The sequence below is a fragment of the Bradyrhizobium sp. sBnM-33 genome (assembly GCF_032917945.1).
Lineage (GTDB): Bacteria > Pseudomonadota > Alphaproteobacteria > Rhizobiales > Xanthobacteraceae > Bradyrhizobium.
In genome coordinates this window covers 3,261,142-3,318,812 of record NZ_CP136624.1, presented here as the reverse complement: position 1 = coordinate 3,318,812, position 57,671 = coordinate 3,261,142, and the positions used below count along the sequence as shown (strand labels likewise).

Genomic DNA, 57,671 nt, shown 5'->3' with positions numbered 1-57,671 from the left:
GGACAGAAACATCCCACCGGAAGCCTCCGCCTTCATGGCCGCCCGGGCCCACGCCCGCGAGACCGTCATGGTCAAAGGCGCCTCGCATGTGGTCATGGTCTCCAATCCCGACCCTGTCGCGAAGCTGATCGAGGCCGCGGCAAAATAGCCAGTAAATTCGAATGGCGAGGACGTGAGCAAGTCTCATGGCCGATGTACGGAGATATACAATGAAAGCCATCGTAATGACCCGGACGGGTGGGCCTGAGGTGATCGAGTATGTCGAGCGCCCGGACCCCGCGCCGGGCACGGGCCAGGTTCTTGTCGAGATCGCCATCGCCGGTGTCAACTTCATGGATGTCGCCGCCACTTGGCGTCATGTCTCCGAGCCGCCATAAGGCACACGATCACGCGCGGGCATTGGCGGCGGTCCATCCTGGCCGGGCACCCAGCCCTCCTTTCCATAACTTAGGCAAAAACATTACGCGGCGCTGCGACGTCCCGGGCCCCGCGGCCGCGTATCCGTCGTGCCGGCCGCCGTTTGTTCGGGGGCATCGAGGACAGCCACCCGATGGCGGTACACCATCTCCCAGCCCTTCCAGCCGGTGAATAGCAGGATGCCAACCACCACAAAAGACAACACTGCGCCCCATGGCCTGATCGCGGGTTCGGCGCCTTGGCTGTAGCGGAGTGCGAAGTTGACCAGCGCGATGACCACCGCAGTCAGGTTGCCGATCATGTGATACCAGGCATCGGACAAGGCGCGGATACGGGGTTCGCTGAAGAAGTCCACAAAGCCTGCCAGAGCGGCGAGAAGCGCCATCACGATCGCGGCGCCGATCAGCCACATGGACGCTCTCGCCCAGAAGCCGTCGCCGGTACCTAGGAATCCCAAGTCGCTGACGAATGCACCGACGAGGAATGCAACCGGGAATGGGATGAGCATTGGATGAAGCGGATGATTTCCGATCTTTGCAGTGCTTTGGGGGTTAGCAGGCATAGCAGCACCTCGCGGAAAAGGGGTATCCAATTGACGCTAGTTGGTGGGTTTGGTTCCCGCAGGAAGGTTTTAGGATTATGCCAACGATGATGACGAGCGCCACGACTATGATGATTGGCCGTCGGATGGGGCGGACGCGCTCCACTGCACGCTCCATGATGGCATCGTAAAAAGGTCGCTGCGCGTCAGGACGCGCCTCTCGGCTATCACGCCGGCCCTTGATCTCGGCCAAAGTCTGTCGAGGTAGATCAACAACACGACGCCGGTCTCGGCGGCAACGGCGAGCGCGATGCCCGGATCGCGCCCTCCGGAAGAGCTTGATCTTACGAAAACGCCGAACATTTAAATTCGTCGCGAGAAGATCGGTGTATGGGCCTTTCAAGATCGCATGCTTGGACCGCCGCCGACGCTATTTGCGTCTACGCGGACACAGAAACAAAATACATAGTCTATGGCACATTGCGTCATTTCGCTGCGCTGCGGAAGTTAGTCGCCCGGAATCTAGCGGCCTCCAGCTGCCGTCCGCCCGCAGATTTATGGATTCACGCCCTAGCACTACTTTGGCAGATTTATTGGATTGATCGTCGCAACAGGATTCCCGAATCAGGTTTTCAATGATTCATGAGAGGTCGGCTTATGGAGGGCCGATCTATGGACGTGGACTGGCAAGCCGATCTCGATCGCTGGCTTGCGCCGTTTGTCGCGGCGCTAGGGCACAAGACGCGGGCCCGGATGTGCCCTCTCTACGTCGCGGGTTTGATTGGTCCAGGAGACCGCAAGAGCGTTCAACCGATGGCGGCACGCGCCAGTGGGGTCGGTTACGATCAGCTCCATCATTTCGTCGCTGCCGGAGTTTGGGACAGTGCTCCACTCGAGGCTGCCCTGCTGAAGGAGGCAGACAGATTGGTTGGCGATGATGCGGGTTTTCTTGTCATCGATGATACGGCGTTGCCCAAGAAGGGACGTCACTCGATTGGCGTCGCGCCACAATATGCCTCGTCGCTCGGAAAGACTGCTAACTGTCAGTCGCTAGTCTCGCTAACGTTGGCGTCGCGGGAAGTGCCGGTGATGGTGGGCCTGCGGCTGTTCCTGCCCGAGAACTGGACAAATGATCCTGAGCGCATGGCGCGGGCGGGTGTGCCGAAGGATAGACAGACTGCTCTGACAAAGCCGGAGATTGCGATCGAGGAGATCGACCGCGTCATCGCCTCCGGTGTGCGTTTCGGCTGTGTGCTTGCCGATTCAGGGTACGGCTCCAGCGGGCCTTTCCGTCAGGCTTTGAGCGAGCGCGGTCTGCTGTGGGCGGTGGGTCTGTCGCGGCGCCAGAACGTCTATCCCGCCGACATTGCCCTGATCTTCCCCATCGCGAAGACCGGAAAGCCCCGCAAATACCACATCCCTGATCAGCCACCGGTCTCTGCTGAAGCGTTATTGGCCAAAGGCAAATGGCAAAGGGTCAGCTGGCGGCGGGGCACCAAAGGTCGGCTGACATGTCTCTTCACGGCCCGCCGTGTCCGCGTTGCGGATGGCCATAAGCACCGGATGATCAATAACCGTATGCAGTGCATGCCTGGCGACGAGGTCTGGCTCGTCGGCGAGCGGCGGTCGACCGGGGAGCAAAAATACTATGTGTCGAACCTGCCGGCCGATGCCACCATCAAGACGCTCGCTGCCACGATCAAGGCCAGGTGGGTCTGTGAACAGGCCCACCAGCAGCTCAAGGAGGAGCTTGGGCTCGACCACTTCGAAGGTAGATCCTGGACGGGATTACATCGACACGCGTTGATGACGATGATCGCCTACGCCTTCCTCCAATCCCGCCGCCTCAAAGCAGCGGGACGGAAAAAAAAGAATCTCAGGACCGCCACCACAACCAAGCATGCCGGCCATCAGGCAAGCCATCCTCGACCTCTTCGCACGACCTCCACCCCGACAATGTCCTCACTGCGACATGTTCCTTGCAGATATCGCGACGACTAAAGTGCCAAAGTAGTGCTAGTCACGTGAATCTAAAGTTCGCCACATAAAGTCTGCTGGGCTTTGTGGCAGAAGCGTTTGACGGAAGCCAAAATCTGGTCAGCGGACTTGGTCCATTTGAAGGGCTTTGGGTTTTTGTTGTGCCGGTCGATGAACGTACGGATGTCGGCCTCGAGCTGCCTGACGGAGGTGTGAACGCCTCGCTGGATTTGCTTTCTGGTGAGCTCAGCGAACCAGCGTTCGACTTGATTGATCCATGATGCGGAAGTCGGCGTGAAGTGCACATGGTAGTGAGGCCGGCGGGCGAGCCACGCTTTGATCTTAGGTGTCTTGTGGGTGGCATAGTTATCCATGACGATATGGACATCGAGGCCTTCAGGAACTTGAGCATCGATCTCTTTCAGAAACTTCAAGAACTCGACTGCTCGGTGGCGCTTGTAGCATTTGCCGATGACGAACCCCGAGGCGACATCAAGCGCGGCAAACAGCGTGGTCGTACCATGTCGCACATAGCTGTGCGTGCGACGTTCCGGCACGCCAGGCATCATCGGCAAGACCGGTTGCTCGCGATCAAGTGCCTGGATCTGGCTTTTCTCATCGATGCTGAGGACAAGGGCTCGGTTCGGCGGGGACAGGTAAAGGCCGACGATATCGCGTACCTTGTCGACGAACAGCGGATCGCTCGACAACTTGAATGTCTGGCTTCGGTGTGGCTGCAAACCGAACGCCGCCCACATTCGGCGGATCGTGGTGTGGGAAAAGCCAGTTTCCGCAGCCATTGAGCGGATCGACCAGTGCGTCGCATCGACCGGCGTCGTGCGCAACGTCCGCTCGATCACGGCAGCAACCTGATCGTCATTGATGGTTCGAGGGCGGCCGGGGCGGGCCTCGTCAAGCAGGCCATCACAGCGATCTTTCAAAAACCGGCGGCGCCACTTGCCAACGGTATGCTCGTGGATGCCGAGTTCGGCAGCCACAGATTTGCTTGGCAAGCCGTCCGCACATCGCAGGATCGCGCGGCACCGCTCAGATAGCGACCGCGCAACACGGTGAGACGGACTTGTCTCTCCAAGTACGTCCGCTCCTGCGCACTCAGCACCAACGGTTCGATCGGCCGGCCTCTCACAGCTGCATTCGCCACAAGCGCTCTCCTCTACAGGAAGATTCGAGCTATCATTATAATGTGACGAACTTGCGTTCCAGAGGACTAGAGAGGGGTGCCGTCCTAGCGTGTCAGATTGAAGGGATGGCCAAGCCAAATCGGTCCGCACCAAACTGACCGCCGCTCCCGCTTATCGACGTAAACAGCGGCAAAGGAAAGCCAAAGGAAGACTTTTGCAAATCCAGGGCGATGCTCAGTCGAAGTGCGCGCCTAGCGCCTTGATCAAGCCGATCCTAAAAGCATGATAGCGATCCAGATGACGATTAAGGCGAAAGCACGAAATTCAGCTCACCCGTGAGCAAGCCACGATAGGACCAGAAGTCGAATCGGATTGAGCACTATGCCTCCAGGCCTTTGGAACTAACGTCAGTTCTCGTTCTTGATAGAGAAAGCTGCTGAGCGGGGGCCTTACACTTTCGTTCAAAGGGAGTGCTTACATGTCAACTCAAATAGTGATGGACCGCTCCGGCGATACTCGGCATGCCTTAGATATCAATGATCACGCTGAGCTGGCGCTGGCAGAGAAGCGTTTCCTGGAGTTGACGGGCGCTGGCTTCACAGCGGCCGCTCGCTCAGGGCTTGGCGAGCCCCGGGTTATCAAAAATTTCGATCCGACTGCGGACGAAACACTGTTCTTTCCGCGTCTGGTTGGCGGCTGATCAATGCATGTCGCAGATGGCGATGACCATTTCGTTGATCATCATTATACTGATGTTGCTGCTTGCTGGGATTCTCGCACAGCATCCCATACAACGTAGTGGTCATGCCCGGGCTCTAAGGCTCCTAAAGCAGTGGCTCTCGCCGGAGCAACTCGCCTGCTATGAGCGATTTGGGTATTTCGACGTCATCGGCAGCCATAGCGGCAGCGTCTTTAGGATCCGCCATGGTACGCAGACGAATATTGAGGAACTGAACAGCGCGGGTGAGGCCGTTTGCCGATGGTGCTTCGTGCCAGTTGGCTATTTAGCGGCCGGTGACGTCATGCTGGCTCAGAAGGTTGCCCTCGAAACCAATGAGCCCGGCGCACTAAGCATCGCCAATCGTTTGATGGGCCCTCACACGTGCCCCCGTGGGATGTACTGAAGGGGGCGGCGACTTTTTGCCCGATGCCCTAGCCTGTTGAAAGTAACTACCCGCACCGATCCTTGCGTCGAGAGGGCCGTCGCTCCTGCGGATCGCGGCCGAGCTTGGATTCCAGTTCCAATAAATCGGTGAAGGCGTCGGCCTGTCGCCGCAGCTCATCGGCGATCATTGGCGGCTGACTCGAAATCGTCGAGACCACGGTGACGCGGACGCCGCGGCGCTGCACCGCTTCGACCAGCGAGCGGAAATCACCATGGCCGGAGAACAGCACGATCTCGTCGACATGCTCCGCGAGCTCCATCGCATCGACCGCGAGCTCGACATGCATGTTGCCCTTGGTCTTGCGGCGGCCGCTGGCGTCGACAAATTCTTTGGTTGCCTTGGAGACGACGGTGTAGCCATTGTAATTAAGCCACTCGATTAACGGACGAGCCGAGGAAGACTCCCGATCCTCGATGATCGCCGTATAATAGTTCGCGCGCAGCAGCGTTCCGCGGGTCCGGAATTCCGTCAGCAGGCGTTGGTAGTCGATGTCGAAGCCGAGCGCCTTGGCGCTCGCCGAAAGGTTTACTCCATCGATAAGGAGCGCGATCTTGTTCTCGCCACCCCTCATACTTTGCTCATTGTCATGATTAGAACAACCAAAGAGTTGTGCGTGCCTTCATCACAGGTTTGACTGAGTAGCCTCGTCAACGGCAAGCATTCAGCTCCGTTGGACGAAAGGGCTTCGACAGACCTATCACATCACTGAGCTCGGGATACTTCGTGAGTAAATCGATCGGCGCTACGCTCGAGATCGCGCTGATAGACAAACTTGGGTCGTGCTCCCGCAGCATTCTAATAAGCTCGAAGCCGCCCATGCCGTCCTGCAAGAAACAGTCGATGACAACCAACTCAAAGTTCGAGTCCACGAGCTCCTGCAAACCTGCCCCCACCGCTTTCGGCCACGACGACCTCGAGCCCTTTAATGCGGAGAACCATAGCAAGGGCCGAACGTAGGTGATTCTGATCATCAACAACGAAACCGTGGGACATTTCATGTCCACTACTGATCACGGACGGCTCTCTTCAGCTCCCCAGAAGGGTTGGGCTTCTCCAGAGTACATATGGTTCGTTTCCGCCAAGCCTCAGACCTATGTATATCTGACGCGTCATTTCCAGACCTCTGCCGTAAGGACGCCAATCCCCGTGCCCTCCATGCATCTGGTTTCGTGAAATTCGCCTGCGATTTTGGGGGCATGCGGCAATATTATGGAGCCGCACAAGCCCGTCAGACCGTCGAACGCGATCTGATCTTGCCCTTGCGATATTTCATTCGTGCCGGCTGATTGATTCTTGCTATCATCTTATTACTGGGCGCAAAGGTTACTCGGCCATATAGGCATATTTCCTCGGCTACGTAGGTATATCCCAGATGGATAAGCTCTTTTCGACAATGGATGTACATCCTCGAGACCGGTTTGACTATTGGCATGACGTTGCGTGCAGAAACATTGCGGGACATTCCTCAAAGCCGGCGTCCAAGCAGACTTTTGAAGCACAGATCGAAGGCGGGTCGATCGCAGACATGGGGCTTGTTCTTTTCGAGAATTCCCCCATGACAGTCACACGTACAGCGCGGCACATCGCGCAATCGGAGGGCGATAGCCTTTTCGTTTGCCAGCAGGTCAGAGGCTCAGTCGCGATAGAGCAGAACGGCCGTCAAGTCATACTGCAAGCGGGTGACGTGACGCTCGTTGACCCGCTGTTACCTTATTTTGCAAGATTCTCGGACGTATCCAAGCTACTTGTGCTGAAGGTTCCTAGGGCCGCTCTAAGAGCCCGCCTTGGGCAAACACGCGAGATGCTTGCAATTCCAATCTCGGCGTGCGAGCCCCGGTTCGGTTCGGTCTCATCGTTCGTAGCGATGTTGCCCGGAATAGCCGGCTCCATTTCGTGTGCTGCGGAAGAACTCGCCAGAGATCAAACACTCGATATCATTGCATGGTCACTTCTGAACGCGGTGGGATTATCAAAACCGCGCGTTTCGTCCGCGCGGTCACTCGCGCTGCTCAACGTGCGCACAGCTATCGAATCAAGATTATGCAATCCAGCGCTGGATCCTCGAACAGTGGCCGAGGCCGCCGGAATTAGCGTTCGGTATGCCAACGCACTCCTCGGCGAGCAGAGCACCTCGATTACGCGCCTGATCCGAACCCGGCGACTTGTGAGATGTCGAATAGCGCTTGAAGACCCTCTGCAAGGGCATCGGACGATCAGCGATATCGCGTACGGCTGGGGATTTTCCGATATGACCCATTTCGGTAGAAGCTTCAAGGCTATGTACGGTGTCTCGCCCCAACACTACAGAAGTTTACACAAGAGTCCTCGTTCGGGCGCCCAAAGATGACGACTATCTTGTTTCTCTCTCGCACGCATCTCGGATACTGCCGACAAGTAATCCGTGGCGCGTTCAATATGGCCCATGGATGGGCGCGCGATGGATGTTCGCGCCGCCCTCCTCGAAGGCGAGCCGCAACCCCGGCGGCTCTGAGATGTCGTTCATAAAGCCGCGGCGCAACGGGACATCTCCGGTGAGAAAGCGTTCCGCCACCGTCAGTTCAATGTGACATCAGGGTTGGAGCAACCGTCGATTCGAAAATGTCGCGCGCGCGCCACCTAGAACGAACTCCCGAAGCCACGAATGACCATAGCCACCCATAACAATCAGATCTGCCGAGTGCTGCGCCGCATGAGAACGACTCCTGAGTGACACGTCTTGGCCGTGAGCGACAATATTCCTCACTTCGACGATCACATCATGCCGGGCAAGATGATGTGCTATACACAAGTCCGGCCGTGCTGTCATTCGCTCTCCCATCAGTCGCAACGGTTACTACTTCAACCTGTTTGGCGCATCTCAGGAATGGCATCGCGTCGGCTATCGCGCGCGCGGCGTTGTGGCTGCCGTCCCAGCAAACAAGAATCCGGTCAAACTTGACTGCGCCTTCCATGAAATAGGGAACGAGCAAGATTGGGCGACCGGATCCCAGCAAGGCTGCCTCGATCATCACCTCCTCCGACCGTTCGTCCTCCGGGCCAGCCTGAGGAAGGATTGTCAAATCGAACCTCCGCGCTGTGCGTGAAAGGAGTTCAGGAAGGCTGACCGCTTCCGCGTTGAGAATCATCGATTCAGCGGAGAGGCCTTCTCGCTGGCACGTTTCCTCGAACCGGGCTTTGGCAACTTCAGCGGCAGCTTCCACTTCTCGACGATAATCATCCAGAACAATCGCTGGAGCCCAGTCAAACAACGCTCCAGCGCTGGCCACGTCTTGCACAAATGCAATGCCCGTGAGGTGCGCATTGAAAGTTCTGGCGACTGTTACGGCGTAGTCCACCGCGAATGACGGAGTATTGCCCGCCGGAAGGGTCACCAGAATGTCCTTGATAACAATCACTCTCCACTTGTCGCCGCGTATCCGCTTGCATTAAGATCGTCTCGGCAGCACTTGAGGATCCATCTTGCAAGGACGTTAGACAAACGAAATCTATTGACGCTTGAATACATTTTTGCGGTTGCATGAGAATGGACAATGCCTTGCGTGACACCTTTCGGTCTGCGCACGGACTCGCATCCCTTTAACGACGGCTTGAACCGCTACCGTGGGTGCGATGCAAAGCGGACATCGTTGACGCGGAATCGGAGGAGTCTGATGGCTCAAATGCCACGCCGGCGCGGCTGATTTATAGAGCTCGTCGATTCATCTATTCAATTCGGGGTAAGACCTCAAATTGATGAAACGGTGGCGGCGAAGATAACGTCCACTCCAGCGTGGTTGCGCCAGGTCCCCACGGATTGTCCGCAGCCCTCTCCTTCCGGACGAAGGCATAAACCATGCCCACGAAGAACGCGATCAGACCGGCTGCGGAGACATAGGACCCGATCGAGGCAATCTGGTTCAAGCCTACAAATGCGTCGGGATAATCTGCAACTCGTCGCGGCATTCCCGACAATCCGAGGAAATGCATCGGAAAAAACGCAAAGTTGACGCCGACAAAGGTCAGCCAGAAGTGCAGTTTGCCGAGGGCTTCCGAGTACATGTATCCAGTCATTTTCGGGAACCAATAATACCAACCTGCGAAGATCGCGAATACGGCGCCAAGCGACAGTACATAATGGAAATGCGCAACTACGTAGTAAGTGTCCTGCAACGTCCGGTCGATGCCCGGATTGGCGAGCACTACACCGGTGACACCGCCGACCGTAAACACGAAGATGAATCCGATCGCCCACAGCATTGGCGTTCGAAATGTTATGGAGCCGCCCCACATGGTTGCTATCCAGGAGAAGATCTTTATGCCAGTTGGAACTGCGATCACCATGCTGGCCAACGCGAAATACGCCTGGGCGCTGCTTGACATCCCGACCGTGTACATATGGTGGGCCCAGACGAGAAATCCGATAAATCCGATCGCAACCAGTGCGTAGACCATTCCGAGATAGCCGAATATCGGCTTGCGGCTGAATGTGGAAACGACGTGGCTGACGATGCCGAAGCCGGGCAGAATCATGATGTAAACCTCGGGATGACCGAAGAACCAGAAAAGATGTTGATACAACACCGGATCGCCGCCCCCCTCCGCCGCGAAAAACGTTGTCCCAAAATTGCGGTCGGTGAGAAGCATGGTAATGGCGCCGGCGAGCACAGGCAGCGACAGCAACAACAGGAAGGCCGTCACGAGGACCGACCAGGCGAATAACGGCATTTTATGCAGGCTCATACCCGGCGCCCGCATATTGAATATGGTGGTGATGAAATTGATCGAACCGAGGATCGAAGACGCACCCGCGATATGCATCGACAGGATTACGAAATCGACGGCCGGTCCCGGATGGCCCGAGGTCGACAACGGCGCGTACAGCGTCCAACCGGTACCGGCGCCGCTCGAGCCGGGCTCGCCTTCGACGAACATCGAGATAATGAGCAGTGCAAATGACGCAGGCAGCAGCCAAAACGATATGTTGTTCATGCGCGGAAACGCCATGTCCGGCGCGCCGATCATCAGCGGCACCATCCAATTGCCAAATCCACCCATCATCGCCGGCATGAGCGTGAAAAAGATCATGATCAGGCCGTGACCGGTTACGAATACATTGTAGGTATGCGTGTTCGTGAACATCTGCAGGCCGGGCTGCTGCAATTCCATCCGAATTACAACTGAAATGATTCCACCGATCAGACCTGCGCAGAGAGCGAACACGAAGTACATCGTGCCGATGTCTTTGTGGTTGGTTGAGTAAAGATAGCGGCGCCAGCCGCTCGGATATGCGTGACCTCTCTCGGGCGCGCAAACTCTCGATATCGTCGGCATCACTAGCTCCGATCAAGCAGTTCACCCGGGAGTGATACAAGCGCCGAATGCTCCGTGGCGTTCGACATCCGCCACATCTGCTATCTGTGTCTCATCGGAGGATGCAGGCGACAATCGATTTCTATTGTTGTTTGAGTGCATGATTCTTGATCAATCGACCGGCAGCGCCGTGATTGCCGTTTACTCACGCTCTCCATCGCTGAGCACGCTTTCTTCGTTCGAAATCGTAACGGGCTCTCCCAATCGACACCGCTAGGTGAGCGCCTTGGATGTACGGAGGCCCGAATGATGGAGCTGGAGCCAACAATTCCAGCAGGGACGATGCTTGGTCTGGGCGTTCGCCTATCTTCTGCCTACGACGGCCAAGAAGGCTTCGAATATCTAGGGGTCACCACCGGATACATCTCGTGGATCTTCCGGAACTCGCGTGCGACCTCTCCATAGCCGACTGCATCAAGGAAGTCGCAGAAAACCGTCTCAGCGTTCGCGTGCACGTTGGAGCCTTCACCGATCTGTTGCAGCGATCTAAGTTCATCAATCGCGTCTTCCTTGGTCATGGCATGCTCGATTTTAAGCGGAACTTGCAACTCAACCTGCCTTCCTTCCGACTTGATACGAAACTGTGTCCTCGCGGCCGGTTATCACATAGGACAGACGCTACTCTCGACGGTTTTTCCGTCATTAGCTGACGTCTCAAAGTCCGAGATAGGCACGCCGGACTTCAGGATCGGCTATGAGTTTCTTGGTGGACCCGCTACGAACGATATGACCGGCTTCCATGACGTAACCGCGATCGGCAATCGACAGAGCCAGATTGACGTCCTGTTCAACCAATAAGATCGTCAGGCCCTCGCGAGGGATCGTTGCCAGCGCATCCATCAACTGTTCTACGACGACGGGTGCCAGTCCCAAACTCATCTCGTCGATCATCAGCAGGATTGGAGCCGCCATCAATCCGCGAGCCATCGTACACATCTGCTGTTCGCCTCCCGACAAGCTGCCAGCGAGCTGACGCCGGGGCTCCGCCAAGCGTGGGAAAAGCGTGTACAGGTCGAAGAGCTGACGATTTTCAGGAACCTGGACGAGGCCGAACTCGGTCGGACGTCATCGGCAAGAGATCCTGGGAATTCATGGCCATGCTGCCCCTGCAGCCAAGCATGCGCGACAGCGCACGCAGCAAGGTGGTCTTCAACATGAAGTTTATCCTTTACTCCTCGCCTTCCGTTGCTGAATCGGCGTGACGTTACTCGCCCTTTGCCCGGACTTTACGGCGACGAGCACGCTGCATGGCGGTTGATGCAAGATTGATTCGCCGACCGACCCGTTCAACCAACGCGCAAGCGTCCCTTGATCTCGATGACCAACGACGATCAGATCCGCGTTTATGTCTGTTGCGGACAGAATTATCTGTTCCGCCGGCTTGCCATACTTGAGTTCGCTGGTTGCAGCGCGTCGCAACCGCTTCACGCCCTCGTCAAGTACGGTCTGGACTACAAAACGCTGATTGTCGGGAATGAAAGACATTGCCTCAACGATGAGCATGCTTTCGGACGGGTCTATGATCGCAAGAAGATGAACTGTGGCACCACATGCTAATGCTAAGTTTTCGGCTTGAACCAGTGCTTCGCGGCCATCGGGTGAACCGTCGAAAGCCAGGAGAATTGTTTGATACATGAGGGATCTCCCTTTTGTAAGTTGGTACGCTGAGCTCACGATCGGCATATTTGGCTGGCGAGATCTGAGGCTCCATTCTGCATTGGCGAAAAGGAATCAGTTTATTCACGGCCCTGGCGTCGAGAAAAGGACGTTTGAAGGAGGCTGTTGCGCTCTGTGCTAGAGTCGCTGGCTGCTACGGCGGATGCGCATTAGCGCTGGCCTCAAGCGTCCTTCATCGAATCCAGGCCGTAGGAGCGATGACCGATCGTTGTCGACTTTCAAGAGGAACCAAAAGCGAACGCGCCTTAGCGTTCTGATCAGAGAAGTCACCAGCTCAATCCCCGAAACGATTTCTTCGTCATTGGGGCCTCCCATTGCTGCGCGCTGTTGCGCCGCGCGTTGCCACATCGGCACGCTAACGCTGCCATCAAAGTATGCTCGGGATCATTTTTGACAAACGAAAAGTATCGCCACTTGATATCGATTTCATTGATTTTAGTCCCGCATGGGCACAGAGCTGGCAAGGACCTTTCGGGCCGTCCACGTGCGGTCCGATTGCGTCGGAGATATGGGCGGGCTCGCGGCATTACATGAGCGCGGCGTTGATCCACAGATGGGTGAGGATGCTTGCCACGTATCCCAGCCCAATGGCCCAGCTCCATCGAAGGTGGTTGATAAACGTGTAGTGGTTGCGCAGCAGTCCCATCAGCGCCACGCCCGCCGCCGTGCCGATGGACACGAGGCTCCCCCCGACACCGGTGCTCAGCGTGACGAGCATCCACTGGCCGCTCGACATATCGGGGTTCATGGTGAGCACCGCGAACATCAGTGGGATGTTGTCGAACGCCGCGCCAAGCACACCGATCGCGATGTTGGCGACGGTCGGTCCCAGGTCGCCATAGAGAAAATTCGACACAAGCGCGAGATAACCGGCGACGCCAAGTCCGCCGACGGCGAAGATGACGCCGAAGAAGAACAGCAGCGTGTCCCACTCCAGGCGCCTGATCTCCCGCAAGGAGTCGAACGCCATGTCTTGGTCGTCGCGGCGGCGCCCGATCCGCTGGAGGATGTAGCTGTACATTTGCAGGTATCCGAGACCCAGCATCATCCCGAGCGCGGGCGGCAAACTGAAAATGCTCTTGAAAGCGACGGCGGTCGCGATGGTGGCCGCGAACAGCCCGATCACAACGGCGGCGCCGTGCTTGAGTTGTCGGGTTTCGCTTACCGGCTCGGGCATTCCTTTCGGCACGCCGAAATGCATAAGCGTCGCAGGTACGAGGAAGTTCACCAGCGCCGGGAGGAAGAGATGGAAGAACTCGAGGAATTCCAGCTTGCCTTTCTGCCAGACCATCAGCGAGGTGACGTCGCCGAACGGCGAGTATACGCCGCCGGCATTGGCGGCCACCACGATGATGATGCAGCCCATGACGATGAACTGGTAATTGCCGACCCCGACGGCCACCACTACGGCGCCCATGACGAGCGCTGTGGTGAGGTTGTCGATCATGGGACAGCCGAAGAAGGCAATCCCCCCGACCAGCCAGAAAAGCTGCCGGTAGGAGAGCTTCATGCTGACGAGTTTGGCCCTCAACACGGCGAAGACGCGCCGCTCCTGCATCGTGTTCACATACGTGATCGCCACCACGAGGAACAGCATCAGTTCGCCATAGTCGAGGATCACATGCTTGGCGGCGGCTTCGAGCACGGCACTTTGACCATGCGCGGCGTAGACGACGCCGAGCAGCGCCCAGATGAGGCCCGCCGCCAGCATAACGGGTTTCGACTTGCGCAATTGAATGATTTCCTCGACGGCCACGAATCCGTAGGCGACGAAGAAGATCAGGAGCGCGAGATAGCCGACGGGATGCTGCGTCAAGTCGATGCGTGCCGCCGCCTCCTGGGCATGGAGCGGCGCGGGAGCGAACAGAAGCAAGGCAAATACCGGAACCGCCAGCATCCATAGCCGTCCGGCAAAACGCAACATCGTCAGCCCCTGTCGACGAGAGTCGAACGTCATCACCTTGCGGCTTTCCACTATTGGGTTTGAGTACGGCGGGCCCTGTTCACCGGCGCGAGAGGATCGTGCCTGCTGGGGATAAGGCGTAGCACGCCACGGCGCGACATGCGCCGAGTGCTGCGTAGGGAATAGTGCCCACGGACCTATGGCGAGTACTACCTACGCGCTTGCGTGCGGGGTGAGGGAGGCGCATTCTCGCTGGAAAAAAAATCGTCCGCCTGGCACGGAGGAGCTGCATTGGGCGACGTCATCCGCAGATCAGATAGTGCGACTGCGGGCTTGCGCTGGAGTGCAGGCCGGCTGCGCGAGTTGGGGCCGGCGCGGTACGCTCTGATCGGCGGCGTTTTCACGGCCACCTATCTCGGGCTCGAATGGCTCACGCGCGTCCATGAACTCGAAGGCCTCGGCATCACGCTGTGGAATCCGGTGAAGGCGCTGAGCCTCGGCCTGTTGCTGCTCAAAGGCGTCGCTTATGCGCCGCTGCTGTTCTTGGCGGCGTTGCTGGTCGATCTCTTCATCTACGGGGCAGCCAAGAGCGTCGCTTCTACTGTTGCCACGAGCGCGGTTGTTGCGCTCGGTTATGCGGCGCTCGCCGCAGGTCTCACGCGAGGCCTCGGCTTTGCGGTTGGACGGTCCGACCTGCGCAATGTGATTGCGCTGCTGGTGACGGTGCCGGCAGGGACATTCGTCATAGCCTGCCTCTATTGCGGCTTTCTCGTGTGGTTCGACGATCTGCCGGCGAGGCAGTACTGGGAAGCGGTGCAGCATCTTTGGGTCGGAGACACCGTCGGCATCATCATCCTCCTCCCCGTTGCCATGGCCGCGTCCGGGTCAGTTCAACGTCTGGGTGAGACAAGACCCGCGGTACTGCTGATAGACTCAGGGGCCTTTCTGGCGGGGGTCCTGATCGCGTTGTGGCTGATCTTCTCCTTCGAGGGAGCCCACGAATACCATTTCTTCTATCTGCTGTTCCTCCCGGTGAGCTGGATCGCGATGCGCACCGGGTTCGTGGGAGCGGCAGCTGGCGTGTGTGTCGTCCATCTGCTGCTGTTGGCTCTCATCAGTTGGGGTGGCTATCCCGCGAGCACTTTCATGGGCTACCAGCTCCTGGTGCTGGCGCTCGTGTTCAACGGGTTGTTGCTCGGCGCCGTCGTCGACGAGCGCCGCAGATCGGATGAGCTCCTGCGCGAGCAGCATGCCGAGGTGGTGCGCATGACAAGGCATGCGACGGCCGGTGCGATGGGCGTTTCATTGGCGCACCAAATCAGCCAGCCCCTGTCGAACGTCGCCATGTACCTTCACGTCGGCCGGCAGCTTTTGGCTGACAAGCCTGCCGAACTGGCGCCGATTGCGGCATCTCTTGAAAAGGCAACAGGGCAGCTGCGGCACGCGAAAGACATCCTCGAGCGTCTGAGGGATTTCGTTTCGCGCGGCACGCTGAGGCCAGCTCCCACCGACCTCGGCGCCCTGACGCGGAAGGTGGTGGCATTAGCCGAGGATGACGCAAGGGCGCACGGGGTATCGGTGCGGTTCGAGGCTGCGTCCGTGCCGCCGGTCACGATCGATGCCCTTCAGCTTGAGCAGACCCTGATCAACGTGATCAACAATGCCATCGACGCCGCCGCGGAAGCGAGCCGGTCGCCTGGCAGCGTTACCGTTCGCGTGGCAGCGATAGACAAGCGGGCGCGGATCGAGATCGAGGACAACGGGCCAGGCGTCTCTGAAGTTGTGGCCAACCACCTGTTCGAGCCGTTCGTCACGACGAAGCCGGGCGGCATGGGGCTCGGGCTGGCGCTGTCGCGCGAGCTGATCGGAGCGCATGGAGGGACGATCGATTGGGAGCGCATCCGGCCGGATGGCGGGGCGCGGTTCACGATCGAGCTTCCCTTGAGCCCGGAGGCGAGCCATGGGGCATAAACACGTCGTGCACGTCATCGACGATGAAGCCGATGTCTGCGAAGCCCTCAAAGTACTGTTGCATACGGCGGGGATGGAAGCGCGCACCTACGCCTCGGCCGAAGAATTCCTCGCGGAAGTCAGGCTGAGCATGCCGTTATGCTTGCTGGTCGACGTGCGCTTGCCGGGAATGAGCGGGTTGGATCTCGTGCGAGAGCTGCAACAGGGGCCGGTGCGCCCGGTGGTGGTCATGATCACTGGCCATGGCGATGTGCCGCTCGCCGTCAAGGCCATGCGGGCGGGGGCGCTGCACTTTCTCGAGAAGCCGTTCGAGCCGGCGGAGCTCCTTCAGACTCTGGAGGAAGCACACCAGCGCGTCAGCGAACTGGCTGCCGAGGAAGCAACGTCTGCGGCTGTCGAGGCCAGCTACCGGTCGCTCACGCCCCGCGAACAGGAGGTGATGGCGCTGCTGGCTGAAGGGATGCCGACGAAGCTGCTCGCTACAAAGCTCGGGATCAGCACCCGGACAGCCGAGCATCATCGCGCAGCTGTGCTGAAGAAGATGGGCGCGCGGACATTGTCGCACCTCGCCCGTATGAGCATAAACCTGCAGTCGCGGAATATGCTAATTCGGTCATAGGTGGTTATCACAATTCAGGGGAGAGGCGGTCGCCGTACTCTCGCATCGAGGCGCCGCTTTCTGCACGCGGCCTGCGACGTCGTCGCCCGATGGAGTTGGTCGTTCGATGGAACAGCTCCGTACAGACAGCATGCTCTGATTAGGTTTCGATCGCTGCGCTCGCTTTTCGGATAACGAGGGCATCGCAAGGTACGTCATCCACGATCGCTTTTGCGACGCTCCCTAGAAATATCTCGAAGAAGGCACTCCGCCCGTGCGTACCAAGCACTAACAGGTCCACCTCTTTGTCTCGCACATAGTCGCGCAACAGAAGATTTGGTGCGCCATCCTCGATCAGCACATGCGGCTGTTGCCAACCGGGCGCTGATTTGTCCACCTCTGCCAAAAACGCACGCACCTCCTGCTCGACTTCCATACGATATTGTCGACGCAACGCTGATTCAGTTATCAGCCCGGACGGTGGGCTGTACGCGTGAAAGATTGTTAGCCTTTGTCCAGAGAAAAAGCGTGCGGCTGTTTCCAGCGCATAGCGTGAGGAATCGGAGAGGTCGGTAGCGAAAACAATATTTTCGTACGGCCGGCGAGGACGGCCCTTCACAACAAGGAGCGGCAGCCGAGACCGACGAAATAGTCGATCCGCGGTCCTGCCCGATACGAAATGTCCGAGCGACTCGCCTCTTCCGACGCCGATTGCAATCAGGTCGCAGTTTTCCGCGCCGGCACTGCCTAGAATGGCTTCTACCGGATTTCCCTCGGCGACTCGCACGGCTGGCCGGGCCGGAAGTGCGTCGACATCGGCTAGGAGGTGTTTTCTGGCAGTATCGATCGGATCACGCGGGCGTCGCCACGACGGCAGTCCGGCTTCATCCGGGATGCTCAAGTCGCGATCTTCAACTACATGCAAGACGATTAGCGACGATTGCCACTGTTTTGCAAGCATGGCCGCTCGGTAGAGTGCGCGGTCGCAGCGGGCACTAAGGTCCGTCGCTAAGAGAATCTTTTTAGCTGGCCCGCTGATCCGGCTTGGCGCGTTCATACCGCACTGCTCCTGTCGCATGGAACGTGCCAAGTCGTTTGGGCTTTTAGCGGCGCGCCTTTGATGTTCCGCTTCGGAGTTGCGTGCGATGTGAGCAAGCTGCATATTCTTGACCATAGCGGAGCCTCGAATGTCGCTTTCCGTCACCTCAATTCTCAAGATCTTACGCGCAATTTCATTGTTCAATCCTCCGTTCCGTCGTGAGCTATTCACGGTGCGCGCTCGTGGTTGGCCCATTTGCTGGGATAGGGCGTAGCACGCCCCGGCGCGAAATGCGCCCAGGTCCGCGTAGGGATTAATGCTTGCGGGCTTATGGTAAGAACTACCTACGCGCTCGCGAACGAAAGTGAAGGAGGACGCACTCTCGCTGGAGCAAGAAATCGTCCGCACGGCAGTGGAGACCCGTAGCCCGTTTTCGCTCACCCTGCCTAAGATCTCCAAGGGTCTTCCTGCGAATGACGGACGCGCGTCGCGTCGTCACCCTATGTCTGGGTTGGATCATTCGCGTCGATTTGACGGGGCGCCGATCCCTTCCGGCCGTTCCCGATAAGCGGACCTTCTCAGAGTCCATCAGCATGTCTCAAAAGTAGCCACTCTCGGACTTCGGTGTGCCCAGTTGCGAACTCTGCTTTGGCGCGATGAACTGACATAGTCAGGCCGCTTCGGAAGATCCGAAAAGTGCCAAACGCGGAAGTAGTTAGCCTCGCTTGGGGAACAGCTTGTCGCGGATATAACGAGAGGTCGGTGTTAATCGGATCCCGCGCGGTTTATGCCACGCCGCCTTGTCGATTTCCTTCTTGTCACCGATGGCAAGACGACCGGAGGCTTTGTCAGCGATAAATATAGCATCGCTCATCTTTCGTCCTGATCTGGGGTTCTTGGCCTTGACCTCCTTCCAGAGCTTCAAGCGTCCCAGCTTGAGCTTTGGAAGCTCCTCCCGGATTTCCCTGCGCAAGCAACCTTTCTCCGTTTCCCGGCCACGCCTGCGGCCCCCCGGAAACATCCATAACCGGTCGCGCCTTCTTCTAACCAACAAGACCCGCCCGCGTTTTGCCGCAACGAGTTTTGATGACTTGGCCATTCCTATTCTGCGCCGCCTAACATCGAATCATTTGGATGATTTTATAAGATGCTCGACGCAATAATAGGCGGTGCCCTTAGTCGTCGAGCTTTTCGGATGTGATTTCGCCAGTCTTCGGGTCGGCATGAAAGTCCATCTTCTGGCTGTTCTTGATGCCTTCGCCTTCCCATCGACCGTCGTCGGCTTCAAGTTTGCTGACCTGCGTGTAACCCGACTTGAGAACCCTCTCGATCACTTGCTGGGCGGGCATCCAGTCCGGTCCCGGCTGGTCGGCCCTTGCCAGCGAACCCACCGAAAGGACCACGGCGAAAGCAACAGACGCTAGTTTGTTCATGGCGAGCCTCCTTGCTGACGGGCTTCCTCAGCCTGCTTGCGGAACCTGGTTGCATCGTCTTCGGATATGACGACGATAATGGACAAACGCGGTCTTAAGGACAAGGCGGAGCCAATAGGTGCCGCCTCATCCGTTCTCATTTATCGTTAGCATGCCGACTTCCGGTTTGGGTCACGGCGACTTCCGGTCTCCCTCGATGAATGGACGTTCTCAGGACAGGCGGGCATGTCTCAAAGGTGCCGATTGTGTTGAAGAAGTCGGCGCCTTAGCTGTTCTGGGTGGCGCGAGGAGAGAGGCGCGCGGGAGCTTGTTTGCTATCAGGCCGGCATCGGGGCGGACAGCGGGACCAGCTTTGCCAGCTTTCGGAGGTTCTGGGCGGTGGCAGCCAGCAGGAACTCGTCTTGAGCACCAAAGTGAGCGAGCGGCTGGGAAGTCCGCTTTGCCCTCAACAACGGGCATCGCAGGCCAGATCCTTCAGGTTCGAAAAGTGCCACAACCGGACTCATGCAGCGCAGCAACAAACACCATTCGATCAACCTCGTCGGCGAATGGTCAGTAGACATCGCGGACTACAACCGTGAAGTCATGCTGGTAGATGACGCGATCCGCGCGGTGAGCAGTCCCCGCTGTAATGGAGGTGCCCCAGCTCGATCATAGACCGAGAGGGGTACGGCCACGTTGGAGGTTGGATCTTCAAGCCTTGAAGAAGGTCGCAAGATAGAACACGGCAGCCAAAACGACGGTAATACCGACGACTGTTAAGGAGGCCTGTTTAGTTGAAACGTCGCGCATAGCAACGCCTCCTTTCAGTTGGACACCCCTAGCATTACAGTTGCCTTTTTGTTTTGACGTGCGCGCGCTGAGCGGCCGCCTGATGAGCTCTACGCCAGAATGACCATGCGATGATGTGTGCGGGTTGAATACGGTTTCGAGCGAGTCTGATGGCAATGCGGCGGATTTCCTGGATTGACCAACGGATCAGCGGCGCCGTGGTTGTGTTTTGGCTTTTGCCGGGGGGCGCCGTTTTGTTTTTTTGGGCGGTGGCGGGTTAGCTCGATGTCGGATCGCGGCCATCATGGCGAAGGCAAGCATCACCAGGGACACGTGACGGTGCCAGCCATGCCAGGATCTGCTCTCGTTGTGATCGAGCCCGAACTCGTTTTTCGCGGTTTCAAAGCTGTCCTCGATCGCCCATCGATGGCCTTCGACCGCGATCAGCGTTTCAATTGATGTTCCCGCTGGGCACCAGGTGGTGAAGAAGGCGAGGTCACCATCGGCGATGCGACGACGGATCAGTAGACCGCGCGTCCACAGACCTTGATTTGCGCTGTTGAATTCTTCGACCTCGAGGTCGGCCAATTCGAGATAACACCAATCGTGCAGCCGCGGTCCCTTGGTTCCGGCTCCTGCCGACAAGCGCTTCCAGTCGGATGAGCGCCGCGTCCGCGCGATGTCTGCGGCCGTACCGGCGACCGGCGGTCGTTTGCCCCAAGATCGAAACACATGAGCGCTGCTGACCCCAAGCACGTAGCCTTTGCCTGCCCGACGTAATTGCTGTTCGATGTCGCCAACGCCGTAGACGGTATCAGCGGCAACCCACCTGAATGGTACAGGCGCGGCTATCGCGCGTGCGATCATTCTCGTCGCAAGCTTTGGTTTGGTCGCAAAGCCGACATCGGCAGGCACATAGGCCGCTTCCAGACGATCCGGATCGTCGGTCCACTCCTTCGGAAGATACAGCGCACGATCGATGAATGCATGACCGTGGCGCGAAACATAGGCAGCGAAGACGCCGATCTGGCAGTTCGTGATCTTGCCCGCCGAACCAGTGTATTGCCGCGCCACTCCGCACGACGCCTTGCCCTGCTTGAGAAAACCGGTCTCGTCGATCACGAGGACCGCATCGTCATCCGCCAAATGCTCGATGACATAGTCGCGCACGATATCGCGCAGGGCATCAGCGTCCCAATCCCCACGACCCAGGATTGCCTGCTGCCGCCATGGGCCTGGATCGCCAGCCGCCTCCGCGCGCATCCAACCGGTCTTGCGCTGCTCATCTCCGAGCAGACCTTCCAGGAACAGGCCTGCATTCATCGCAACACGCTCTTGCGTGAACAACGGACGTATCAGCTTCTTGATCTCTCGAAGCGACGCCGCCCACAACGCAAGCGTCTCCTCAATCGACGCTGCCCGCGTCCACGATCTCCGAATCATGGTTGCCCATGGATTCAGAAACCTTCCAAGAACGCAACTGTAATGCTAGGACCGTCAAGGACCGCTTGTTGTGCCCCGGCGTTTGAAACTCGATGGCCTGACCAACCGACAGGCCGATCAACGCAGCTCCGACCGGCGTCAGAACCGAGACGCGCTTTAGTGTTATGTCCGCTTCGTGCGGATACACCAACACCACGTCCCGGACGTCACCGGTCTTGTCATCGCAGTACCGGACCTGCGAGCCCATGCGGACCACGCCGTGCAGATCGGAATTGTCTGCCACCACGCTTGCACGCTCCATCTCCTGTGCAAGGAAATGGGCCACGCGCGGGAAGAGCACCGCGCTCGAACTGGCCAGAGCGTTGAGACGCCTCGCCTCATCCTCGATCACGGTGATGGGCGGCAACACGATTTCGGGCTTGCCCTTGCGATTAGTCTTGCTCATTACCTTCTCTCCTTTCCTAAGCGGCTGATGGTCCCGGATCATCGTCCTCAAAGAGCTTCTTGCCCTTGACCAGCGGATTGCTAAACAGAGCCCTGACAACATCATTCGGATCACCTCGACTGACGCTTTCGATCCTAACGACGTTGGTGCGCCCAGCGGTGAAGAAGGGGATTTCGCTTCCGACCTTCAGCCCCACCAACGCTGCGCCCAACCGTGACATCACGGGGATCTGGGTTCGCTCGGACGTATAGTCTTCGGGAAACACCAGTTGCCTCGTCTCGCGGGGGAAGCCCAAGTTGATCCAGAACGTCACCCACGAACCCATGGTGACGATGCTGTCCAATCTGGCTGCGCGATCAGGGACGACTTCCGCACGGTTGATCTCACTCAACAGAAAACGTGCGTCCAAGTCGCCTCGATCTGCGCCCACCCGCGCGAGCCGTTCCAAGCGGCGATGGTCAGTCGCCGGAAGAGTGATTTCCGGGATAGAGGGGTTGTTCACGACATGCCTCCTCGTTTGGGCTTCCCTCTCGGGAGAGCCACACACCAAATCTGTTTGATGAAGGAAGGGTATCCGGACGGCACCAAGTACCGTCCGGCTAAGCTCCTGCTTGGAGCCGTCCGGCGTGCAAGCAACGCCGCACAATGCGCTGATCGATGTCGAGGACGTGGATCATGTCGTGGCCACCATAGGACGTTCGCCGTGCCCTGTAGCGCGACCAAACCTGCGCTTCTTCTTGCTCATGGCGCTCTCCTCTGATCAGGCCGCGGTGGGCCCCGGATCGTCATCAATCGGGTCATTGTCGGCGAACACGGGAGCACGAACGAGCGGCACAACATTGGACTCGGGTCCGGTGACGCTTTCGATTCTGACCACGTTCATGCAGCCGGCGACGAAGTACGGCATCTGGTCGCCAACATGGAGACCGATTAATGCAGCTCCCAATGGCGATAGAACGGATATCTGGGCAAGGTCGGACGTGCAGTCCTCGGGCCAGACCAGTTGCACCGTCTTCCGCGGGGCGCCCCAATTCGACCAGTACCTGATCCAGGATCCGATTGTTACGATCGATTGAGTATCGCAGGTATCGTCCGGGACAATTTCCGCGCGGTTGATCTCGACCATCAGGAACATCGCGCACATGTCCCCTTGTTGGGCTGCGGCCCGCGCGAGTTGCTCAAGACGAGGATGGTCGGAAACGGAAAGGACGATCTTGGGAAGAGGCAGCACAGCGCACTCCTTCTGCTCAAGGCGAGTCGGGCTCCTTTACGGGAAGCCACAAACCAACTGTTGTTGAGAAGAGAGCCCGGACGGCGCGATCAGCCGTCCGGCTAAACGCGTGCTTGCAGGCGGCCAGCGTATGGGCAGAGCCGCGCTATGCGCGGATCGATGTCGAAGAAAATCGTCATGAGTCCAACATAACCTCAGATCGCGTTGCCAACATTGCGGCGAAAGCGCGCACTTCACGCCAGGCTCCGCCCGCTTGGCTGACACTGTCACGACGGCGAGGCGGTTTGACGTCAACGTGAGCCGTTTTCTGCGTGACCCGGGTTATAGTGGTTGAGGGTCCATCGCTCACATGCGCGCGAGCATCGGAACAACGAGCAGCTTTCTATGAAACGCGACGCTGTCCCAAATTTCAGCCAAGACGAGGACATCCGGCCGGTTGAGACAAGTGGCTGGCGAGTGATTGCGCTCCTCGCCTTCTATGTTTTGCTCAGCGCTCTCGCGGCTGCTCTTTCGGCTGCTATTGGTACGCTACCGTACTGGATCTGGCCGGCTCGATAATGGCGCTGATGCCGCTGAATCATCAACGAAAGTACTCACAAAACTTCTGGGCCAGTTGGTAGCGGCTTGCGGGTCGCAGCGACTTCGCACAATTGGTCAGCGCGAAACTGCAAATCTGGCTGTGGAGATATCCAATCTCCTCAGCTATGCAATTACCGATGGTGGGAGACAATTCTCCCGGAACCTTCCAGTAAGGGTAATGAACGCAAATGTTCCTCCTTGCCGTTCTCGTCCTTCCTTTCGCCGGGAGCTGTATTGCGGCCGTCCTGCGGGTCAACGCACGCAACGCCGAGGCGTGGCTCGCCGGCGCAGTCGCTCTTATTGCTTTTGGCCTGACAGCGACGGCCTATCCGAGTGTCACGAATGGTGGCGTGATCCGACTACGAACGGAGTGGGTCGCAGACCTTGGACTCGAGTTCGTCCTGAGGCTAGACGGCTTCGCATGGGCCTTCGCCATGCTGATCACCGGCATCGGATTCCTGGTGGTGCTGTATGCCCGCTACTACATGTCTCCCAGCGATCCCGTTCCGCGCTTCTTCTCCTTCCTGCTTGCGTTCATGGGGGCAATGCTGGGCATCGTGCTCTCCGGCAACTTGCTGCAGCTGGTCTTCTTTTGGGAGTTGACGAGCCTGTTTTCCTTCCTGCTGATCAGCTATTGGCATCACAACGCGGCCGCTCGCGACGGCGCACGGATGGCCTTAACCATCACGTCGGCTGGCGGCCTTTGCCTCTTCGCCGGCGTACTGGTGATTGGACACATTGTTGGCAGCTACGACCTGGAGCGGGTGCTGGCGTCCGGTAATGTGATCCGTTCGCATGCGCTTTATATTCCAGCACTGATCCTGATCCTCCTCGGCGCCCTCACGAAGAGCGCCCAGTTTCCATTTCATTTCTGGTTGCCCCACGCCATGGCCGCTCCAACTCCGGTCTCGGCTTATCTGCATTCCGCAACAATGGTGAAAGCCGGCGTGTTCCTTCTGGTAAGGCTCTGGCCGGCAATGGGTGGAACGAATGAATGGCTATGGCTGGTAGGATCGGCTGGCCTGATCACGTTTTTCCTGGGCGCGTTTCTCGCAGTATTTCAGCAAGATCTAAAGGGACTGCTGGCCTACTCGACAATCAGCCACCTCGGGTTGATCACGCTCCTGACGGGACTCGATACACCTTTCGGGCAGATCGCCGCGATCTTCCATATTTTCAACCACGCGACTTTCAAGGCGTCGCTGTTCATGGCGGCAGGCATCATTGATCACGAAACCGGCACACGCGACATTCGTCGCCTCAGTGGGCTATGGGCCTTCATGCCGATCACGGCGACGCTGGCTATGGTGGCCGCCGCAGCGATGGCGGGCGTGCCCTTGCTGAATGGCTTTCTTTCGAAGGAGATGTTTTTTGCCGAAACGATCGAGATCCATGATAACTCGCTCGTCGATCAAGCGCTTCCATATATCGTCACCCTTGCCAGCACGTTCACGGTTGCCTATTCGCTGCGATTCATTCGCGACGTGTTCTTTGGCCCGGCTCCTATAGGCCTGCCACGCATTCCGCACGAGCCACCGCTCCTGATGCGATTTCCGGCTGAACTTCTCGTGCTGACGTGCCTTATCGTTGGCGTCGCACCGTCGTTTACCGTAGCGCCGATCCTCGATACGGCCGCCCGGGCGGTTCTCGGCTCGGCGATGCCAGAGTACAGCCTAGCTGTCTGGCACGGCTTTACGCCCGAACTCCTGATGAGCTTCGTCGCAATGGCCGGCGGCCTGGCCGTTTACGCGATGCTGCGCTCCTATCTGCTCACACGTGAGGGACCGCCCCTGCTGCGTCGTATCAATGGCAAGCGGATCTTTGACTGGGTGCTTGTGACGTTGTCCTGGCGACTAGCACGATGGCTTGAAGGCAATCTCGGGACGAGGCATCTACAGCCACAGCTGCGGCTCTTGGCTGGGACAGCGTTCGTCGCTGCCCTGCTACCGCTTTATGCACGCGGAATCATGGTCGGGGACTCGCCTCGGGGCCAACTCGACGTCGCCTTTGGACTGCTCTGGACCATTGGGATTGCTTGCGCGCTGGGTGCCGCCCTTCGGGCTAAATTTCACCGCGTGGCCGCGCTGATACTGCTCGGCGGCGCGGGTCTCGTCACCTGCATCAGTTTCGTCTGGCTATCCGCGCCCGATCTCGCTCTGACGCAGATCGTCGTCGAAACCGTAACGACGGTACTCCTACTGCTCGGTTTGCGATGGCTGCCGAAGCGCGTCGCGGAAATCGCCCCGAGCACCACCGTCGGCAGGATCCGATGGCACCGCGTTCGCGATTTCGCTATCGCGCTGCTCGTAGGCGTCGGATTAGCGGGCCTTGCATTAGCGGTGATGCAGCGCCCTGCTCCCAACAGTATTTCGCGGTATTTTGTCGAGAACGCTTACACCATGGGCGGCGGAACCAATGTGGTGAACGTCATCCTCGTGGACTTCCGCGGCTTCGATACGTTGGGCGAGATCACCGTGCTCGCGGTCGTTGCGCTGACCGTTTATGCGTTGCTACGCCGCTTCCGTCCGGCGCCCGAAAGCATTCCCGTCCCCGAACAGCAGCATGCTCAGGACGCCTACGACCACGCGCATCCCGATCGCAAGAAGGGTGATACTGTACAGGATACGATAGCTACGGCAGCGCTGATAATGGGGCTGCTATTTCCGGCGATCGGCGTAACGGCCATCTTCCTGCTGCTGCGCGGGCACGACCTTCCGGGCGGAGGCTTCGTCGCTGGCATCACCATGGCCTCCGCATTCATCCTGCAGTACATGGCTCGCGGCACGGTATGGGTGGAGGCGCGTCTGCACGTCATGCCGGTGCGCTGGATGGGATTGGGCCTCCTATTGGGGGCTGGTACGGGAGCTGCCGCCTTGGTTTTCGGACGCCCGTTCCTGACCTCATACTTTGCTTACACCGAACTGCCTCTGATCGGGCGCGTTCCGACGGCCAGCGCTCTCGTCTTCGACATCGGCGTGTTCTCGCTCGTCGTCGGGGCAACGGTACTGCTGCTGATCGCGATCGCGCATCAATCCCTGCGGCGCTACGGTGTCCCGCTCCAGAGAGAGCAACGCGCGTCCGCCGATCGGCCGAAGGAGGAGGTGGTGTGATGGAGATTGTCCTGGCCGTCGGTATAGGTGCGCTTGCGGGCTCTGGTGTGTGGTTGATCCTGCGACCGCGCACGTTTCAAGTAATCATCGGGCTGTCACTACTCTCCTATGCGGTCAATCTCTTTATCGTGGCCATGGGACGGTTGCGGACGGGAGCACCGGTGCTCGTTGCGCCCGAAACCGGGGATGCATCGCAGTATGCTGATCCGCTCCCACACGCGCTCGTTCTGACTGCGATCGTTATCAGCTTCGCGACAACGGCACTGTTCCTGGTTGTCCTCCTTGCATCGCGCGGCCTGGCAGGGACTGATCATGTTGACGGTCAGGAGCCAGAAACGTGAGCGGCGTAGCAAACCTGATTATCGCGCCAGTCGTCCTGCCCCTCGTTGCCGGCGCCGGCATGCTGCTCCTTAGCGGAGAACGACACCGCAACATCATGGCTGCCGTCAATGTTGCCGTAACCTTTGCGCTCGCTTGCATCGCGATTGCTTTGCTTAAAATGTCGGATGCGGGTCAGACGGGGATCAGCCAAGTCTATCGTATCGGCGATTGGCCGGCTCCGTTTGGAATTGTGCTCGTTCTGGATCGTCTCTCCGCTCTTATGCTGCTCCTCACGAGCACACTAGCCTTGGCCGCGGTGGTGTTCTCGCTCGCCCGCTGGCATCGTGCCGGCGCGCATTTCCATCCCCTCTTTCAGTTCCTGTTAATGGGCCTCAATGGCGCCTTCCTTACGGGTGATCTCTTCAACTTGTTTGTTTTCTTCGAGCTATTGCTGGCGGCGTCATATGGTCTTCTTCTGCATGGCTCCGGCCTTGCGCGGGTGAAGGCCGGGTTGCATTACATCGTAGTGAACCTGGTGGCATCGCTGCTGTTTCTGATCGGCGTCAGTCTGATCTACGGCGTTACCGGGACCCTCAATATGGCAGACCTTGCTGCACGGGTACCAATCATCGCTGCGGAGAACCGCGGTTTGCTCGAGGCGGGTGCCGGCATCCTGGCGATGGCTTTCCTGCTCAAAGCCGGAATGTGGCCCCTATGTTTCTGGCTGCCGACGACCTACGCAGCAGCCAGTCCGCCCGTGGCCTCGATCTTTGCGATCATGACGAAAGTCGGCGTCTATATCGTACTGCGACTCTCGCTATTGCTTTTTGGCGACGGTGCTGGCGCATCGGCGGGCTTCGGCAGCAGCTGGTTGTTGTTCGGCGGGTTGGCGACGATCGTATTCGGCGCAATCGGCACCTTGGCATCGCAAGACACGGCCCGTCTCGCCGCTTTTTCGGTGCTCGTATCCTCTGGAACGGTGCTGGCCGCCACCGGGATGGGACAAACAGGTGTCACCGGTGGAGCGCTCTTTTATCTGGTTAGCTCGACGCTCGGCATCAGCGCGTTCTTCCTTCTGGTCGAACTGATCGAGCGCGGGCGCGAACCTGGGGCGGACATGATCGCCGTCACGCGAGAGGCTTACGGAGAAGATGATGACGCGGACCAAGGGGAAGAGGAGGTCGGCATGGCCATCGTGGCCACGATGGGGCTGCTCGGTGTTGCTTTCATCGGGTGTGCGCTTGTCATCGCCGGGTTACCGCCGTTGTCGGGGTTCATCGCCAAATTCGCTCTCCTTACCGCCGTCCTCCATCCGTCAGAGATACACCGGACGGGTGCCATTCCTGGCAGTGGATGGGCGATCCTCGTGATACTAATCTCGTCCGGCTTTGCGACACTGGTCGCGATGACGCGAGCGGGCATCCGCTCCTTCTGGGCCTCGCCGGATCGCACCGTGCCGCGTGTGCGCGTGATCGAGATGGCGCCAGTCATGTTCCTCTTGATCCTTTGCGCGGCCCAAACCGTACAAGCCGGACCGGTCATGCGTTTCATGCAGGCTACAGCGCAGTCGCTGCACGCGTCGGGCGGCTACATCCGCGACGTCCTGGAGACCAGCGGACACAGCACCCGAAAGGCAGGCGGCATATGACACGACTGCTACCTTTTCCGTTCGTGAGTTTCGGCCTTCTGGTGCTGTGGCTGCTGCTCAATCAAACAACCTCATTAGGACAGTTCTTCATCGGTTGCGTGATCGCGCTTGTCGGCGGCTGGATCCTGACCACCCTGCAGTTGCCAAGAGCGCGCGTTCGCCGGCCGAGTGCCCTCCTCCGATTGTTGGGCCTGGTGTCGTTGGACATCATGCGCTCAAACATCGCGGTCGGCCGGATCATTCTCGGCTTTGGAAGGCGACAGCGAACATCAGGGTTCGTGACCATCCCCCTCGACATCCGCAATCCCTATGGGCTGGCCCTATTAGCTTGCATCATCACTTCGACTCCCGGCACGCTGTGGGTCAACCTCGATGCACAGAAGGGCTTGTTGATGATCCATGTTCTTGACCTGATCGATGAAGGCGAGTGGATCCGCACGATCAAGGGCCGCTACGAACGTCATCTGCTGGAGATATTCGCATGACCCCCCTCGTGCTGACATACTCGCTTGCCGTCGCACATATACTGCTGGGGATGGCCATGGGCTGCGCCGCCTTCCGCATCTTGCGGGGCCCGCGCGCACAGGATCGCGTGCTGGGCTTCGACACATTGTATGTAAACGGGATGTTATTGCTTCTGACGTTCGGTATCCGATCGGGTAACACGCTCTATTTCGAGGCGGCTCTGGCGATGGCCTTCTTAGGTTTTGTGGGCACCGTTGCTTTGGCCAAATTCCTGCTACGCGGCGAGGTGATCGAATGAACGCTATCGAACAAGTGCCGGCTTGGGCTGCTGCTCTGACGGCAGCTCTCCTTTTGATGGGTGCGGCGGTCACGTTGGTCGGCTCGCTCGGTCTCTTGCGGCTCGGCACCTTCTACGAGCGGGTCCATGCGCCGACGCTGGGGACAACGCTCGGCACCGTATTCGTCGCGCTTGCTTCAATCGTTTACTTTTCAGTCCTCCAGAGCCGGCCCGTGCTGCACGAAATCCTGATTATTGGGTTAGGTGCCGTGACCACGCCCGTCGCTCTGACCCTATTGGTAGGCGCTGCGCGGTTTCGCGACACAGCCGAAAACGCGCCCCACGTTCGCGAGCGATACAGCGACTAATGTCCTGCTCGCGCCTACGGGGTGGCGACACTATTGCCGCTTAGGTGGCACAGCCAGAATGTCCACATTCAACGAACGCAGGACTTCTTCGGTGACGCTTCCGAGCAGCACCTTCAGCAATCCAGAACGGCCATGCGTTCCAATGACCACAAGATCAGGCCTCATCCTATCGACTCCCGCTGAGATTACTTCGAAAGCACCACCTTCCTCAATGCGCAGAGACGCTCCAAGCCCACCAAGATCGTTCTCGAGCAAGAACGCCGTCAGGTCCTCCGTCACCTCTTGACGTTCGTTCGATACGTACTCGTCGATGTCGGCTTGATCGAGACCCGCCATCGACATCTTCCCCTTCCCCACCGGCAGGAATGCGTGAAGGATCTCCAGGCGGGCTCCGTCGATCAGCCCCACGGTTCGGGCAGCCCTGATCGCGTTCGCGGATGCGTCCGACAAGTCGACAGGAGTCAGCACAACCTCGTAAGGTGCGCTCACTTCGTTATTTACCATAAGCACCGGATGACGTCCGGTACGGATCACGCGCTCAATTGTCGTGCCGACGAAGATATCGCGCAATAACTGCTTGCGGTGTGCACCCATCACGATGAGATCAGCGGTTTGCGCCGCCGCTGTCCGAACGATGGCGTCGAAAGGGTCACCCTTTACAACGATCGGGTGGCATCGTACGTCGCGCAATTCTGATACAGCGCTGGTCAGCTCCGCAAGCATGCGCCCGCTCTCCCGCACCTCCATCTCAACGAGACGCTGCGGTTGATCATCATCCACAACATGGATGATGGCGAGTTCCGCGGCCTCGGCTTGAGCCAACTGGCCGGCTCGACGCAACGCCCGCTGGGAACGTGTGGAAAAATCCGTTGCTGCCAGGATCTGCATACGATCACTCCTAACGAAGATTCCCCAGGTCTACCCATCAAAAGACCCAGTCCGCCACTTTGTGATTCCCTCTCGTATCAGTTGGTCCCGTCCGATTATGAAAGCCACCCTTCGACGGAACGACAAGACGCGACGCGTTGTCGCTAGCCTTCTTGGCATTGGCGTGCAGATTATCTACGCGCCAGTCTGCACGTGTTATTGCGTGATAAGTCGGCTTCAACAACTCACGACACGGTTCTTGATGTCGGCCATCCTACCAGTTCTGCAGTCGGCGTGGCCGAAAGCTCGGTGCCGAGAACTGCGGCTCGACGCAGCGTCTTCGGTGCAGGATTAGCAACGATGATGATTTGAAATCACAATTAAATTCGTTTGTCCGATCATACCCTTGGTGAAATACAAGCTCTTAAACCACTCAAGCCAAACGGTGCTGATCCGTCCGAGGAGGCTTCAATGTCACGGAACGTAATACGACTGGCCCTCACCGATCGTCGCGAGCTTTTAACCGTCGGTGCCGCTATCGCAGCGTTAGTGCCACTCTCCGGAAGTGCCTTCGCGGCCAGCAGACATTCTCACCGCGCCAAAAGAAAGGCCCGCACCGATAAAACGTTCGAGACCGCAGCGCTTCTTCGAGATCTTTGGATAGGACATATCTTTTGGGTAAGAGCGGTCTCGGTAGCCACGATCGAAAAGCACGACGCCGCCGCAACAATAGCAGAGCAACAAGCCGTCACCAACGCGCAGTCCATCGCCGCGACCATCGAACCATTTTACGGAGCAGCGGCCAAGGACACCTTCTTCAAGCTCCTCGCGGGGCACTATGGTGCTGTAAAGGCCTACCTTGTGGCGACGGTCGCAGACGACGCTACCAAGCAAGGCACGGCAACTCAATCTCTGACGTCGAACGCTGAGGAGATTGCAAGCTTCTTAAGCAAAGCAAACCCTTTTTTGCCGAAGAATGCAGTTAACAACCTTCTTTTGGCGCATGGCGGTCATCACATCCAGCAGATCCAACAATTGAAAGGTCGCAAGTACGAAGCCGAGGCTCACACCTGGGAAGAGATGAAAGATCACATCTATCAAATTGCCGATGCTACCGCTGAAGCGCTAGCAAAGCAGTTTGCCGATAAATTTTCCTGAGCTTCGATACAGACGATCTGTACGAGCGTGGAAGTGAAATAACGACGACTTGACGTTTCTGATTTCATGATTAGCTCGTAGGTATGATGATGTCTAAAGCGCTCCCCCTACAATCTCGCGTGGGCCTCCTGCAAGCTGGCGGGTAGCCCGGACGGCTTTACGCCGGCCGGGATGATTCTATCCAATTTTTGCAATCTCACCTACTCGATCCGCTTGGCACGCGTCGTTGCACGCCTGCCAGGCGGAACGGTCGTAGCTCGCGTGATAGAGGAGTGATGATGTCAATGTTGCTAATACTAACAGCGACTGTCCTGATTTTGTGGCTAGGCCTGGTGTTGTTTTTTGACCCCGATGGATTCAGCGCACCGAGACCTCGTCGGAGCCCCAGCGGGGCCAAGAACGCCCTGACTGATCGTCGGACCAACGCTTAACAAGCAATCAGCCGGCAGCTAACGCCGGAAGCCGCAGTGCAGACCGCCTAAGGAAGATAACGTAATGACTTCGGTGCCGTCCGACCGCCGATGCTTACCTAGCAAAACGGCGACTTGGCGAGCATGAATCAGGGAAATTGAGATGACAATTGAAAAGACAGTCACCATGGCGAGGAGCGACGTCAAGCCCGCGATCATCCTCTCAGCAAAGGACTATAATCGGCTTTCCACGCTTGGCGCGCGCGGCTCAGAACAGACTGCCTGATCTGGCGTCTGAGTTGGCCGCGGAGGTCGGCCGCGCGTACGTGCTAGGCCGGGACGAAATAGCGAACCAGTTCGTGGGCATGAACGACGACGTCGAATTTCGCGATGATACGACGGGGCGTGCCCGTCGGGTTACACTCGTGTATCCTGACGAAGCCGACATCTCGCAAGGGAAGATCTCCGTGATGACCCCGGTCGGAACAGCCCTAATTGGCCTGCGGACCGGACACTCGATCACGTGGGAAACGCCCCTTGGAGAGACGCGGCAACTCACCGTAATCTCGGTCCGCAAACTTCATCGGCGCTGACACGATGCTTGACCGTGCGACGTTGTAAACCCGTCGCACGGAAGCGTTGTATACATTGCCTGCCCTACTCGCCTTGCCCGCATTTTCCTCACATGGGCTTTTCGAGTTGCGATACTTTCCTATCGGCGAGCATTGCGGCGTGGAGCGAAGAACCGTTATACTCTTTCGATCGCCGCTTGCAGTGCACCATTCGACCGACGCGTCTTCCGACAGTCCAATCAAGGCCGCGCCCAGCGGGCTCAACACCGAAACCGCGTTCGGTTCGCAAGACGTTTCGTCTGGCAGGGCGAGGACTATTCGCCTGTTCGCGCCGGCGACGTTGTCCCGTACATCTACGCGTGAGTTGACAGCCACAACATTCGTTGGAAGCTGATCATTAGGGACAATTGTCGCTCGATAGATCTCCCGCAATACGTTTGACGCAGCCGGCGCCATGCGACTATTCGTCAGCGCGGAGGTGGCAATAGCGTACAGATTCTCTCGATCCGTCTCTGAAATAATGACCGGGGGAAGCGTCACGGGATGATGGTACTCGGCGGCATCCATTTTCCAGGCTCCTGTCGTATCCAGCCACGCAAATTCTCGCTTACCACTCGCTTTCTACAAGCGAAAAAACTTGCGCCTCGGGCTCAAAACCATTGCTGCAATCCTCGAGACCAGCAGGTTGCTCGACAATCAGAAGACGTCTAGCGTTCGTCGCGGAGCCGATATCCGGGAGGCTAACCCATGGAAGACCGACTCTTGGCTGAGAGAATTCTCGATCAAATTGCCGATGCCGTTGTCTACGCAAACCGATCGGGCGAAATTGTCCGATGGAACCGCACGTCGACCAGTATATTTGGCTTCTCCGCGGAAGAGGCGCTCGGCCGGAGCCTCGATCTGATCATTCCAGAGCATCTGCGCGCCTCGCACTGGAGCGGCTTTAACGCAGCGATGACAACGGGCGCAACGAAGCTTCAAGGTCGTCCGACGCTGACCCGGGCGCTGCACAAAAGCGGACGCAAACTCTACGTCGAAATGACCTTTGCCATCGTCAAGGTCGACGAAGGCGAAGTGCTTGGTTCGGTCGCCGTGGCACGCGACGTCACCGAACGCGTCGAGCGAGAGCGTTCCGCAGTCCGCACGACCTGATCGGGATCGTAGCCATGCAGGACAAATCCTCTTCCATTACCAGATCGATCTTTAGTCATGGCGGTGTTGAGGCGCACACGTGATGTCGACAACCCGCTGCTACATGAGTGATGGGATCCTGTGGACATCGACATGAACGCGAAGAGCGTATGAACGTCGCATCCGCCGAACCCAGTTGAGCAAGAGAGACTGCCACAGGGACCTCGCTACCCACCGGCAAGCACCGCGCGATTTCCGGCTGGCACGGCCACTTGCTGGTGCACGTGGCCAGAGTTGCACAAAGATTGGTGCGAAACGCAGAAATTGCTGTTCGGCTGGGGCCAGAGACGCTCCGGCTTTGTTCCGGACAAAAAGCGGACGCCCAAGCTGTTCAAGCGTACCCAAGCGCTGATGATTGTTTGACCGACATGTAGTCACTCGGCAGCCTTGATGAAGCTTGCCGTCGAGGCGATCTCCAAAAACGTCCCAGCCAATTCGATGTCCAGGGACCTCATCTAGCATGACGGTTGCATTCAAATGTGAATTAAATTCATTTGCATGCTGCATCCTTCGATGAGAGACTATTGGCATCTTCATTCGTGCGCAGGCTTTTGTTGTCGATCGAGACTTGCTCAGCTCCAGCTGCCATTGTGTGGGCTTAAGCTTGTTTGCCAGCGAACGTATTGTAGAGGAACAGCTGGGTCACTTGGAGGTGGTATCGACCACAACCTCCATAGGTACATGACCAAAGTATCCCAAATAGGCGAACCGCCCCGTCCTGATCCATATTTCGCTGAGGAGCGAATGCCTCGGCTGGTTCAACTCGCCTGTCGGAGATGGGAACAGAAAGGCGCTACCCATGCGACGACTTAGCCCGGGCCAAATCGCTCTTATCGCAGTTCTCGTTGCCTTGCTCATTCTCACTGGCATATGGGCAACGATGGTATGGAACTCCTCCGGCGACGTCGTGATGGATAAGCACGGCTGGATCGCCCTCGGTCTCGGCACATTCTTTTCGCTTCTCATTGGATGCGGTCTGATGGCCCTCATGTTTTTCAGCAGCCGCAGCGGTCACGACGATGCGGCCGATCCGTTTAGGAAAGGGAGGGAGCCGCCCGCCGAGTAAAGCCGCCTGGAGGCCTCTTGCTGGTCAATGTCAGCCTTTGGCCTAGCCGAACAGGGCCATCGCCCGTCGTTACGTCGCGGCCAATCCAATTGTCGATATCGTGAAGATCATGAGTAGGCCTATGGCTACGAAAGCAGCGCCGATATCCAACATCCCGCTCGATCCAATTTGACACCAATGCTTTGAGGCACACCGGAATTGCTAACGTCGATAACGAGTGCTGATCGATCAGACGCCTCACCGTCGTACTATCACTCCGCTAATGACTTGGACCTGCTAGCATGAAGGTTCATCATCTTTATGCGCGCTCCTTCAATGCTATCGGCCACTGTTATCGGCGCGATGTTCATCAACGCCGCTGACCAATTGCACGTCAGCGTGTCCACAGCGTCACCCAATGAGCCCGGTCCGCTCGCTCCGCCCGCGAGGTGGAAGACGGCGCCCGCGTAACATACGCATATCGCGCACTGCGCCACTCCAACTCTTTCAAGTAACAACTTTCTTGATGCAAACTGACAATACTTTTCGCTTGTAGAACTTGGCTGAATAGCAAGTAGTTGTGCGCAGCAGCCAAGCAACACTCTGTCTGAAGAGTACGACGGCTGCAGATTCTCATCTCGTTCTCGCAGGGAAACGAAATCATGCGGAAAGCCCGGTTAGGCCAACAAGCGGACTTAGACGACACGACCCAACATTTCGCGTCCTCTCCTCGCAGGACGAATGCGGGCGACCCCAGTTACCTCGGTTATTGGTCTAGGGAAGAGATACTGAATTTTCTCAAAGAGCTTCTTGAAAGTGAACGCATCGGCGTCACTGCATATGCAGCAATCGGACGCACGGCCGACTCTCAGGTTGCAGACCTCGCTTTTGAGTCCGAACTGGCTCAGGCCGCGATTTGCATCCTTCTCAAAAAGGAGATGGCCGCAAGAGGTGGCGCCAACATAATTCGTCGCAAGAGGACAACCGCTGTTCCTAACAGCGATTGCAGCTTCGGACGGACAATCGGATTCGCAAGCCGCAACCAGGCTAGGCTGGCCGATATGATTGAGGAAGCCGTCCTGAACATCTTCGATTCAAAATTGAATGCGAAGCTTATGTACTTGCTGCTGCTGCACCGTAAACAGGTCGAGCAGCTTGAAACGTTTGTTACCTAGCTCGCTCTGGTCCGACCTTCATGATTTCCGTCCATTCTTTCGCGAGATGGTTGGATTGACGGGGACAATTGCTTCAAGTCGAGCGTTGAATCGAATGATCGGAGCCGCACCAAGATACAATTGTGCTGCACCACATGTATAAGATGGATGGAGTTCGTCATGAGCGCAAAAACCTTTACACAACGAAAAAAGAGAGAAATCGACCGTCGGTTAGATGAGGAGTTGGAGGGCACATTTCCAGCAAGCGATCCCCCGAAGATTACCCGCTCGTCAGCAGACTCCTCCAGCGTCGTGGTCCGAACACGGAGAAACGCTAGCGGACCAACGGTCCAACGGAGGCACCTATCAATTTCGTGATTATGAATTGTCAATATTTGTCGCTTGTCAGACGCTGCTGACGGCGCCCAGGATACCGCAGCCCCGATAGCGCAACGATGCCGCACCGTTTGCCAACCGGACATTTCCTTCGAGAGTGGGAGCGTAATATGACCGAACTATCTGGTCTCGAATCCCAGTATGATGCTTTCCTATTCGCTTCGGTTTGCGAGACAGATGAGATGACATTGAGCGTCTTGTCCCTACTCGCCCGTCAGGATGTCGATCCCTGGCAGGAGGCGGCTCGCCTGACTCAGCTTCCTGAGGCTCAGGCGATAAACAGCCTTGCTACAAAGATCTGGAAATCGAATAGCGACCATTGGTCGCCGTCAGAGGCGAGCATAGTGGCGGTTCGTTTGATCGATCTTCTGCCGTCACATGGTCATCCCCGCTCTACTCCGCTCTCGGCGGGCGATGGTAACGGCAGGTTGACGTTTTGGGTGGTCGCCGGGATGCTATTTATGTCGATCGCCATTTCGGGAAACAGCATGCAGAGCTTAACCAAGGACTCCGGCGATCCGACCCACGTGGTCAGCAGAGCTGCACCGGAGCACACCGACACACGATCATCGCGCGGAATTGGAACAGATTAATCGAGATACGGGAGCAGTATCGATGGGCAGAAGGATTGTTGCTAAGAACGTCAAGCTAAGACGGGCATACGATGCCGATCGCTCCGGTGACGGGACTCGAATACTGATCGACCGTCTTTGGCCTCGTGGGGTCAGGAAAGTAGATGCTGCCATTGACCTGTGGGCCAAGGACATTGCACCCAGCACTGCGCTGCGGAGGAGGTTCGGGCATGATCCGGCTCGTTGGAACGAGTTTCGACGCCGCTACTCCGAAGAGGTCCATCAGCACGGCGACCGGCTCGACAAACTACGCGCTCTCGCCCAAGGAGGACGGATTACACTCATTTTTGCAGCGCATGATAAGGCTCATAACGACGCGGTCGTTCTGAGAGAGATTTTGCTTGGCCGGAGTATCCCACGAGGGCCTCATTCTCGCTCGACTTCGTCCCACCGTAGGCGATCGCGGTTTCGCTAGCCGAACGTCATCGATCGGATACTTTTCCGCTGAAGCGGCTTCGTCGCGTTCGTAGGTTCGCAAGACGTTTGCAAACAGGCTGGCCCAGATTACATGTGTGACGAGGCAGTTCGCCCGGTCTATCGCCCTCAGTGCACTCGGTGATCAGTAATGATCATTGCGAAAGAAACACCCATGAACGACTTCGAGCGAAATCGTGTTGAACAAAGGCCGCCTATCGTCTTGACGGCATCGGACCGTGAACGGTTGTTCGCGTTGCTTGGCGCCTCGCCGGCGGCATTGAACACGGAGGTTGCTTGTTTTCTTCGCGAGGAGATCGAGCGTGCGGATGTTGCGCCAGATGATGTCGCGCCTAATTCGGTCGTAAGGCTCGATTGTGACGTAAAATTCGTGGATCACGCAGATGCACGAATTCAACAAGCTCAGCTTGTCTTCCCGGGCGAGGCTCAGCGCGGCCACTGCATCTCGGTGCTAACTCCGATCGGAAGTGCGTTGATCGGTCTTGGGCCGGGGCAATCGATTCGTTGGATCGAGCAAGGTAGAGAGCGTAGCCTCGCGGTTCTTGAAGTGGGATCGAGGAACACGTCGGCAATGCGACGGCTAATGAAAGTTACGAAGGAGCACCCTTGTCGAACGGAAGCTTAGAGACATGACGATTCGCTTCTTTACAATCGGGCATTCCACCCGCTCCTTCAGTGAGTTCATGAACTTGCTGAGGTCGCAAGAGGTGAAGCTTGTCGTCGATGTTCGAAGCATTCCGCGCTCGCTGACCAATCCCCAGTACAATGCGGGCCGGTTCGCTGACGCACTGTCCGAGTATGAAATCGGCTACGAACATATCCCCGAGCTAGGGGGACTCCGCGGCAGGGGGCGAGACGTTCCGGCGAGCGTGAATGCGTTCTGGGAGAATCGGAGCTTTCACAATTATGCAGACTACGCAATGAGCGCTGAGTTTCGGTCCGGCCTCGCCAGGCTGCGCAAACTTGGACACGGGACCACATCTGCAATAATGTGTGCCGAGGCCGTCTGGTGGCGATGCCATCGAAGGATAATTACTGACTATCTCATCACGGCGGGCGAGACGGTATTCCACATCTTGGGGACCAATCAGGTCGTGCCAGCATCTCTCACTCGAGAGGCTGTGCTGTTGCCAGACGGCTCGCTCTCCTACCCGGGCCCTCCTTTTCCCAGAACAAAATGCTTGCAGCAAAGCGCTAATTGAGTTCGTTTGTCTGAACCGAAGGTCACGCCTACTTCTTCCTTAACGCATCCCTTCGATCTGGAATCGCAGAAGAGAGCGTTATGGAGGCGTCATGTTTACCCGGAAACGCCCGTATCTGATCTCGGCAGTCCTTTTGTTGGCCGTCGCGATCCCCCCTACCGACCTTCTGCTTCTGACTCGAACACCTCTTCTGCTGGAATCGATGAGTGTGATCGCACTAGCGTTCTCAGCCATCGTGGCACTGGCCGCGTGGTGCTTGTCGTCCGATCGTGATGGCGTCGGCATTACCTTGTGGGATGTTTCGGGCGCGTATGCATTCATTGGATTTGCAGCGGGAATGCTTAGCGATCCGCAACAAGTGCTAGAGCTCTGATCCGTGTCATCGGCGCCAGTTCGATAATGGATCGGACAACTCGTTCAACAGACCGGATCACCCTTCGGGAAGTCAGACGTCTCGACGATGCTCCATTTCAAACGAAGTCATGGCACTACTTCAGTCGTTTTGATCGACTTGGTCTTGGCCGTTGACAACGCCATTGTCATCGGCTTGGCGCGCGGCAGGATTACCGCTGCAGCAACGCACGAAAGCTGTGCTGGTAGGTATAATCGCAGCGACGGTCCTGCACATAACGTTAGCTGCATCCACTTCCCAGTTGTTACAGGTCGTAGGCCTAGTGCTTGCGGGTGGCGTTCTTTCGCTTTGGGTGAGCTGGAAGATGTTCCGAGAATTGCGGCTCTCCGCTGAGGGGCACGACGACGCTATCGAAGCAATGAGCAATATGGACATCAATGATGACGGGACAATTGTAACTCATGCACCGCGGAAGTCCTTTGCTCAGGCTGCAAGTCAGATCATTGTGGCCGACGTCTCAATGTCCCTCGACAACGTGCTGGCTGTTGCAGGAGCCGCGCGAGAGCACCTTTCTGTTCTGATTATTGGGCTTGGTTTATCAGTTGCTCTGATGGGGATAGCGGCGGGCTATATCGCTCGCCTATTGCACAGGCACCGGTGGATCGCATATGTGGGATTGCTTGTAATCCTGTATGTCGCCGTAGATATGATCTGGCGCGGGATGAGCGAGGTTTGGCCGCTGATAGGGCAATCATGATTGCTGATGAGTATCAGCCCGGCCTTGCTGCCTTCGCGTGACGCGAGCCCACGGGGTACGTGCAGACTTGGAAGAGCCGGCGGCGGCGTGATATTCTGATCGAGCGCAATTATAGATACTTGGGATGATAACCGCTTAATCAAGACGGTCGAAGGCGGGTGCCGTTTTGTCACCAACTGCTTCGACACCATTTTATCATTTCTCGACTCAGAAGGTACGGTCTTTGAGACGTTCGCGCCTCTTGATTCGTCCGAGAACGACCTGCCTCACGAGCTAATGCCTGTGCTTGTGCGTGCTCAATTGTGCATGACCGCGGGGATGATCGAGACCTCCTTCCGAAAGCCACGCGTCGGTGCTCCTCGCTGCCCTTTCGATCAACTCGCTGGTCTTCGAGAAATCATATGGCGACTCGGTCAGCGGAGAGAGCGGCGGCACAACAAAATAGTCGATGCTATGATCAAGGCCCCGCAACTCGTTTACTAGTTGACGCGCGATCAGCAAAGTCAGCGCGTGCAGGGCATTCGCGACGGCCCCGGCCGGCGGCTTCTCGAGAGCGCAGGCGTAACCGGTAGGGAGAACAATCAGGCGCCGCGCGCCACGGGCAACCGCTACGGTGACCGGGGTGCTGCTCGATACCGCTCCATCCGCAAGATAAAGATCGTTGAAGTGCACTGGCTCGAACGCCGCCGGAACGGCAGCGCTCGCGATGATGGCTCGCGCCGCCGGACCTTCCGACATCACGACGGTACCGCCGGTCAAGATATCGGTCGCAACGATATGCACCGGAAGTTTTGCATCCTCCAGATTGCAGTAGCCGAGATTGTCATCGACGAGCTGGCGCAGTGCATCAGACGTAACAAGAAAGTCCCGCCGATACAGAAAGCCCATTATCGTCCGCCACGTCAATGGAAACACGTCGCTCCGGCGCAAGCCGCGCCAGATCGTGTCCAGCCGTTGGATCCCTTCAAGCGTGGGATTTCCCGCGTAGTAGGCGCCATTGAGCGCGCCGACGCTTGAGCCGACGACCATGTCGGCGACAATCCCGCGGCTTGCCAGTGAATGCAGCATGCCGACGTGAATGGCACCCAAGCTGCCACCACCTGCGAACACGAAAGCGGTTCTCGATCGCTCGTCGTAGCTGGACACGGGATGCTGGCTCCTGCGTTTGAAAGGGTTTCACTGCAAGATTGGGTGGACGCGAACCCGCGAACTGGCAGTAGAGAGCGACGTCTGCGTCACACTCCTCATGCTGAACTGCTCGAAACGATTCTGAAGCGCGGGCGTCGCGACAACAGTCAGGCGACTTCAGCGCATCGCGTTTCGCTCCATGGCTAGTTCGGCCTGCAGGCTGGCAAGGTCGCGGTAGATCGAGGCGACCGCAAGCACGCGACTCTTGCTTTTGTACTTCAGCAGGCAGTCCCTGGCCGCGATGCTACTGTCGAGAGCAATCTCATCCAACGTCTCCGCGTGACCGACGTAGTTGATCCTTACGTCGTAATGCTTACTCCAGAAAAATGGCACCGCATCGAACGCCTCACGCTGTCCCAGCATGTTCCGAGCGGCGGTTTGTCCCTGACGCTCCGCCACCACCCAATGCTCGACCCGGATATTTTGGCCTGAATGCGGATCGGGCCAGCGCGCGATATCACCCGCCGCATAGATCCCGGCGACGCTGGTTTCAAGATAGGCGTTCACGGTAACTCCGCGCTCCAGCGATAGACGAGCCCGTTCGGCTAGGCCGAGCCGCGGACGCACGCCGACGCCGACGACCACAACGTCAGTCTCCAATACGCCACCGCTTTTCAGTATCACACGTTTGCCATCGATCTCGGCCACGGTATCACCGAGATGAAAGATAACGCCCTGGTCTTCGTGCAGCGCGCGTACGAACTCTCCCATATTGGGTCCAAGCACGCGCTCCATCGGCCGTTGCTCCGGCGCAACGACGTGGACTTCGATGTCTCGTGCACGCGATGCCGCCGCGGCTTCGAGGCCGATGAAGCTGGCACCGATCACGAGAGCGCGGCGTGCGCCGTTCAGAGACCCGATGATCGCCCGACAATCCCCAAGCGAGCGCAGCGTGTGGAAGTGCGGCTGGTCCGCGCCCGGGATCAGCAACTTCACCGGCTCCGCACCTGTCGCCAGCAGTAAGCGGTCGAAGGGGATATCGCCGCCACCTGCGATGACGACGTTGCGTGCCTTGGTGTCGATCGAGAGGACCTCTGTGTTGAGCCGCAGATCGATACCGGCTTCAGCGTAGAAGCCGCCTGGACCCAACGGCAACCATTCTTCCGGCGCGGTGCCAGCGAGATACTCCTTTGACAGGTTCGGCCGATCGACTGGCGACACGGTATCGTTGCTCAGCATGACAATGCTGCCGCGAAACTCCTGCCGCCTCAGCATCTCCGCCGCAGCGAATCCCGCTGCTCCGCCGCCGACGATCACGATCTTGCCGGGCGCATCAACGGGTCCCTTGCCAAGCGGTTTCGGTTGTTCGCGCTTTTGCCGAACGAAGATGCAATCGCCTTCGTACTCGATCTGCCAGACCGCGAGCGGAGTGAGCGCCGGTGCGCGGGTTGCTTCCCCGGTGCGCAAATCAAAACAGGCGTTCCGCCAGGGGCAGCGGATGCTGTCGCCGACCACGAGCCCTTCGGCGAGCGGTCCGTGATAGTGACTGCAATGCGCGTCGACGGCGAAGATCTCCGGGCCGACGCGTACCAGCAGAACATCCTGATCGTCGACATGCCCAAGTAGGGTCTCGTTCGTGAACATGCTCAGCGCGATGCCTTGCGTAAGGTCCGGACCACTGGACTTGGCTCTTTCTTCCACCATGTTCCCTCCTTCAGAGGCCGCTATCGAACGGCCACGCAGAGAAACTCCTGTCGGGTCAGCGCGCTGTGCGGAAGCAGCCCAACATCCGGCTAGTGATCAGATCTGTGCCGGGCTTGTGCACGCCGCGGGTGGTCATGCAGTGACGCGTTGGCTTGACATTTACGCCAACGCCCTGCTGCTTAAGCACATCGTCGGCCACTAGCATCGTGAGCCTAACGCATACTTCAGACAAACGAATTTAGTTGAGATTTAATAACACACTTCATGCTGCGTGGTTGATAACGGGCGGCCGGAAGTGCGCCCCGAGTTATTCTGGACGCGTTCTGTGTGGCGCGACGCTAGGGCGCCTGGAACTCTACGGAATCCGGCGCGTTGCGAATCTCACACCTAAAATCGTACGGAGAGTACTTCATGGGAAAGCGGTTCGCAGTTGGCGATCACGTGACCTGGAATTCGGAAGCAGGATACGTGAGCGGCACGATTATCAGGGTCCACCTCAAGGATGTTAACTACAAAGGACATATGCACCGCGCCAGCAAGGATGAACCGCAGTATGAAATCCAGAGCGATAAGACCGACCACATCGCGATGGATAAAGGCGCGGCTCTGAATAAGACTAACGGCTGAGAGCCGCACCGATCGCCGAATGGCTAACGCGCCGGCCACAAATTCCGACGGGAAACTCTCCTGACGAATGAAGAAAATGGGTGGCGCACTGTGGAGTCACGATACGAATGTCTCTCGACTGCGCAACAATCGCACAGATGACGCTGTCCTTTATCGACGAGCTTTGAAGGTTGGCCGTCAAGGCTTGCCGTCGATTATTCTACTTCTACCTTTGCGACAGCGCGCAACACGGTGAGAGCTGCACCCAATGTATCGGCATCTACGTTCGCCGAGTGCGTGGCATAGACCGGGAAAGAGAAGTGAGGCGCGCCTGGAACCAGATGCAGTTCTCCTGATGCTAGATGGGGCTGAGCTGCATTCATTCGGACGTAACCGGAACCACCCTCTGACAGAATATAATTGAGCGCTAGCGGACCAAGGTTGGCCACCAGGCTCGGGGTTGTGTCCGGAAAACTTACCGCATGATGAAGGGAAAAATCCGGTCCCCATTCGACGTGAACGTATTTTGGATCATTTGCGCGATACGTCTTGAGGTCGGTTGTTACCAGCACGAGCTTTTCCTCAATCAGCAAGTCTATCTCTAAACCAGGTCGATGGTGGGGCGCGTACATGATCGCGATATCCACGAGTCCGGCCGCTACATGCGTAATCAGATCTTGAGGAACGTCGACGTGTACGCGAAGCGCTATGTCCGGATGCGAGCGCCGCATCATCCTGACCCACTCGAGTAGAAGCGGCTGCCACAAGCTGACCTCGCTTCCAACAGTCAAAACTGCGCGGTGTCCTTCAGGTACCGCGACCTGCTGTTTCGCGCGCTGCCACAACTGTACGAATGTCGGAGCGTAACGAAGGAATTGTTCACCCGCCGGGGTGAGAGTTGCGCCGGCTTTATTGCGAACGAAAAGCGGTCGTCCGAGCTGCTGCTCAAGGAGGCGCACGCGTGCGCTAACCGTCGTTTGTGCGACATGCAAACGGTCGGCGGCTTTGATGAAGCTCCCGGTGGAAACGATCTCTATAAAAGTCCTGGCGAGCTCGATATCCATGTTTTCATAGCATAATCAATAAGGACAAATGTCAATGAAATTCGTTTGTCTGCGCTGTTGCTCGATGAGAGGGTAGCATTGACCAACGGGGACAAGAAACCTGATGCTCAATTCGCAGCGTCGACAACCAGGTAGTACGAGCTTCCCCCTCGTCGTCAAAACAAGCGCATCAAGGGTTAACCGCGAGCTCTGCCCAGGAAGAGGAAATTGAACCAAATCTCGATGCTAGTGCTTACACTAATGCTTATCGCGGTCGGCTCAGCTCGAGGCCAGGATGCTGCCATCCCTGCGGGGAGCCCTGATGCCGGGGCTCTGGTCTTTAAGAAATGCACGGCCTGTCATCAAATCGGTCCTAACGCTCAAAATGGAATCGCACCGGTGCTAAACGGCGTCGTTGGCCGGCCAGCCGGTCAGTATCCAAACTATAGCTACTCCTCAGCGAACAAGAATTCGGGTTTGGTGTGGGACGAGCGGACGTTATCCGCTTATTTTCGCGCGCCGGCCAAGATCGTACCTGGCACAAAGATGATCTTTTCAGGCCTGAAGAAAAGTCAGGAAATATCAGACGTGATCGCTTACCTGAAGCAATTCGACGCAGATGGCAAACAGAATACGCCATGATGGATACGGGGATGGAGGAGATGGTGCGCCATTTCCCCCGCTGAGCATTAATGAAAGAATTGACATGGACGATCAGCCAGACACCGTGCGCGAAGCAGTCGGCGTCTTTGCCAGCGAGAACGATCTTCAGGCTGCAATAGACGAGCTCCTAAGTTCCGGCTTCGATCGGGCCGAACTGAGCTTACTCGCCAGTCAAGAAGTAGTGAATGAAAAGCTCGGCAGTGACTCTGCGAGCTTGCGCGTTGTGGAGGATGATCCTGTTGTTCCGCGAACGGCATATGTCTCGCCTGAGGCCATCGGGGACGCTCAAGGTGGCATAGTGAGCGCTCTTGTGTATGCAGGGGCAACGGCTGCGGCCGGAACGGTCCTCATTTCGGGCGGGGCAATCGTTGTTGCCGTCGTCGTGGGAGCATTAGTCGGCGCGACCGGAGGCGTCGTCGGTGCGCTGCTAGCTAAGTGGCTGGGCGACAACCACGCGCAGTATCTGCAGACGCAAATCGATCATGGGGGTCTGCTGCTATGGGTGCGAACCCGGGACGTTAAGGCCGAGGATCGCGCAGTAGACGTCTTGAAGAGACATTCGTCACGAGATGTTCACGTGCATACGCTGCCGTAGAGCTATGCGGAGTTAGTTTGAGGCGACGTAATCTGCCCACCAATGCGCCCCCGCATCGTCGAAAGGGAGAGATGCAGCGTCGTCGCGATCCCCGTGGTCCTGATCTTACCCTCGGTATTCCGCAAGACGAACTTTCTGACGGAGCCAAGCTGCTCGGCCGCGTGGGCGAAAAAGCGGTCTTGTTAGTTCGGATCGGCAACGAGTTTTTTGCGGTCGGAGCTCACTGCACTCATTACCATGGTCCACTCGTTGCGGGGCTAGTAGTTGGCCAAACGATACGATGTCCGTGGCATCATGCTTGTTTTGACTTGAGGTCGGGTGAGGCTCTTCGGGCGCCCGCCTTTGATCCGTTGTCATGTTGGGCAGTTGAGCTACGGAACAACCGCGTCTTCGTTCGCGGCAAGCGTAACAAGGCCAAAGCCATCAAGATCGGTAAGTCCACTTGCGACACGCCCCAGCGAATTGTAATTGTTGGAGGGGGTGCAGCTGGCTTTGCCGCCGCTGAAATGCTGCGGCGAGAAGGCTTTGCAGGCAGTATCGTGATGTTGAGTAGCGACGTTGCCGCACCCGTGGACCGCCCTACTCTGTCAAAGGAGTATCTCGCCGGCAACGCCTCCGAGGAACGGGTGCCGCTCCGGCCGGAATCGTTTTATTCAGATAATGCCATCGACCTGCGAGTCGCGACGGAGGTTGTCCGCCTTGATCCGGGTTCGCACGAAGTCGCGCTCTCCGACGGACAGAGTATTCGGTATGATCGATTGCTGCTTGCCACCGGGACTGAGCCAGTTCGTCTCTGGATCCCGGGGGCGACCAGGGACACGTTCATTCTCTTCGCTCGCTTGCCGATTGTCGCGCCATCATCGCACGCGCACAAACGGCGCGCAGGGCAATCATACTTGTGCAAGCTTTATCGGGCTTGAAGTTGCGGCTGCTTTGCGTAGCCGCGGTATCGAGGTTCATGTGGTGGCGCCGGAAAAGCGGCCATTGGAACGCATCCTCGGTCAGGAACTGGGAAAATTTGTACAATCGCTTCATGAGGAACACGGTGTCATTTTCCACCTCAATGAGACGGCCCTGTCAATCACAGGAAATATAAATGACCCTAAAGGGCGGTTGCATCCTCGAAGGAGACTTCGTAGTTGCCGGTATCGGTGTCCGTCCCCGAATTGATCTTGCTGCAAAAGCGGGCATTGCCGTCCAGCGGGGCGTGGTCGTGAATGCCTGTATGGAAACGAACGCGAAGGGTGTATTTGCCGCTGGTGACGTCGCGCGTTGGCCTGATCCGCATTCTGGCCGAAGCATTCAAGTCGAACACTGGATTGTGGCGGAGCGTCAAGGACAAACCGCGGCACTTAACATGATGAGACATCGCGAGGAATTTAACGCTGTTCCCTTCTTTTGGAATCAGCATTACGACGTTCCGATCAATTATGTCGGCCATGCAGAACATTGGGATAAAATTGCAATTGAAGGTGACATCGCTGGCAAGGATTGCGTTTTACGATTCAAGCGCGACGGACGCACGCTGGCAATAGCCTCGATCTTTAGAGATCACGAAAGCCTTGCCGAGCTCTCGATGGAGAGGGGGATCGCGCAGAGCGCACTCGTAAGCACCGACCGCTCCGGATCCGGCCAGGCGTGACAATTTTACTTTCAAGTTCCCTCACCACCATTTCACTCTCGGTGCCCTTGAACGTTTGGAAGGGCCGCGGCTGAGCCGCGACTGCACCACTTCCGCACGCGTGCTGGCCTACAGCTCAATCAAACTCACCAAAGGACAGCATTAGTCAAGCAACCACGGCCAAAGAGGTAACGTGGAACGTCAGGCTGTCGCAACGGTTATCATAATGAAGGGCGAGAGGGAGGAAACGATATGCGCGTAACATTCATATTGGTGCTTGGCACTGCGCTAATTGGAGGTGCTGCGCTTGCACTAACCGCGTCTCCCAATTCAGATCCTACCAACAATCCAGCTGCTAACTCAGCCGCTAGTAGTCCGACCACAGCAGCACCCATCCAACCTCAGCCACAAGGTCATCCCGGGCCGATTGATACGACGTCCGGCGGTACGCCCGCATCGAGCCCCCAGGGGGATTCGCCGCCCGGAATGCAACCCCACCCCAATAATCGTAAAGAGCACGTCACTCCGAAGAAATGATCGTAGGCAGCCGATTAACTGAACCGCCGCGGCAGAAGTAATAGCAACTGCGATAGTCCTCAGCCTTGAAATGGACGCTACAGCTGATTCAGGCGGACCTGCAAACGTCCAAGCCCGTTGCGTCGATGTCCTCGCGGTTTTAGCCTGAGTAGTCGACGGCCGTGGTAATCGCCGGCCTTACGCTGGGCGCCCACCCCAACGGCGGCCCCGATCGACCTCACCTTCTCGCCGCGAACGAAGTTATTCCGCTGGGGTGATAGCCGGCTGCCGCTGCGTCTCGTTCGGCCCGGTTCGCGCCTGCTCCTCCTCAAGCCACAGATTATGATGTTCCTTGGCCCAATTAAGATCGACAGTTCCGGTCCCCATGGCTTCGAACGCACCTTCCATACCTATGGTACCGATATAGATGTGTCCGATCATGGCAGCGACGAACAGCACCGCGACGATAGCATGTGCGATCTGAGCGACCTGCATGCTGGCGATGTCCGTGCCATAGAAGGGGAACATCAACACATAGCCACTAGCCGCGACAGCGGCGCCACCGAGAACGACGATCCAATAGATCATCTTCTGTCCGGCGTTGAACCGGTAGGCCGGCGGGTGATCATGACCGACGATGCCGCCGCCCCGCTTCAGCCATTCCACATCGACCCGATTGGGGATATTTCCCGCGATCCACATGAGAAAAATCAAGAACACGCCGATCGTGAACGGGAAGCTAAGATAATTATGGGCGTATTTCGCCCATTGCGACCAGGCTGTAAACGGCTCGGGACCGATGAGGGGTAACAGCAGAGGCTTGCCGAAGGTTATGTTGAGCCCCGAAAGGGCGAGAATGATGAAGCAGGTTGCCGTCATCCAATGCACGAACCGTTCGAAGCCGTTGAACCGTACGACGGTGCGCCCTGAGCGTCCACTTTCGATTTTCACCATCCCACGCCAAAGATAGAAGACAACGAGTACGGCCAGAATACCGAGGATGACGAGGCCACCAATCCAACGGAGCGTCACTTGGTGGAAATGGCGCCAATCACGGCCGGCAGGCTGCTCGATCGTGCAAGCCTTCTGATCGGGCACAGTGCAACGACCAGAAATGCGATTCATCTCTTGGAAGAGCTGACCTTCCTTCACGGCGTTCGCCTGAGGGTTAACCAACGCGGGCTGCTGAGCGCTCGCGGGCTGCGCTCCGAGCGCCATTACGAGGAACGCCAGCGCTCCGACCATGACGCGGAATTTGGCGGCAACAATCATTATGTCACATCCTCCTGGCGAGGTTCGCTTCCAACGCAGTCGAGCCTTGATCACCGCGCTCGTACTAAGATGCGATGGTCTCTTGATAAGCAGTCTTCCAGCCCCAGGCTCCAGAGCCGTAGCCGCGTTTCATTACGCGTTCCTTGTAGATCTGCGCGATGATCTCGCCGTCACCGGCGAGCAGCGATTTGGTAGAACACATCTCGGCGCATAACGGCAGCTTGCCTTCGGCCAGCCGGTTTGCGCCGTATTTCGCATACTCCTCCTTCGAGCCATCCGCTTCAGGACCTCCGGCGCAGTAGGTGCACTTGTCCATCTTTCCGCGCGAACCGAAGTTGCCGACGCGGGGATACTGCGGCGCGCCGAACGGGCAGGCGTAGAAGCAATAACCACAGCCGATGCAGAGGTCCTTGGAGTGCAGGACGACGCCATCGGCAGTGGTGATAAAGCAGTTCACCGGGCACACCGCCTGGCAAGGGGCATCCGTGCAATGCATGCACGCCATCGAGACCGACCTCTCGCCCGGCTTACCGTCATTGATGGTTACGACGCGCCGGCGGTTGATCCCCCATGGGACATCGTGCTCGTTCTTGCAGGCGGTAACGCAAGCGTTGCACTCGATGCAACGGTCGGCGTCGCAGAGGAATTTCATACGAGCCATGGTATCGCCTCCTTATGCCGCACTGATCTGACACAAACTGACCTTGGGCTCCTGCATGCCGGTTGCGGGGTCGTAGCCGTAAGTCATGATCGTGTTGGCGCTTTCGCCGAGCACTATCGGATCGGAGCCCTGTGGATATCTGGACCGCAGATCCTCGCCGGCGAACCAGCCCCCAAAATGGAAGGGCATCCAGGTCACGCCTTTGCCGACACGTTCGGTCACCAGCGCTTTCATCTTCGCCTTGGCGCTGTTCTCAGCTCCTGTGACCCAGACCCAACCACCATCCTTGATTCCGCGCTCGGCCGCATCCGCCGGGCTGATCTCGATGAACATGTCCTGCTGCAACTCGGCGAGCCACCTGTTGGAGCGGGTCTCCTCGCCGCCGCCCTCGTACTCCACAAGGCGACCCGACGAAACGATCAGCGGGAACGCCCTGGCAATGCCTCTGTCGACAGCGCTCTTTTGTACCGAGAAGCCGATATTCGGCAGTCTGAACTGCTTCGCGTCGGGCAACGTCGGATATTGTGCGATCAGATCGACGCGCGGCGAATAAATCGGCTCGCGGTGCACCGGGACTGGATCGGGCAAATTCCAGGCGACCGTCCGCGCCTTGCCGTTGCCGTAGGGCGAACAACCGTGCTTGATCGCGACGCGCTGGATGCCGCCGGAAAGATCCGTCGACCATGACACCGTGTCAATATTACCGGGGTTGCCTGCGACTTTTTCAATGGTCGCCAGTTCTGCGGCCGTAAGATCCTTGTCCCAGCCCAATTTCTTGAAAACACCCATCGTGAATTCAGGATAGCCGTCCTTAATCTCCGAACCCGGCAGATATGAACCCTCGGCCAGCAGCGTCTGGCCGTTGCGCTCCACTCCAAAGCGCGCACGGAATCCATTTCCGCCGTCCATGACAGCGGCGTCGCTGTTGTAGAGGATGGGGGAGCCGGGATGCCTGAGCTCCGGCGTGCCCCAACATGGCCAGGGCAGACCGTAGAAGTCGCCGCCAACCTCCGGATCGTCTTTGGGCGCGCGCAGCGTCACCAGATCGAACTTGTGCTGGTTCCTCATGTGTGCCTTCAGCCGCTCCGGCGACTGTCCGGTGTAGCCCGTGCTCCAGCTTCCCCGATTCATTTCGCGCAGGACGTCCTCGGGGACCGGACGGTCCCCTTCAACCTTGATGTTCTTGAACATTTGGTCGGCGAAGCCGAGCTTCTTCGCTATTAAGTACAGAACCTGATAATCGTCCTTGGACTCGAAGGTTGGTTTGACGATCGGTTCGCCCCACTGCAGCGAGCGATTGGACGCAACGCGCGAGCCGGAGGTTTCGAACTGGGTGCAAATCGGCAGCAGATACATGTTGTCCTTGCGCCCGGCCGCCACGGCCAGCGAGGCCCAGGTGGTGGGATGCGGATCGGCGACGACCAGCAGATCAAGCTGCGGCAACGCTTTCATTGATTCCGGGATACGCGTGATGCTGTTGCTCGCGTGTCCTTGCACGAACATGCCTCGCACGTTGTCCTTCTGATCAACCTGGTCCCTAGGCAGAAGAACGGCATCAAACCAGCGCGTCAGGGGAATGCCCGCAGTTTCCATCATCTTTTTGGAATCGAAGCGGGAGACCAGATAATCGTAGTCGACCTCCCAGACACGACTCCAATGTTTCCATGCACCTTCGCTGAGACCGTAATAAAACGGCGTCGTCACGGTATCGACGCCAATGTCGGTGGCGCCCTGCACATTGTCATGGCCGCGGATAATGTTGGCGCCGGTCCCTGGCTTGCCGACGTTACCCGTCGCCAACAATAACATGCAGCTGGCGCGAACATTCGCGGTGCCGACCGTGTGATGGGTCTGGCCCATGGACCAGAGCAGGGTCGATGGCTTCTCGGTCGCGAACAATTTGGCAACGCGCTCGAGCTGCGCGCCGGGAACCCCGCTGACGCGTTCGACCTCTTCAGGATTCCACTTGTCAATTTCCTTGCGCGCTTCTTCGAAACCGTGGACGCGCTGCTTGATGAACTCCTTGTCCTCCCAGCCATTCTTGAAGATGTGCCACATCATCCCCATCAGCACCGGAATGTCGGTGCCGGGACGGATGCGGACATACTCGTTCGCATGGGCGGCGGTGCGCGTCAGTCGCGGATCGATGACGATGAAGTTTGCCCTGTTGAGCTCCTTGCCTTCAAGCATGTGCTGCAGCGAAACCGGGTGTGCTTCTGCCGGGTTGCAACCCATGAAAACCATGGTCTTGGAGTTGCGGACGTCATTGAAGCTGTTGGTCATCGCGCCGTAGCCCCAAGTGTTGGCTACACCGGTGACGGTGGTCGAATGACAGATGCGCGCCTGATGGTCGTTGTTGTTGGTGCCCCAGAACGCCGCAATCTTTCGGAAGAGATAAGCGCCTTCGTTGGAGAATTTCGCCGAGCCCATCCAATAGAGCGATTCTGGCCCGGACTTGCGACGGATCTCCAGCATCTTGTCGCCGATCTCATCAATGGCTTGATCCCATTTGATGCGAGTCCACTGCCCGCCGACCAACTTCATCGGATATTTTAGCCGGCGCTCGCTGTGCACCAGTTCGCGGACCGAAGCGCCCTTTGCGCAATGCGAGCCCCTATTAATCGGGCTGTCCCAACTCGGCTCCTGGCCGATCCATACGCCATTGGATACTTCCGCAGTAACCGTGCAACCAACAGCGCAATGCGTACAGATGTTCTTGTGGATGGTGACCACTGCGCCCGGCGCGGGCGGCGGACCGGCCTTCGCTTTTCGCACGCTCGTGAGCGGCATGGTTCCCAGGGCGGCGAGGCCGCTTGCGGCAAGGCCCGAACGGCGCAAGAAGGCACGACGATCCAGATGCTTGTTCGAGCCACTGGTGAAGGCGGCGAACGAGCCGCGGTGCTTTTCGCGTTCGGTTCTCTTGATCAGCACGGTCGCCTCTCCTTTAGCTCGGATAACGGTTGACGCGATAATAGGCCTTCACGTGGTCGCTTTCCTTGTAGCGAGACTTGCGCTTTTCATCGTTGTTCTCGCTATCGGCTTTCGCCTCCAGAACGAGCGGCGACACGGCGGCGACCGCCGCTCCGGCACCAAACGCACGAAGGAACTGACGACGTCCGAGTGGCTTATCGACCGTATGCATCACACGTCCTCCGGGTTACGCACCTCTGACCTGGTGGGAAGCCGGAACGCTTTTGTCTCGGTCTCCAGGAACAGCCTGCCAAGCGTCCCCACCTGACGATAAAATTCGGCCGCCTCGGCTCCCTCCAAATCAGCGAAGAAACGACCAGTCCACGAGGCAAGGTGTTTCTCGAAAAATTCCTGCTGCATTCTAGCGATCGTTGGGAATTGACCGCAGGCCATCCCGGCCATGATCTCGCAAAGAGTAGCGGCGTGATCCTCCGGCTCCACCTGTCCTTCGGCGCGTTCGATACCGTGCGCGCGAAGATCCTCGCGCAATCGCGCCAGCGGCCGTTCGTTGAGAAAGCCGGTGAGGTAGTATGAGCCGTAGGGAAGCAACTCGCCGCGTCCAACTCCAATGAAAAGGGTGAAGTACTCGCGCGCGATCCTTTCCGCGCTCGCAGTGCCGGCTGCCTGCGCAAGGGCCAGATGCGCGAGGCCAAGCGGGGTCGCATCGCCGCGAAGCTTAGCAATCCGATTGAGCGTGGCTGCATCTGGCGAACGGCTCAGTAGCATGGCGAGAAGTAAATATTCCTGGGCACGGTGCGCATCGAACTCGTCGATCTCGACGGGTTGTTCATGGCCGACTTCCGGCCACAAGATCTCGCTCGCGAGATCCATCACGGCTTCAACCGACAGCGTACGCGCCGGAACCTTAGACAACTTCGACACGGGAAGCTGAGGCGGTTCGATCAGATCTGCGGGGTTGAGAACACCACCAATTGCCCGAACAGCCTCCTCGGGTCTCCGGTCGCTCGTTTCATTTTCCTCTTTTGGCGTGCCAGTGCGGATAAGCACGGTCATACCGTTAGCCTCTCACCAAATGCGCAGATTGTGCGCTCGTCGCTGCCGCTTGTGCAGAATTGCTCACTTGATGCACATGCGTAACAAGACGACGTCGGAAGCGTCTCATCGAGGGATCGATGAGACAACCGAATATTATTGAGAATTGAGTGCAGTTTTCTTGTTGGAGATATTCCGGGCGCTGAGCTGGAGGTATTTCTTAAAGACTGCTTCCTACGGTCGCCTGCTGCGTGCAACGGACCAGCCGAATTCGGCCAGATCAGCGTGGTTCCCGTACCAGTCTACCCGGTGCATTCCGTCAATGCGGATGATGCGAGGCGGCCTAACACTGTCTGGGCCACGCAGGAAAGCTCGACATTGGCCTCGAGCGCGGCCGCGCTCGATCACCCTGAAAATGCTTGCGGAGTTTCCGCGTCCGATCCATCAAGGCTCTCGGTTGAGGGGCTTGCTGCGCCGGTCGGCTATTCCGGCTCGTCTTCCATACCCAAGGGGTGGAGACTCACTCACTATTGTCTGTCCCCTTCCTCCCCTACCGGAGTTGGGGCGAGGCGCCACCATGACGTCGACGCAAAACTGGCGAAAGACGTTCTGATGGGGTGAGTTCGGATTGCGGACCAGCGGCTCTGCCCTGTTGCGCCCCGTCGCCGGCGACGTCCATCTCATCGAAGTCCAACTGCGGACCTTTGGCGGATACCAGCGTCACCGATTCTGCGTTGGTTGCTTGATACACGACCGGATCGGATTCCCCTGCTGGCTTCCGCGAGTCTTCTGGCAGCGGCGATACGACAGGCGGATGCGCCGCGGTGGCTATTGTGTCCAGTTCTCTTAACAGCCGCGTCAAAAGCCGTCCGACTTCCTCCCCGTCGATTGGTCCGAAGCCCGCCATCGCACCAGACGCGTTGAAGTCCCAGGAGTTCTCCGACAGACCGACAAAGTCGCGGATCGCGGGGTCTAACGACCACACGCGGCGCAGCGCCGCACGCGCCAAATCGCCAGGCACCCCGGCTTCGAGGAAGGCGCGGATATTGGTTTCGGCACCGATGGATTCGATTGTAGGCAAACTCGCAGGGTCGAATGGCAGTCTATTTCCGCCCTGCGCAAGAGCCGCCGAAGTTCCGGAGACAACGCCATCAGGGGTACTCTCCGACTTCGATTGCCTGATCTTGTCTGCAGCCGCATCATGCTTGCGACGGGACCATCGCGCGAGAAAATCCGTGTCGTTACTCATCTCCGCTCCTGTATTGCGGGCCACGCCGCGCCAGCGCTTCCGGATCCGCACGCTTGCGCTTACGCTTCTCGAAGGTCCGTTCTACATGGTGTTCGGAGATAAACGAGGCAATGGTATCACGCACCGAGGTGGGCATCGGCACGGCTTCAACAATTCCTTGGCCCGGTTCTGTCAAAGCCTCCCCTTCTGCTGGGTCCGCCGTGACGGCCGCAATCTCATACGGGGGGTCGCCTGCAGTTGCGAGCAAAGCGACCCACACTGAGGGCACGGCCGAACGGAGATTATCTCGGTAGTTTTCCGTTTCTGTGCGATAGAGCTCGATCTCCGACGCTCCGGCGTAGAAGGTCATGGTTTCCTTTTCTATCGCAAGCTGCGTCCATGGATCCGCATCCGCAAGGCCACCAAGCACCGCGGTGGGACGCCAGATAAATTCAGACCACGGGGAATTCGCCTTGCATCGCTCGACTACGATGCCTATGGGAATCCGTACGAGCGGCGCTGTTACGTTCACGCGACTGCCTCCAAGTTCTGGATCAGAAGCCTGATAGAAAAGATGCCGCGGCTTTGTGTGCAGCACTTTCCCGGGCACGACTGCCAAGATGACAAAGACGGCTACGTTTGCATTAGGAATGTCAACCAGTAGGCCTCTGGACGGGCTCGCTGAGAACAGAGCGAAGGGCATCGGTGCCTGCAGCATCAACTTCGGGCGGCTTAGTTCCACTCAGTTCGAGTTATTCATCGATCACGACGGACCATCCGGAGATCCAAGGCGATCGTGTATCGTCGCCTACGCATTCGTCTCCGCCGTAGCTTTCTCCATTTCCTCGATTGCGATAACAGAATGAGCATAAGCTCCTCCGGCTCGCATTTCAGCGGCCACCCAGATCGCCTCCATCAACTCCTCTTGCGAGGCGCCGTGCCGTAACGCCGCCTCGGTGTGCCCCTTTATACAATAAGGGCACTGGGTGACATGTGCGACCGCGACGGCGATAATCTGCTTGGTCTTAGCGGGTAACGCACCATCTGCGAAAACCGTCTTGCTGAACGCTTGGAAGGCAGTTTCGATGTTAGGCGATAATTTCCTGCGTTTCTGCGCGAGCCGTTTCGCAGGCGATTGGATGTCGGGCATATGCTTCCCTTCTTTTCCGAGATTGTTGATCCGGCCTCCTCACACGTCCTTAGCTTTCGCGAACCGCTTTTCGTTCGACTCCATATCTCTCGCAAATCGGCGCCTGCTCTAGCCCTCCCCTCAACGCTGGCCTTCCGAGTACTGCGGCAGAAGAGAGTTCAGCGAAGACTCTGCTGATTACGGCTGATCACTAACCGGAATGAGCACCTGGCAACGGCCTCATGACCATGCCCGTTGCCGACCGAGACGAGCGACGGCTCCCGAGAACCCTCACATCGAACGGCACGGGGGATAACCCGCCGTTTACCACTTAGCTTCACTTTCTGAACTAGCGATAGCAGCCACAACCGCCACTCAACTTTCACATAAGTCCTTACTTCTCATTTCCCCGCAGGGCATGCGTGCTCTTTCGGACGAAGCTAGGCGCGCGGGCGCTTTTTACAAACGATAAATGTCGTCAGTTGATATCAATTTTTTTGATAGAACTTTGATAGAACAGAGAAGCAATCATGCTTCGCCATTTTCAGCAACGGACGGACCGCCAGCGAACTCACTCTCTACCGAGCGAACATCCGTTTGGTCGGTTCGCCGTGCGCTCATCCGCTGACCTCTGCGAGGGCCCTCTTGAGGTCGGTGGCCGCGGTCGATCTGATCTTTCTAATTTATCCTGACCAGATTGTGCCCGGGATCACCGACGCGCACGCTGATCGTCGAAAACGCAACGTCGACGGTCTCCTGTTGTGTATGGAGCAAATAAGATGCCCCGACCCCAATTGCTGCCGAACAGACTATCGCTGCAATAAAAGATCTCATGACGCTACCTCCGCGGATGGATGCCCTCACAAGCTAGGGTAAACAATGCACAAAGCAAGATGAAGCGCTTGCGGATTCCGGTGGCCGCGATTTGCAACGTGCGCGATCGTTCTAGCAATAAAATTGATATCAATTGCTGACCTTTAGCGTTTGCCAAACTCACCTGTACTTCTAGCGTGATCTGGAAAATCGCTCCTCGCGCGCGACTGTTAATCCATCAACGAACCCTCTTGAGATAGCGACTTCCGTGCGAAACTGAAATGGGCGGCAGCGCCGCCATTTTCCGATTTGGTAAGCCAAGCCAAGTGGTGGATGCTCCAGATGTTCGCTAACGCGTTCGCCTATTCGTGGCGTGTCGATACTCAGAAGCAAGGCTCCAGTTACGCCCATGGAAACTCTGGTCATGCCGACTCTGAGGATCGTCCCGAGGGAGGAAAACGATGACGGTCGATACCGCGCCTCATCTGATGATCTGCAACTGCGAGAAAACGATGCCGGTGGACGCGCGAGCGATTGCCCGTGCCTGTTCGGGTCAGATCACCCAGGCCGACCAGCTCTGCGGGCTCGAAATCGACCGGTTCAAGGCGGCACTCGCCGATGGCGTACCTATGACCGTCGCGTGTACCCAGGAAGCACCCTTGTTCCGGGAAGTGGCGGAAGATCTCG

At 57.8% G+C, this 57,671-nt stretch carries 53 protein-coding genes and 7 pseudogenes (2 of these 60 only partly in view); 30 read left to right on the top strand and 30 right to left on the bottom strand.

Going from position 1 to position 57,671, the window contains the following annotated elements; all coding sequences use genetic code 11:
• Both RX328_RS15350 and RX328_RS15345 read left to right on the top strand, forming a co-directional pair.
• A protein-coding gene (locus tag RX328_RS15350; protein WP_249727165.1) for an alpha/beta fold hydrolase crosses the window boundary here: on the top strand, positions 1–148 show its end. It extends 578 nt beyond the left edge of the window; 148 of the gene's 726 nt are visible here — the last part of the coding sequence; its start codon lies off the left edge, out of view; it ends in the stop codon at positions 146–148.
• Positions 149–209: 61 nt separating this feature from the next.
• Complete coding sequence (locus RX328_RS15345) at positions 210–377, top strand: hypothetical protein (RefSeq protein ID WP_213256142.1); 168 nt, start codon at positions 210–212, stop codon at positions 375–377.
• Positions 378–460: 83 nt separating this feature from the next.
• Here RX328_RS15345 and RX328_RS15340 read toward each other — a convergent pair whose 3' ends face one another.
• Positions 461–979 (bottom strand): DUF2231 domain-containing protein, encoded by a 519-nt coding sequence (locus tag RX328_RS15340; RefSeq protein WP_213256145.1) that lies wholly within the window; start codon positions 977–979, stop codon positions 461–463.
• A gap of 614 nt (positions 980–1,593) precedes the next feature.
• Here RX328_RS15340 and RX328_RS15335 point away from each other — a divergent pair.
• Positions 1,594–2,959, top strand: a pseudogene (locus RX328_RS15335) (IS701 family transposase).
• 29 nt (positions 2,960–2,988) lie between these two features.
• Here RX328_RS15335 and RX328_RS15330 read toward each other — a convergent pair.
• Positions 2,989–4,097, bottom strand: a pseudogene (locus RX328_RS15330) (IS630 family transposase).
• A gap of 458 nt (positions 4,098–4,555) precedes the next feature.
• Between RX328_RS15330 and RX328_RS15325 the strand changes: the two are divergent.
• Together RX328_RS15325 and RX328_RS15320 are read left to right on the top strand one after the other, a co-directional pair.
• Positions 4,556–4,777, top strand: a complete 222-nt coding sequence (locus RX328_RS15325; RefSeq protein WP_213256862.1) for a hypothetical protein — start codon at positions 4,556–4,558, stop codon at positions 4,775–4,777.
• 7 nt (positions 4,778–4,784) lie between these two features.
• Entirely contained in the window at positions 4,785–5,201 is a 417-nt protein-coding gene (locus RX328_RS15320) for a hypothetical protein (protein WP_249727274.1), read from the top strand.
• A gap of 46 nt (positions 5,202–5,247) precedes the next feature.
• On the opposite strand, the gene RX328_RS15315 is transcribed toward RX328_RS15320, so the two are convergent.
• Positions 5,248–5,814, bottom strand: a complete 567-nt coding sequence (locus tag RX328_RS15315) for an NYN domain-containing protein (protein ID WP_213256864.1) — start codon at positions 5,812–5,814, stop codon at positions 5,248–5,250.
• 801 nt (positions 5,815–6,615) lie between these two features.
• On the opposite strand from RX328_RS15315, the gene RX328_RS15310 reads away from it, so the two are divergent.
• Complete coding sequence (locus RX328_RS15310) at positions 6,616–7,590, top strand: helix-turn-helix domain-containing protein (RefSeq protein ID WP_213256868.1); 975 nt, start codon at positions 6,616–6,618, stop codon at positions 7,588–7,590.
• Positions 7,591–7,999: 409 nt separating this feature from the next.
• Here RX328_RS15310 and RX328_RS15305 read toward each other — a convergent pair whose 3' ends face one another.
• The 6 genes and pseudogenes from RX328_RS15305 to nhaD form a co-directional block, all read right to left on the bottom strand.
• Positions 8,000–8,638, bottom strand: coding sequence for a universal stress protein (locus tag RX328_RS15305; protein ID WP_213256870.1), 639 nt, complete (start codon positions 8,636–8,638; stop codon positions 8,000–8,002).
• Between the two features lie 307 nt (positions 8,639–8,945).
• Positions 8,946–10,553 (bottom strand): cytochrome c oxidase subunit I, encoded by a 1,608-nt coding sequence (gene ctaD / locus RX328_RS15300; RefSeq protein ID WP_213256872.1) that lies wholly within the window; start codon positions 10,551–10,553, stop codon positions 8,946–8,948.
• A gap of 353 nt (positions 10,554–10,906) precedes the next feature.
• Complete coding sequence (locus tag RX328_RS15295; protein WP_213256874.1) at positions 10,907–11,110, bottom strand: hypothetical protein; 204 nt, start codon at positions 11,108–11,110, stop codon at positions 10,907–10,909.
• A gap of 136 nt (positions 11,111–11,246) precedes the next feature.
• A pseudogene (locus RX328_RS15290) lies at positions 11,247–11,742 on the bottom strand (ABC transporter ATP-binding protein); the annotation flags it as partial.
• Between the two features lie 11 nt (positions 11,743–11,753).
• Entirely contained in the window at positions 11,754–12,227 is a 474-nt protein-coding gene (locus RX328_RS15285; RefSeq protein WP_213256876.1) for a universal stress protein, read from the bottom strand.
• Positions 12,228–12,795: 568 nt separating this feature from the next.
• Positions 12,796–14,244: a sodium:proton antiporter NhaD gene (gene nhaD, locus RX328_RS15280; protein ID WP_312018153.1), complete on the bottom strand. Its 1,449-nt coding sequence runs from the start codon at positions 14,242–14,244 to the stop codon at positions 12,796–12,798.
• A gap of 219 nt (positions 14,245–14,463) precedes the next feature.
• Between nhaD and RX328_RS15275 the strand changes: the two genes are divergently transcribed.
• Complete coding sequence (locus tag RX328_RS15275; RefSeq protein WP_213256878.1) at positions 14,464–16,143, top strand: sensor histidine kinase; 1,680 nt, start codon at positions 14,464–14,466, stop codon at positions 16,141–16,143.
• Positions 16,144–16,150: 7 nt separating this feature from the next.
• Positions 16,151–16,762 carry a response regulator transcription factor gene (locus RX328_RS15270; RefSeq protein ID WP_213256887.1) on the top strand — a complete coding sequence of 204 codons (612 nt, stop codon included), beginning with the start codon at positions 16,151–16,153 and terminating at the stop codon, positions 16,760–16,762.
• A gap of 139 nt (positions 16,763–16,901) precedes the next feature.
• Here RX328_RS15270 and RX328_RS15265 read toward each other — a convergent pair whose 3' ends face one another.
• From RX328_RS15265 to RX328_RS15235, 7 genes are all read right to left on the bottom strand, one after another.
• On the bottom strand, positions 16,902–17,984 hold the full coding sequence (locus RX328_RS15265; RefSeq protein WP_213256889.1) for a universal stress protein: 1,083 nt from the start codon (positions 17,982–17,984) through the stop codon (positions 16,902–16,904).
• A gap of 511 nt (positions 17,985–18,495) precedes the next feature.
• Entirely contained in the window at positions 18,496–18,879 is a 384-nt protein-coding gene (locus RX328_RS15260) for an NUDIX hydrolase (protein WP_213256891.1), read from the bottom strand.
• Between the two features lie 76 nt (positions 18,880–18,955).
• On the bottom strand, positions 18,956–19,213 hold the full coding sequence (locus RX328_RS15255; protein WP_213256901.1) for a PepSY domain-containing protein: 258 nt from the start codon (positions 19,211–19,213) through the stop codon (positions 18,956–18,958).
• 978 nt (positions 19,214–20,191) lie between these two features.
• Positions 20,192–21,427 (bottom strand): IS701 family transposase, encoded by a 1,236-nt coding sequence (locus tag RX328_RS15250; protein WP_317258705.1) that lies wholly within the window; start codon positions 21,425–21,427, stop codon positions 20,192–20,194.
• The gene (gene rnk, locus RX328_RS15245; protein WP_317258742.1) at positions 21,390–21,872 is read right to left on the bottom strand and encodes a nucleoside diphosphate kinase regulator; all 483 of its coding nucleotides are present in this window, start codon (positions 21,870–21,872) and stop codon (positions 21,390–21,392) included. The genes RX328_RS15250 and rnk (RX328_RS15245) overlap by 38 nt, the downstream gene beginning before the upstream one ends.
• 16 nt (positions 21,873–21,888) lie before the next feature.
• Entirely contained in the window at positions 21,889–22,281 is a 393-nt protein-coding gene (locus RX328_RS15240; protein WP_249726544.1) for a GreA/GreB family elongation factor, read from the bottom strand.
• 351 nt (positions 22,282–22,632) lie between these two features.
• Positions 22,633–23,103, bottom strand: a complete 471-nt coding sequence (locus RX328_RS15235) for a GreA/GreB family elongation factor (RefSeq protein ID WP_213252494.1) — start codon at positions 23,101–23,103, stop codon at positions 22,633–22,635.
• A gap of 767 nt (positions 23,104–23,870) precedes the next feature.
• Here RX328_RS15235 and RX328_RS15230 point away from each other — a divergent pair.
• The 6 genes from RX328_RS15230 to mnhG are packed head-to-tail and all read left to right on the top strand — an operon-like array spanning position 23,871 to position 29,871.
• Positions 23,871–26,792, top strand: a complete 2,922-nt coding sequence (locus RX328_RS15230) for a monovalent cation/H+ antiporter subunit A (protein WP_213252493.1) — start codon at positions 23,871–23,873, stop codon at positions 26,790–26,792.
• Positions 26,792–27,133, top strand: coding sequence for a Na+/H+ antiporter subunit C (locus RX328_RS15225; RefSeq protein WP_213252492.1), 342 nt, complete (start codon positions 26,792–26,794; stop codon positions 27,131–27,133). Before RX328_RS15230 ends, RX328_RS15225 begins: the two co-directional genes overlap by 1 nt.
• A gap of 59 nt (positions 27,134–27,192) precedes the next feature.
• A complete protein-coding gene (locus RX328_RS15220; protein WP_249726555.1) occupies positions 27,193–28,761 on the top strand; it encodes a monovalent cation/H+ antiporter subunit D in 1,569 nt (522 codons plus the stop codon).
• A complete protein-coding gene (locus RX328_RS15215; protein WP_213252490.1) occupies positions 28,758–29,246 on the top strand; it encodes a Na+/H+ antiporter subunit E in 489 nt (162 codons plus the stop codon). Before RX328_RS15220 ends, RX328_RS15215 begins: the two co-directional genes overlap by 4 nt.
• Positions 29,243–29,524 (top strand): K+/H+ antiporter subunit F, encoded by a 282-nt coding sequence (locus tag RX328_RS15210; protein ID WP_213252489.1) that lies wholly within the window; start codon positions 29,243–29,245, stop codon positions 29,522–29,524. Before RX328_RS15215 ends, RX328_RS15210 begins: the two co-directional genes overlap by 4 nt.
• A complete protein-coding gene (gene mnhG / locus RX328_RS15205; RefSeq protein ID WP_213252488.1) occupies positions 29,521–29,871 on the top strand; it encodes a monovalent cation/H(+) antiporter subunit G in 351 nt (116 codons plus the stop codon). The genes RX328_RS15210 and mnhG overlap by 4 nt, the downstream gene beginning before the upstream one ends.
• 30 nt (positions 29,872–29,901) lie before the next feature.
• Here the strand turns inward: mnhG and RX328_RS15200 are convergent, their stop codons facing one another.
• Complete coding sequence (locus tag RX328_RS15200) at positions 29,902–30,759, bottom strand: universal stress protein (RefSeq protein WP_213252487.1); 858 nt, start codon at positions 30,757–30,759, stop codon at positions 29,902–29,904.
• Between the two features lie 450 nt (positions 30,760–31,209).
• Here RX328_RS15200 and RX328_RS15195 point away from each other — a divergent pair, with 450 nt between their 5' ends.
• From RX328_RS15195 to rnk (RX328_RS15185), 3 genes are all read left to right on the top strand, one after another.
• A complete protein-coding gene (locus RX328_RS15195) occupies positions 31,210–31,896 on the top strand; it encodes a hypothetical protein (RefSeq protein WP_213252486.1) in 687 nt (228 codons plus the stop codon).
• Positions 31,897–32,469: 573 nt separating this feature from the next.
• On the top strand, positions 32,470–32,592 hold the full coding sequence (locus RX328_RS15190) for a hypothetical protein (RefSeq protein ID WP_283772379.1): 123 nt from the start codon (positions 32,470–32,472) through the stop codon (positions 32,590–32,592).
• Positions 32,561–32,899: a nucleoside diphosphate kinase regulator gene (rnk, locus tag RX328_RS15185; protein ID WP_312018035.1), complete on the top strand. Its 339-nt coding sequence runs from the start codon at positions 32,561–32,563 to the stop codon at positions 32,897–32,899. Before RX328_RS15190 ends, rnk (RX328_RS15185) begins: the two co-directional genes overlap by 32 nt.
• Here rnk (RX328_RS15185) and RX328_RS15180 read toward each other — a convergent pair.
• Positions 32,798–33,445 (bottom strand): GreA/GreB family elongation factor, encoded by a 648-nt coding sequence (locus RX328_RS15180; RefSeq protein WP_213252485.1) that lies wholly within the window; start codon positions 33,443–33,445, stop codon positions 32,798–32,800. The genes rnk (RX328_RS15185) and RX328_RS15180 overlap by 102 nt on opposite strands.
• A gap of 180 nt (positions 33,446–33,625) precedes the next feature.
• Here RX328_RS15180 and RX328_RS15175 point away from each other — a divergent pair, with 180 nt between their 5' ends.
• The 8 genes and pseudogenes from RX328_RS15175 to RX328_RS15140 all read left to right on the top strand — a co-directional run bounded on the left by RX328_RS15175 (position 33,626) and on the right by RX328_RS15140 (position 40,042).
• Positions 33,626–34,030 carry a PAS domain-containing protein gene (locus RX328_RS15175; protein WP_213252484.1) on the top strand — a complete coding sequence of 135 codons (405 nt, stop codon included), beginning with the start codon at positions 33,626–33,628 and terminating at the stop codon, positions 34,028–34,030.
• 1,746 nt (positions 34,031–35,776) lie between these two features.
• Positions 35,777–36,289: a DUF6306 domain-containing protein gene (locus tag RX328_RS15170; RefSeq protein WP_213252483.1), complete on the top strand. Its 513-nt coding sequence runs from the start codon at positions 35,777–35,779 to the stop codon at positions 36,287–36,289.
• A gap of 485 nt (positions 36,290–36,774) precedes the next feature.
• Positions 36,775–37,257 carry a hypothetical protein gene (locus RX328_RS15165; protein WP_213252482.1) on the top strand — a complete coding sequence of 161 codons (483 nt, stop codon included), beginning with the start codon at positions 36,775–36,777 and terminating at the stop codon, positions 37,255–37,257.
• Between the two features lie 22 nt (positions 37,258–37,279).
• A complete protein-coding gene (locus RX328_RS15160; RefSeq protein ID WP_213252481.1) occupies positions 37,280–37,711 on the top strand; it encodes a DUF488 domain-containing protein in 432 nt (143 codons plus the stop codon).
• Between the two features lie 150 nt (positions 37,712–37,861).
• Entirely contained in the window at positions 37,862–38,356 is a 495-nt protein-coding gene (locus tag RX328_RS15155) for a GreA/GreB family elongation factor (protein ID WP_213252480.1), read from the top strand.
• Positions 38,357–38,360: 4 nt separating this feature from the next.
• Positions 38,361–38,933 (top strand): DUF488 family protein, encoded by a 573-nt coding sequence (locus tag RX328_RS15150; RefSeq protein WP_213252479.1) that lies wholly within the window; start codon positions 38,361–38,363, stop codon positions 38,931–38,933.
• A gap of 91 nt (positions 38,934–39,024) precedes the next feature.
• Complete coding sequence (locus RX328_RS15145) at positions 39,025–39,306, top strand: hypothetical protein (protein WP_213252478.1); 282 nt, start codon at positions 39,025–39,027, stop codon at positions 39,304–39,306.
• Positions 39,307–39,393: 87 nt separating this feature from the next.
• Positions 39,394–40,042: pseudogene (locus RX328_RS15140) on the top strand (TerC family protein).
• Positions 40,043–40,315: 273 nt separating this feature from the next.
• On the opposite strand, the gene RX328_RS15135 reads toward RX328_RS15140, so the two are convergent.
• The 3 genes and pseudogenes from RX328_RS15135 to RX328_RS15125 all read right to left on the bottom strand — a co-directional run.
• Positions 40,316–41,188: a patatin-like phospholipase family protein gene (locus RX328_RS15135; RefSeq protein ID WP_312018034.1), complete on the bottom strand. Its 873-nt coding sequence runs from the start codon at positions 41,186–41,188 to the stop codon at positions 40,316–40,318.
• A 159-nt stretch (positions 41,189–41,347) separates the two neighbouring features.
• Positions 41,348–42,874: an FAD-dependent oxidoreductase gene (locus RX328_RS15130; RefSeq protein WP_213252477.1), complete on the bottom strand. Its 1,527-nt coding sequence runs from the start codon at positions 42,872–42,874 to the stop codon at positions 41,348–41,350.
• A 20-nt stretch (positions 42,875–42,894) separates the two neighbouring features.
• Positions 42,895–43,067, bottom strand: a pseudogene (locus RX328_RS15125) (GTP cyclohydrolase I); the annotation flags it as partial.
• A 218-nt stretch (positions 43,068–43,285) separates the two neighbouring features.
• Here RX328_RS15125 and RX328_RS15120 point away from each other — a divergent pair.
• Positions 43,286–43,501: a DUF2945 domain-containing protein gene (locus RX328_RS15120; RefSeq protein ID WP_213252476.1), complete on the top strand. Its 216-nt coding sequence runs from the start codon at positions 43,286–43,288 to the stop codon at positions 43,499–43,501.
• A 194-nt stretch (positions 43,502–43,695) separates the two neighbouring features.
• Here the strand turns inward: RX328_RS15120 and RX328_RS15115 are convergent, their stop codons facing one another.
• Positions 43,696–44,544: a LysR family transcriptional regulator gene (locus RX328_RS15115; protein WP_213252475.1), complete on the bottom strand. Its 849-nt coding sequence runs from the start codon at positions 44,542–44,544 to the stop codon at positions 43,696–43,698.
• A gap of 207 nt (positions 44,545–44,751) precedes the next feature.
• On the opposite strand from RX328_RS15115, the gene RX328_RS15110 reads away from it, so the two are divergent.
• The 3 genes and pseudogenes from RX328_RS15110 to RX328_RS15100 all read left to right on the top strand — a co-directional run bounded on the left by RX328_RS15110 (position 44,752) and on the right by RX328_RS15100 (position 47,423).
• Positions 44,752–45,165 carry a c-type cytochrome gene (locus tag RX328_RS15110; protein ID WP_249726539.1) on the top strand — a complete coding sequence of 138 codons (414 nt, stop codon included), beginning with the start codon at positions 44,752–44,754 and terminating at the stop codon, positions 45,163–45,165.
• 64 nt (positions 45,166–45,229) lie between these two features.
• Positions 45,230–45,781: a hypothetical protein gene (locus RX328_RS15105; RefSeq protein ID WP_213252474.1), complete on the top strand. Its 552-nt coding sequence runs from the start codon at positions 45,230–45,232 to the stop codon at positions 45,779–45,781.
• Positions 45,782–45,852: 71 nt separating this feature from the next.
• Positions 45,853–47,423: pseudogene (locus RX328_RS15100) on the top strand (FAD-dependent oxidoreductase).
• A 756-nt stretch (positions 47,424–48,179) separates the two neighbouring features.
• Here the strand turns inward: RX328_RS15100 and RX328_RS15095 are convergent.
• From RX328_RS15095 to RX328_RS15060, 8 genes are all read right to left on the bottom strand, one after another.
• The gene (locus RX328_RS15095; protein ID WP_213252473.1) at positions 48,180–49,190 is read right to left on the bottom strand and encodes a formate dehydrogenase subunit gamma; all 1,011 of its coding nucleotides are present in this window, start codon (positions 49,188–49,190) and stop codon (positions 48,180–48,182) included.
• A 64-nt stretch (positions 49,191–49,254) separates the two neighbouring features.
• Positions 49,255–49,851: a formate dehydrogenase FDH3 subunit beta gene (gene fdh3B, locus RX328_RS15090; RefSeq protein ID WP_213252472.1), complete on the bottom strand. Its 597-nt coding sequence runs from the start codon at positions 49,849–49,851 to the stop codon at positions 49,255–49,257.
• 12 nt (positions 49,852–49,863) lie between these two features.
• Positions 49,864–52,782 (bottom strand): formate dehydrogenase subunit alpha, encoded by a 2,919-nt coding sequence (locus tag RX328_RS15085; protein WP_213252471.1) that lies wholly within the window; start codon positions 52,780–52,782, stop codon positions 49,864–49,866.
• Positions 52,783–52,795: 13 nt separating this feature from the next.
• Positions 52,796–52,993: a twin-arginine translocation signal domain-containing protein gene (locus RX328_RS15080; protein WP_213252470.1), complete on the bottom strand. Its 198-nt coding sequence runs from the start codon at positions 52,991–52,993 to the stop codon at positions 52,796–52,798.
• Complete coding sequence (locus RX328_RS15075) at positions 52,993–53,835, bottom strand: molecular chaperone (protein WP_213252469.1); 843 nt, start codon at positions 53,833–53,835, stop codon at positions 52,993–52,995. Before RX328_RS15075 ends, RX328_RS15080 begins: the two co-directional genes overlap by 1 nt.
• A gap of 529 nt (positions 53,836–54,364) precedes the next feature.
• Positions 54,365–55,087, bottom strand: a complete 723-nt coding sequence (locus RX328_RS15070) for a DUF3306 domain-containing protein (protein WP_317258741.1) — start codon at positions 55,085–55,087, stop codon at positions 54,365–54,367.
• The gene (locus tag RX328_RS15065) at positions 55,056–55,574 is read right to left on the bottom strand and encodes a DUF3305 domain-containing protein (RefSeq protein WP_312018033.1); all 519 of its coding nucleotides are present in this window, start codon (positions 55,572–55,574) and stop codon (positions 55,056–55,058) included. Before RX328_RS15065 ends, RX328_RS15070 begins: the two co-directional genes overlap by 32 nt.
• 276 nt (positions 55,575–55,850) lie before the next feature.
• Positions 55,851–56,192, bottom strand: coding sequence for a carboxymuconolactone decarboxylase family protein (locus RX328_RS15060; protein WP_213252466.1), 342 nt, complete (start codon positions 56,190–56,192; stop codon positions 55,851–55,853).
• A gap of 1,304 nt (positions 56,193–57,496) precedes the next feature.
• On the opposite strand from RX328_RS15060, the pseudogene RX328_RS15055 reads away from it, so the two are divergent.
• Positions 57,497–57,671: pseudogene (locus RX328_RS15055) on the top strand (4Fe-4S binding protein); its annotated part runs 1,789 nt beyond the window's last position; the annotation flags it as partial.

What these genes read in the sequence shown, in the direction of transcription:
- RX328_RS15255 (WP_213256901.1), bottom strand. Translation starts at nt 19,213, where the DNA reads ATGAACAAACTAGCGTCTGTTGCTTTCGCCGTGGTCCTTTCGGTGGGT.
- RX328_RS15225 (WP_213252492.1), top strand. Translation starts at nt 26,792, where the DNA reads ATGGAGATTGTCCTGGCCGTCGGTATAGGTGCGCTTGCGGGCTCTGGT.
- RX328_RS15260 (WP_213256891.1), bottom strand. Translation starts at nt 18,879, where the DNA reads ATGGCCAAGTCATCAAAACTCGTTGCGGCAAAACGCGGGCGGGTCTTG.
- RX328_RS15175 (WP_213252484.1), top strand. Translation starts at nt 33,626, where the DNA reads ATGGAAGACCGACTCTTGGCTGAGAGAATTCTCGATCAAATTGCCGAT.
- ctaD (WP_213256872.1), bottom strand. Translation starts at nt 10,553, where the DNA reads ATGCCGACGATATCGAGAGTTTGCGCGCCCGAGAGAGGTCACGCATAT.
- RX328_RS15075 (WP_213252469.1), bottom strand. Translation starts at nt 53,835, where the DNA reads ATGACCGTGCTTATCCGCACTGGCACGCCAAAAGAGGAAAATGAAACG.
- RX328_RS15250 (WP_317258705.1), bottom strand. Translation starts at nt 21,427, where the DNA reads ATGATTCGGAGATCGTGGACGCGGGCAGCGTCGATTGAGGAGACGCTT.
- RX328_RS15155 (WP_213252480.1), top strand. Translation starts at nt 37,862, where the DNA reads ATGATCATTGCGAAAGAAACACCCATGAACGACTTCGAGCGAAATCGT.
- RX328_RS15195 (WP_213252486.1), top strand. Translation starts at nt 31,210, where the DNA reads ATGTCACGGAACGTAATACGACTGGCCCTCACCGATCGTCGCGAGCTT.
- RX328_RS15345 (WP_213256142.1), top strand. Translation starts at nt 210, where the DNA reads ATGAAAGCCATCGTAATGACCCGGACGGGTGGGCCTGAGGTGATCGAG.
- RX328_RS15080 (WP_213252470.1), bottom strand. Translation starts at nt 52,993, where the DNA reads ATGCATACGGTCGATAAGCCACTCGGACGTCGTCAGTTCCTTCGTGCG.
- RX328_RS15115 (WP_213252475.1), bottom strand. Translation starts at nt 44,544, where the DNA reads ATGGATATCGAGCTCGCCAGGACTTTTATAGAGATCGTTTCCACCGGG.
- RX328_RS15150 (WP_213252479.1), top strand. Translation starts at nt 38,361, where the DNA reads ATGACGATTCGCTTCTTTACAATCGGGCATTCCACCCGCTCCTTCAGT.
- RX328_RS15320 (WP_249727274.1), top strand. Translation starts at nt 4,785, where the DNA reads ATGTCGCAGATGGCGATGACCATTTCGTTGATCATCATTATACTGATG.
- fdh3B (WP_213252472.1), bottom strand. Translation starts at nt 49,851, where the DNA reads ATGGCTCGTATGAAATTCCTCTGCGACGCCGACCGTTGCATCGAGTGC.
- RX328_RS15315 (WP_213256864.1), bottom strand. Translation starts at nt 5,814, where the DNA reads ATGAGGGGTGGCGAGAACAAGATCGCGCTCCTTATCGATGGAGTAAAC.
- RX328_RS15310 (WP_213256868.1), top strand. Translation starts at nt 6,616, where the DNA reads ATGGATAAGCTCTTTTCGACAATGGATGTACATCCTCGAGACCGGTTT.
- RX328_RS15120 (WP_213252476.1), top strand. Translation starts at nt 43,286, where the DNA reads ATGGGAAAGCGGTTCGCAGTTGGCGATCACGTGACCTGGAATTCGGAA.
- RX328_RS15325 (WP_213256862.1), top strand. Translation starts at nt 4,556, where the DNA reads ATGTCAACTCAAATAGTGATGGACCGCTCCGGCGATACTCGGCATGCC.
- RX328_RS15215 (WP_213252490.1), top strand. Translation starts at nt 28,758, where the DNA reads ATGACACGACTGCTACCTTTTCCGTTCGTGAGTTTCGGCCTTCTGGTG.
- RX328_RS15060 (WP_213252466.1), bottom strand. Translation starts at nt 56,192, where the DNA reads ATGCCCGACATCCAATCGCCTGCGAAACGGCTCGCGCAGAAACGCAGG.
- RX328_RS15230 (WP_213252493.1), top strand. Translation starts at nt 23,871, where the DNA reads ATGTTCCTCCTTGCCGTTCTCGTCCTTCCTTTCGCCGGGAGCTGTATT.
- RX328_RS15145 (WP_213252478.1), top strand. Translation starts at nt 39,025, where the DNA reads ATGTTTACCCGGAAACGCCCGTATCTGATCTCGGCAGTCCTTTTGTTG.
- RX328_RS15165 (WP_213252482.1), top strand. Translation starts at nt 36,775, where the DNA reads ATGACCGAACTATCTGGTCTCGAATCCCAGTATGATGCTTTCCTATTC.
- mnhG (WP_213252488.1), top strand. Translation starts at nt 29,521, where the DNA reads ATGAACGCTATCGAACAAGTGCCGGCTTGGGCTGCTGCTCTGACGGCA.
- RX328_RS15210 (WP_213252489.1), top strand. Translation starts at nt 29,243, where the DNA reads ATGACCCCCCTCGTGCTGACATACTCGCTTGCCGTCGCACATATACTG.
- RX328_RS15160 (WP_213252481.1), top strand. Translation starts at nt 37,280, where the DNA reads ATGGGCAGAAGGATTGTTGCTAAGAACGTCAAGCTAAGACGGGCATAC.
- RX328_RS15285 (WP_213256876.1), bottom strand. Translation starts at nt 12,227, where the DNA reads ATGTATCAAACAATTCTCCTGGCTTTCGACGGTTCACCCGATGGCCGC.
- RX328_RS15170 (WP_213252483.1), top strand. Translation starts at nt 35,777, where the DNA reads ATGCGGAAAGCCCGGTTAGGCCAACAAGCGGACTTAGACGACACGACC.
- RX328_RS15095 (WP_213252473.1), bottom strand. Translation starts at nt 49,190, where the DNA reads ATGATTGTTGCCGCCAAATTCCGCGTCATGGTCGGAGCGCTGGCGTTC.
- rnk (WP_317258742.1), bottom strand. Translation starts at nt 21,872, where the DNA reads ATGAGCAAGACTAATCGCAAGGGCAAGCCCGAAATCGTGTTGCCGCCC.
- RX328_RS15105 (WP_213252474.1), top strand. Translation starts at nt 45,230, where the DNA reads ATGGACGATCAGCCAGACACCGTGCGCGAAGCAGTCGGCGTCTTTGCC.
- RX328_RS15340 (WP_213256145.1), bottom strand. Translation starts at nt 979, where the DNA reads ATGCCTGCTAACCCCCAAAGCACTGCAAAGATCGGAAATCATCCGCTT.
- RX328_RS15190 (WP_283772379.1), top strand. Translation starts at nt 32,470, where the DNA reads ATGACAATTGAAAAGACAGTCACCATGGCGAGGAGCGACGTCAAGCCC.
- RX328_RS15130 (WP_213252477.1), bottom strand. Translation starts at nt 42,874, where the DNA reads ATGGTGGAAGAAAGAGCCAAGTCCAGTGGTCCGGACCTTACGCAAGGC.
- RX328_RS15200 (WP_213252487.1), bottom strand. Translation starts at nt 30,759, where the DNA reads ATGCAGATCCTGGCAGCAACGGATTTTTCCACACGTTCCCAGCGGGCG.
- RX328_RS15295 (WP_213256874.1), bottom strand. Translation starts at nt 11,110, where the DNA reads ATGACCAAGGAAGACGCGATTGATGAACTTAGATCGCTGCAACAGATC.
- RX328_RS15220 (WP_249726555.1), top strand. Translation starts at nt 27,193, where the DNA reads ATGCTGCTCCTTAGCGGAGAACGACACCGCAACATCATGGCTGCCGTC.
- RX328_RS15180 (WP_213252485.1), bottom strand. Translation starts at nt 33,445, where the DNA reads ATGGATGCCGCCGAGTACCATCATCCCGTGACGCTTCCCCCGGTCATT.